Origin of the sequence: uncultured Neglectibacter sp. (assembly GCA_937958185.1) — a bacterium.
Taxonomy (GTDB): domain Bacteria; phylum Bacillota; class Clostridia; order Oscillospirales; family Acutalibacteraceae; genus Acutalibacter.
This window is the reverse complement of sequence record CALFFN010000027.1, coordinates 1-55,018: the sequence shown is the minus strand read 5'-3', so window position 1 is coordinate 55,018 and position 55,018 is coordinate 1. Positions and strand designations below refer to the sequence as shown.

Annotated in this window: 56 protein-coding genes and 2 other RNA genes (1 of these 58 cut by a window edge); 39 read left to right on the top strand and 19 right to left on the bottom strand. The window is 57.2% G+C overall.

Annotated elements, in window-relative coordinates:
* The 5 genes from AB8996_RS08850 to AB8996_RS08830 form a co-directional block, all read left to right on the top strand.
* A protein-coding gene (locus tag AB8996_RS08850; protein ID WP_369298614.1) for a DUF4091 domain-containing protein crosses the window boundary here: on the top strand, positions 1–1,534 show its 3' portion. Its footprint begins 125 nt before the window's first position; the window shows 1,534 of its 1,659 coding nt (coding positions 126–1,659); its start codon lies beyond the left edge, outside the window; its stop codon occupies positions 1,532–1,534.
* A 4-nt stretch (positions 1,535–1,538) separates the two neighbouring features.
* Positions 1,539–2,831, top strand: coding sequence for a M18 family aminopeptidase (locus tag AB8996_RS08845; protein ID WP_369298613.1), 1,293 nt, complete (start codon positions 1,539–1,541; stop codon positions 2,829–2,831).
* A 10-nt stretch (positions 2,832–2,841) separates the two neighbouring features.
* The gene (locus tag AB8996_RS08840) at positions 2,842–3,240 is read left to right on the top strand and encodes a GNAT family N-acetyltransferase (protein ID WP_369298612.1); all 399 of its coding nucleotides are present in this window, start codon (positions 2,842–2,844) and stop codon (positions 3,238–3,240) included.
* A gap of 25 nt (positions 3,241–3,265) precedes the next feature.
* Positions 3,266–4,603 (top strand): alpha-amylase family glycosyl hydrolase, encoded by a 1,338-nt coding sequence (locus AB8996_RS08835; RefSeq protein ID WP_369298611.1) that lies wholly within the window; start codon positions 3,266–3,268, stop codon positions 4,601–4,603.
* 310 nt (positions 4,604–4,913) lie between these two features.
* The gene (locus tag AB8996_RS08830) at positions 4,914–5,507 is read left to right on the top strand and encodes a hypothetical protein (RefSeq protein WP_369298610.1); all 594 of its coding nucleotides are present in this window, start codon (positions 4,914–4,916) and stop codon (positions 5,505–5,507) included.
* Between the two features lie 79 nt (positions 5,508–5,586).
* On the opposite strand, the gene AB8996_RS08825 is transcribed toward AB8996_RS08830, so the two are convergent.
* Positions 5,587–6,102: an N-acetyltransferase family protein gene (locus AB8996_RS08825; RefSeq protein WP_369298609.1), complete on the bottom strand. Its 516-nt coding sequence runs from the start codon at positions 6,100–6,102 to the stop codon at positions 5,587–5,589.
* 394 nt (positions 6,103–6,496) lie between these two features.
* Here AB8996_RS08825 and ffs point away from each other — a divergent pair.
* The 14 genes from ffs (at position 6,497) to ssrA (ending at position 14,942) form a co-directional block, all read left to right on the top strand.
* Positions 6,497–6,594: signal recognition particle sRNA small type (gene ffs / locus AB8996_RS08820), an RNA gene on the top strand.
* A 68-nt stretch (positions 6,595–6,662) separates the two neighbouring features.
* Entirely contained in the window at positions 6,663–8,522 is a 1,860-nt protein-coding gene (gene dnaX / locus AB8996_RS08815) for a DNA polymerase III subunit gamma/tau (RefSeq protein WP_369298608.1), read from the top strand.
* Positions 8,523–8,539: 17 nt separating this feature from the next.
* On the top strand, positions 8,540–8,878 hold the full coding sequence (locus tag AB8996_RS08810; RefSeq protein ID WP_369298607.1) for a YbaB/EbfC family nucleoid-associated protein: 339 nt from the start codon (positions 8,540–8,542) through the stop codon (positions 8,876–8,878).
* A complete protein-coding gene (gene recR / locus AB8996_RS08805) occupies positions 8,878–9,477 on the top strand; it encodes a recombination mediator RecR (protein ID WP_369298606.1) in 600 nt (199 codons plus the stop codon). The genes AB8996_RS08810 and recR overlap by 1 nt, the downstream gene beginning before the upstream one ends.
* A gap of 167 nt (positions 9,478–9,644) precedes the next feature.
* Positions 9,645–10,226: a CPBP family intramembrane glutamic endopeptidase gene (locus tag AB8996_RS08800; RefSeq protein ID WP_369298605.1), complete on the top strand. Its 582-nt coding sequence runs from the start codon at positions 9,645–9,647 to the stop codon at positions 10,224–10,226.
* 22 nt (positions 10,227–10,248) lie between these two features.
* Positions 10,249–10,431 (top strand): hypothetical protein, encoded by a 183-nt coding sequence (locus AB8996_RS08795; protein ID WP_369298604.1) that lies wholly within the window; start codon positions 10,249–10,251, stop codon positions 10,429–10,431.
* Positions 10,432–10,486: 55 nt separating this feature from the next.
* Positions 10,487–10,954 (top strand): SsrA-binding protein SmpB, encoded by a 468-nt coding sequence (smpB, locus tag AB8996_RS08790; protein ID WP_369298603.1) that lies wholly within the window; start codon positions 10,487–10,489, stop codon positions 10,952–10,954.
* Between the two features lie 72 nt (positions 10,955–11,026).
* Complete coding sequence (locus AB8996_RS08785; RefSeq protein WP_369298602.1) at positions 11,027–11,452, top strand: DUF3795 domain-containing protein; 426 nt, start codon at positions 11,027–11,029, stop codon at positions 11,450–11,452.
* Between the two features lie 57 nt (positions 11,453–11,509).
* On the top strand, positions 11,510–11,923 hold the full coding sequence (locus AB8996_RS08780; protein WP_369298601.1) for an NINE protein: 414 nt from the start codon (positions 11,510–11,512) through the stop codon (positions 11,921–11,923).
* A 33-nt stretch (positions 11,924–11,956) separates the two neighbouring features.
* Complete coding sequence (locus AB8996_RS08775) at positions 11,957–12,325, top strand: nuclear transport factor 2 family protein (RefSeq protein ID WP_369298600.1); 369 nt, start codon at positions 11,957–11,959, stop codon at positions 12,323–12,325.
* Positions 12,326–12,338: 13 nt separating this feature from the next.
* Complete coding sequence (locus AB8996_RS08770) at positions 12,339–13,262, top strand: hypothetical protein (protein WP_369298599.1); 924 nt, start codon at positions 12,339–12,341, stop codon at positions 13,260–13,262.
* 17 nt (positions 13,263–13,279) lie between these two features.
* Positions 13,280–13,984, top strand: a complete 705-nt coding sequence (locus AB8996_RS08765) for an HAD family hydrolase (protein ID WP_369298598.1) — start codon at positions 13,280–13,282, stop codon at positions 13,982–13,984.
* A 36-nt stretch (positions 13,985–14,020) separates the two neighbouring features.
* Positions 14,021–14,458 carry a hypothetical protein gene (locus AB8996_RS08760; protein ID WP_369298597.1) on the top strand — a complete coding sequence of 146 codons (438 nt, stop codon included), beginning with the start codon at positions 14,021–14,023 and terminating at the stop codon, positions 14,456–14,458.
* Positions 14,459–14,589: 131 nt separating this feature from the next.
* Positions 14,590–14,942, top strand: a transfer-messenger RNA (tmRNA) gene (gene ssrA / locus AB8996_RS08755).
* 290 nt (positions 14,943–15,232) lie between these two features.
* On the opposite strand, the gene AB8996_RS08750 is transcribed toward ssrA, so the two are convergent.
* A complete protein-coding gene (locus AB8996_RS08750; RefSeq protein ID WP_369298596.1) occupies positions 15,233–15,541 on the bottom strand; it encodes a helix-turn-helix domain-containing protein in 309 nt (102 codons plus the stop codon).
* A gap of 121 nt (positions 15,542–15,662) precedes the next feature.
* On the opposite strand from AB8996_RS08750, the gene AB8996_RS08745 reads away from it, so the two are divergent.
* Together AB8996_RS08745 and AB8996_RS08740 are read left to right on the top strand one after the other, a co-directional pair.
* Complete coding sequence (locus AB8996_RS08745; protein ID WP_369298595.1) at positions 15,663–16,154, top strand: SLOG family protein; 492 nt, start codon at positions 15,663–15,665, stop codon at positions 16,152–16,154.
* A 98-nt stretch (positions 16,155–16,252) separates the two neighbouring features.
* On the top strand, positions 16,253–16,693 hold the full coding sequence (locus AB8996_RS08740; protein WP_369298594.1) for a hypothetical protein: 441 nt from the start codon (positions 16,253–16,255) through the stop codon (positions 16,691–16,693).
* A gap of 98 nt (positions 16,694–16,791) precedes the next feature.
* On the opposite strand, the gene AB8996_RS08735 is transcribed toward AB8996_RS08740, so the two are convergent.
* Genes AB8996_RS08735 through AB8996_RS08725 form a run of 3 tightly spaced genes read right to left on the bottom strand, consistent with a single transcriptional unit; the run spans position 16,792 to position 21,350 of the window.
* Positions 16,792–17,484: an MBL fold metallo-hydrolase gene (locus AB8996_RS08735; protein ID WP_369298593.1), complete on the bottom strand. Its 693-nt coding sequence runs from the start codon at positions 17,482–17,484 to the stop codon at positions 16,792–16,794.
* Between the two features lie 15 nt (positions 17,485–17,499).
* Positions 17,500–20,232 (bottom strand): AAA family ATPase, encoded by a 2,733-nt coding sequence (locus AB8996_RS08730; RefSeq protein WP_369298592.1) that lies wholly within the window; start codon positions 20,230–20,232, stop codon positions 17,500–17,502.
* Complete coding sequence (locus AB8996_RS08725; protein ID WP_369298591.1) at positions 20,229–21,350, bottom strand: exonuclease SbcCD subunit D; 1,122 nt, start codon at positions 21,348–21,350, stop codon at positions 20,229–20,231. The genes AB8996_RS08730 and AB8996_RS08725 overlap by 4 nt, the downstream gene beginning before the upstream one ends.
* A 200-nt stretch (positions 21,351–21,550) precedes the next feature.
* Here AB8996_RS08725 and AB8996_RS08720 point away from each other — a divergent pair, with 200 nt between their 5' ends.
* Positions 21,551–23,089 carry a D-alanyl-D-alanine carboxypeptidase family protein gene (locus tag AB8996_RS08720; RefSeq protein ID WP_369298590.1) on the top strand — a complete coding sequence of 513 codons (1,539 nt, stop codon included), beginning with the start codon at positions 21,551–21,553 and terminating at the stop codon, positions 23,087–23,089.
* A gap of 13 nt (positions 23,090–23,102) precedes the next feature.
* Complete coding sequence (locus AB8996_RS08715) at positions 23,103–23,552, top strand: hypothetical protein (RefSeq protein ID WP_369298589.1); 450 nt, start codon at positions 23,103–23,105, stop codon at positions 23,550–23,552.
* 278 nt (positions 23,553–23,830) lie between these two features.
* Here the strand turns inward: AB8996_RS08715 and AB8996_RS08710 are convergent, their stop codons facing one another.
* The 4 genes from AB8996_RS08710 to AB8996_RS08695 form a co-directional block, all read right to left on the bottom strand.
* A complete protein-coding gene (locus AB8996_RS08710) occupies positions 23,831–25,159 on the bottom strand; it encodes a carboxylesterase/lipase family protein (protein WP_369298588.1) in 1,329 nt (442 codons plus the stop codon).
* An 85-nt stretch (positions 25,160–25,244) separates the two neighbouring features.
* Positions 25,245–26,585 (bottom strand): HIT family protein, encoded by a 1,341-nt coding sequence (locus tag AB8996_RS08705; RefSeq protein WP_369298587.1) that lies wholly within the window; start codon positions 26,583–26,585, stop codon positions 25,245–25,247.
* A gap of 150 nt (positions 26,586–26,735) precedes the next feature.
* Complete coding sequence (locus AB8996_RS08700; protein WP_369298586.1) at positions 26,736–28,094, bottom strand: PFL family protein; 1,359 nt, start codon at positions 28,092–28,094, stop codon at positions 26,736–26,738.
* Between the two features lie 110 nt (positions 28,095–28,204).
* Positions 28,205–28,486 (bottom strand): ACT domain-containing protein, encoded by a 282-nt coding sequence (locus tag AB8996_RS08695; protein WP_369298585.1) that lies wholly within the window; start codon positions 28,484–28,486, stop codon positions 28,205–28,207.
* 206 nt (positions 28,487–28,692) lie between these two features.
* Between AB8996_RS08695 and AB8996_RS08690 the strand changes: the two genes are divergently transcribed.
* From AB8996_RS08690 to ispE, 6 genes are all read left to right on the top strand, one after another.
* Positions 28,693–29,550, top strand: a complete 858-nt coding sequence (locus AB8996_RS08690; RefSeq protein WP_369298584.1) for a histidinol-phosphatase HisJ family protein — start codon at positions 28,693–28,695, stop codon at positions 29,548–29,550.
* Positions 29,551–29,565: 15 nt separating this feature from the next.
* A complete protein-coding gene (gene aroB / locus AB8996_RS08685) occupies positions 29,566–30,678 on the top strand; it encodes a 3-dehydroquinate synthase (protein WP_369298583.1) in 1,113 nt (370 codons plus the stop codon).
* Positions 30,679–30,755: 77 nt separating this feature from the next.
* A complete protein-coding gene (locus tag AB8996_RS08680; protein WP_369298582.1) occupies positions 30,756–31,250 on the top strand; it encodes an Lrp/AsnC family transcriptional regulator in 495 nt (164 codons plus the stop codon).
* On the top strand, positions 31,246–32,412 hold the full coding sequence (locus AB8996_RS08675; RefSeq protein WP_369298666.1) for a pyridoxal phosphate-dependent aminotransferase: 1,167 nt from the start codon (positions 31,246–31,248) through the stop codon (positions 32,410–32,412). The genes AB8996_RS08680 and AB8996_RS08675 overlap by 5 nt, the downstream gene beginning before the upstream one ends.
* Entirely contained in the window at positions 32,409–33,542 is a 1,134-nt protein-coding gene (locus AB8996_RS08670) for a DUF362 domain-containing protein (protein WP_369298581.1), read from the top strand. The genes AB8996_RS08675 and AB8996_RS08670 overlap by 4 nt, the downstream gene beginning before the upstream one ends.
* A gap of 21 nt (positions 33,543–33,563) precedes the next feature.
* Positions 33,564–34,412 (top strand): 4-(cytidine 5'-diphospho)-2-C-methyl-D-erythritol kinase, encoded by an 849-nt coding sequence (gene ispE, locus AB8996_RS08665; RefSeq protein ID WP_369298580.1) that lies wholly within the window; start codon positions 33,564–33,566, stop codon positions 34,410–34,412.
* Between the two features lie 87 nt (positions 34,413–34,499).
* Here the strand turns inward: ispE and AB8996_RS08660 are convergent, their stop codons facing one another.
* The 6 genes from AB8996_RS08660 to AB8996_RS08635 form a co-directional block, all read right to left on the bottom strand.
* Positions 34,500–35,150 carry a hypothetical protein gene (locus AB8996_RS08660; protein ID WP_369298579.1) on the bottom strand — a complete coding sequence of 217 codons (651 nt, stop codon included), beginning with the start codon at positions 35,148–35,150 and terminating at the stop codon, positions 34,500–34,502.
* Entirely contained in the window at positions 35,098–36,378 is a 1,281-nt protein-coding gene (locus AB8996_RS08655; RefSeq protein WP_369298578.1) for a hypothetical protein, read from the bottom strand. The genes AB8996_RS08660 and AB8996_RS08655 overlap by 53 nt, the downstream gene beginning before the upstream one ends.
* A 2-nt stretch (positions 36,379–36,380) precedes the next feature.
* Positions 36,381–37,109: an ABC transporter ATP-binding protein gene (locus AB8996_RS08650; RefSeq protein ID WP_369298577.1), complete on the bottom strand. Its 729-nt coding sequence runs from the start codon at positions 37,107–37,109 to the stop codon at positions 36,381–36,383.
* Between the two features lie 70 nt (positions 37,110–37,179).
* The gene (locus tag AB8996_RS08645) at positions 37,180–38,490 is read right to left on the bottom strand and encodes an ATP-binding protein (protein ID WP_369298576.1); all 1,311 of its coding nucleotides are present in this window, start codon (positions 38,488–38,490) and stop codon (positions 37,180–37,182) included.
* Between the two features lie 79 nt (positions 38,491–38,569).
* Complete coding sequence (locus AB8996_RS08640) at positions 38,570–39,241, bottom strand: response regulator transcription factor (RefSeq protein ID WP_369298575.1); 672 nt, start codon at positions 39,239–39,241, stop codon at positions 38,570–38,572.
* Positions 39,242–39,312: 71 nt separating this feature from the next.
* Complete coding sequence (locus tag AB8996_RS08635) at positions 39,313–40,146, bottom strand: putative manganese transporter (RefSeq protein WP_369298574.1); 834 nt, start codon at positions 40,144–40,146, stop codon at positions 39,313–39,315.
* Between the two features lie 124 nt (positions 40,147–40,270).
* Between AB8996_RS08635 and AB8996_RS08630 the strand changes: the two genes are divergently transcribed.
* Together AB8996_RS08630 and mutY are read left to right on the top strand one after the other, a co-directional pair.
* Entirely contained in the window at positions 40,271–40,897 is a 627-nt protein-coding gene (locus tag AB8996_RS08630) for a stage II sporulation protein R (protein WP_369298573.1), read from the top strand.
* 349 nt (positions 40,898–41,246) lie between these two features.
* Positions 41,247–42,323: an A/G-specific adenine glycosylase gene (mutY, locus tag AB8996_RS08625; RefSeq protein WP_369298572.1), complete on the top strand. Its 1,077-nt coding sequence runs from the start codon at positions 41,247–41,249 to the stop codon at positions 42,321–42,323.
* Between the two features lie 12 nt (positions 42,324–42,335).
* On the opposite strand, the gene AB8996_RS08620 is transcribed toward mutY, so the two are convergent.
* Positions 42,336–43,127, bottom strand: coding sequence for an rRNA adenine N(6)-methyltransferase family protein (locus AB8996_RS08620; protein WP_369298571.1), 792 nt, complete (start codon positions 43,125–43,127; stop codon positions 42,336–42,338).
* Positions 43,128–43,198: 71 nt separating this feature from the next.
* Here AB8996_RS08620 and AB8996_RS08615 point away from each other — a divergent pair, with 71 nt between their 5' ends.
* From AB8996_RS08615 to AB8996_RS08580, 8 genes are all read left to right on the top strand, one after another.
* Positions 43,199–43,489: a hypothetical protein gene (locus tag AB8996_RS08615; RefSeq protein ID WP_369298570.1), complete on the top strand. Its 291-nt coding sequence runs from the start codon at positions 43,199–43,201 to the stop codon at positions 43,487–43,489.
* Between the two features lie 39 nt (positions 43,490–43,528).
* On the top strand, positions 43,529–44,272 hold the full coding sequence (locus tag AB8996_RS08610) for an AAC(3) family N-acetyltransferase (RefSeq protein ID WP_369298569.1): 744 nt from the start codon (positions 43,529–43,531) through the stop codon (positions 44,270–44,272).
* Positions 44,273–44,484: 212 nt separating this feature from the next.
* Positions 44,485–46,122, top strand: a complete 1,638-nt coding sequence (locus AB8996_RS08605) for an oligosaccharide flippase family protein (protein ID WP_369298568.1) — start codon at positions 44,485–44,487, stop codon at positions 46,120–46,122.
* Positions 46,123–46,483: 361 nt separating this feature from the next.
* Positions 46,484–47,002 carry a CarD family transcriptional regulator gene (locus AB8996_RS08600; protein WP_369298567.1) on the top strand — a complete coding sequence of 173 codons (519 nt, stop codon included), beginning with the start codon at positions 46,484–46,486 and terminating at the stop codon, positions 47,000–47,002.
* 251 nt (positions 47,003–47,253) lie between these two features.
* Positions 47,254–47,655, top strand: coding sequence for a DUF2089 domain-containing protein (locus tag AB8996_RS08595; protein WP_369298566.1), 402 nt, complete (start codon positions 47,254–47,256; stop codon positions 47,653–47,655).
* 107 nt (positions 47,656–47,762) lie between these two features.
* On the top strand, positions 47,763–49,052 hold the full coding sequence (locus tag AB8996_RS08590; protein WP_369298565.1) for a DUF4097 domain-containing protein: 1,290 nt from the start codon (positions 47,763–47,765) through the stop codon (positions 49,050–49,052).
* 29 nt (positions 49,053–49,081) lie between these two features.
* A complete protein-coding gene (locus AB8996_RS08585; RefSeq protein WP_369298564.1) occupies positions 49,082–50,359 on the top strand; it encodes a DUF4097 domain-containing protein in 1,278 nt (425 codons plus the stop codon).
* A 350-nt stretch (positions 50,360–50,709) separates the two neighbouring features.
* Complete coding sequence (locus AB8996_RS08580; protein WP_369298563.1) at positions 50,710–51,567, top strand: DUF362 domain-containing protein; 858 nt, start codon at positions 50,710–50,712, stop codon at positions 51,565–51,567.
* A gap of 121 nt (positions 51,568–51,688) precedes the next feature.
* Here AB8996_RS08580 and AB8996_RS08575 read toward each other — a convergent pair whose 3' ends face one another.
* The 3 genes from AB8996_RS08575 to AB8996_RS08565 are packed head-to-tail and all read right to left on the bottom strand — an operon-like array spanning position 51,689 to position 54,735.
* On the bottom strand, positions 51,689–52,699 hold the full coding sequence (locus AB8996_RS08575) for a Gfo/Idh/MocA family protein (protein ID WP_369298562.1): 1,011 nt from the start codon (positions 52,697–52,699) through the stop codon (positions 51,689–51,691).
* Positions 52,696–53,568: a sugar phosphate isomerase/epimerase family protein gene (locus tag AB8996_RS08570; RefSeq protein ID WP_369298561.1), complete on the bottom strand. Its 873-nt coding sequence runs from the start codon at positions 53,566–53,568 to the stop codon at positions 52,696–52,698. The genes AB8996_RS08575 and AB8996_RS08570 overlap by 4 nt, the downstream gene beginning before the upstream one ends.
* Before the next feature lie 12 nt (positions 53,569–53,580).
* A complete protein-coding gene (locus AB8996_RS08565; protein ID WP_369298560.1) occupies positions 53,581–54,735 on the bottom strand; it encodes a Gfo/Idh/MocA family protein in 1,155 nt (384 codons plus the stop codon).
* Positions 54,736–55,018: the final 283 nt, after the last annotated feature.

The window sequence follows — 55,018 nt, the reverse complement described above, 5'->3', positions numbered from 1 at the left end:
GCTGAAGGGCGCGGGCTGGGGAAAGGAGACCGTCTGCTGGAAATTGGAATCGCCTTTGGCAGAGCAAATTGAGGTATTCCGGGTGAAAAATGTTCCCTGCGAGCTGGCGGCGTATCCTGCCGCCCATGACGGGGACTATTTGACCACAGGCGCCGGGCTGTTCCCCGACCTGCTTGTTCCCCTGACAGGGGAAACGGTGGAAATCAGCTGCTTTTTGAACACCACCCTGTGGATAAACCTCACCGTGCCGGAGAACTGCCCCGCCGGGGAATACCCGGTGCGTTTTTCCGTCGAGGGAAAGGACGCGGCAGCGGAGACGGAGTTTGTTTTGCAGGTGCTGCCCGTGAAGCTGCCGGAGCAAAAGCTGCTGTTCTCCCAGTGGTTCCATGTGGACTGCCTGGCGGAGCAGTACCACGTGCCTGTCTATTCGGAGCGCCACTGGGAAATCATCGGCGCTTACATGAAGGAGGCGGCACGGGCGGGCGTAAACACCATTTTGGTGCCCGTGCTGACCCCGCCGCTGGATACCGCCATCGGTACGGAGCGGCTGTGCGTACAGCTTGCGGAAATCGAAAAGCGGGGAGACAGCTATGCCTTTGACCTGTCCCGGGTGCGGCGGTATGTAGAGCTGGCGCAGTCCTGCGGCATCACCCATTTTGAGATCAACCACCTGTTCACCCAGTGGGGGGCAAAGTGCACCCCGGCGGTATATGCCACGGAAAACGGCGAACGCAGGCGGATATTTGGCTGGGACGTGGAAGCGGCTTCCCCGGCGTACATGGATTTCCTCCGTCAGCTTTTGCCGGAGGTGACGGCGCTGTTCCGCAGCATGGGCCTGGGGGACAGGCTGCTGTTCCATGTGTCCGACGAGCCCAGCCGGGATAATCTGGAGCAGTACCAAAAGGCGAAGGAAATGATCGGTGCGCTCACCGGGGGCTGCCCCACGGCGGACGCTTTGTCCCATACGGAATTTTACGATATGGGGCTGGTGGATCAGCCCATCGCGGCAACGAACCACATCGAGCCGTTTTTGGAGCGGGATATCCCCGACCTGTGGGCGTACTACTGCTGCGGGCAGGTGGTGGACGTTGGCAACCGTTTCCTCGCTATGCCCTCCTACCGCAACCGTATCCTTGGCGTGCAGCTGTACAAGTACCGCATTCACGGCTTTTTGCACTGGGGGTACAATTTCTGGCACAGCCAGGAATCCCGGGAGATCATCGACCCCTACCGCGTGACGGACGGCGGCGGGGCGTTCCCCGGCGGCGATCCCTTTTCCGTCTACCCCGGAGAGGACGGCGCGCCCCTGCCCTCCCTGCGGCTGAAAATTTTCCATCACGCTTTGCAGGATTTGCGGGCGCTGGAGCTTCTGGAAGCGCTGACCGACCGGGAAACGGTGGAGCAGACGGTGGGAGAGTTCGACAGCATCACCTTTTCAAGCTATCCCAGGACCATAGGATATCTGCCGGAAATGCGGGAAGCGGTCAACGCCCGCATTGCGGAAGCCATCAAGGAACAGAAAGGAACGGTGTAAATTCATGGAAGCATTAGTGCAGGATTTGTTTGATTTTATCGAAAGCAGCCCCACCGCCTGCCATACGGTGCAGACGGCAGCCGCCATGCTGAAGGCGGCGGGCTTTACCGAGCTGAGGGAGACTGAGCCGTGGGAGCTTCAGCCCGGCGGGCGGTATTTTACCACCCGCAGCATGAGCTCTGTCATTGCGTTCCGTTACCCGAAGCAGGACTTCCACGCCTTTTCCGTGGTGGCGCCCCATGGGGATTCCCCCTGCTTCAAGATAAAGGGCAGCCCGGACATGAAGGTGGAGGGGCAGTATACCAAGCTGAATACCGAGGTGTACGGCGGCATGACCCTGCACCTGTGGACGGACCGCCCGCTGTCCGTAGCAGGGCGGCTGACCGTCCGCACGGAGACCGGCGTGCGGTCGGTGCTCACCGATTTGAAGCGCGACCTGCTGGTGATCCCCGGGCTTGCCATTCACATGAACCGGGAGGCAAATTCCGGCAGCAAGCTGGACCCCCAGCGGGACACCCTGCCCCTGCTGGGCGGCAGCGAAGCCGATGTGCTGGCGCTGGCGGCGGAAGCGGCAGGCGTGAAAAAGGAGGATATCCTGTCCCACGAGCTGTACCTGTACAACCGGGCGCGGGGCACGGTGTACGGCGCGGCGGAGGAATTTATTGCCGCCCCCAAGCTGGACGATCTGGAATGCGCTTTTTCCGCCGTCACCGCCTTTTTGCAGAGCGGAAATTCAGAAAACTGCACGGTCTGCGCCGTGTTCGATAACGAGGAGACGGGCAGCATGACCCGCCAGGGCGCGGGGGCGACCTTCCTCTCCGATGTGCTCGCCCGGATCTGCCGGGCGGCGGGAAAGGACGAAGAGCAGCGCCAGCTTGCCATTCAAAACGGAATGCTCCTGTCCGCGGATAATGCCCACGCCGTCCACCCCAATTACCCGGAAAAAGCCGACCCCACCAGCCGCTGCTACTTGAACGCCGGCGTGGTGGTAAAGCACAGCCCCCGCTATGCCACGGACAGCATGACCGCCGGGGTGTTCCGCCGTATCTGCGAGAAAAACAACGTGCCCGTACAGGAGTTTTACAACCACTCCTCCAATCCGGGCGGGGGCACCCTGGGGCTGATCTCCATTGCCCAGGCGGCGTTCCCCACCGTGGATATCGGGCTGCCCCAGCTTTCCATGCACTCGCCCTATGAAACGGCCGGCAAGGCGGACGTAGCTCACATGGTGAACGCCATGACGGCGTTTTATAACGGCGTGCCCCATTGGAGCGGGAACAGCTGCCATTTGGAGTAAGGAGCGTACCATGCTGGAATACAAAATGAATCCCAAGATACCTTCCGAGGACATTGCCGCCCTGCGGCGGTCGGTGGGCTGGGGCGGCATGGAGGCGGAGCTGGGGAACCCTGCCCTGCGGGACTACCTCCGCATCGCCTGCTATGATGAGGACAAACTGGTGGGCTTTCTGGCAGTGGTGAGCAATGGCGTGACTGACGCTTATATCCAGGACGTGATGGTGCGCCCGGACTATCAGGGCAAAGGCGTCGGCAGGTCGCTGATGAACCGTGCCATTGAGAGATTGAAGGCTGATCATATCTACATGATATCTGTTATCTACGGGGAAGAGAAGCTGCGACCGTTTTATGAGAAGTTCGGTTTCTGTACCATGCTCTGCGGTCAAATGGAGACCCGCCCGGAGAACTGAGAAATGGACGAAAGGGAGAATTACCATGAGCGATACCATACGATGGAACAATGAACCCGGTTGGCAGAACAGCGCCGTTTTTTATCAAATCTACCCCATGGGTTTCTGCGGCGCGCCCTTTGAAAACGACGGCATACCGACCCACCGCATCCGCAAGGTGATAGATTGGGTCCCCCATCTGCAAAAGCTGGGCGTGGGGGCAGTATATTTTTCCCCGGTGTTTGAATCCGACACCCACGGCTACGACACCCGAGATTATGGAAAAATCGACTGCCGGCTGGGGTCGAACGAGGATTTCCGGGAGGTGTGCGCAGCCCTGCACAGCGCCGGTATCCGCGTAGTGCTGGACGGCGTGTTCAATCATGTGGGGCGCGGTTTCTGGGCGTTTCAGGACGTGCTGAAGAACCGGGAAGGCTCTCCTTACCGCGACTGGTTCCACATCGACTTCGGCGGCGACAGCTGCTATCACGACGGCTTCTGGTACGAGGGCTGGGAGGGGCATTTCGAGCTGGTAAAGCTGAACCTGCACAACCCCGCTGTGGTGGAGCACATTTTGGAGCGCGTGGCAGGCTGGATGGACGAATTTGCCATCGACGGTCTCCGGCTGGACGTTGCCTACCTGCTGGACGAAAATTTCCTCCGCCGGCTGCACACCTTCTGCAAGGAAAAGGATCCGGCCTTCTTCCTGCTGGGAGAAATGATACACGGGGACTATAACCGGGTGATGAACCCGGAAATGCTGGACAGCGTGACGAATTACGAATGCTATAAGGGGCTTTATTCCGCCTTTAATTCCATGAATTTGTTTGAGATTGCCCACTCGCTCCAGCGGCAGTTCGGTCCTGAAAACTGGACGCTCTACAAAGACAAGCACCTGCTCTGCTTCGCGGACAACCACGACGTGACCCGCATTCACAGCATATTGCAGGACAAGAACCAGCTCATGCCCCTGTATGCGGTGCTGTTCTGTATGCCGGGCATTCCCTGCCTGTATTACGGCAGCGAATGGGGGGCGGACGGCGAGAAAAAGGACGGGGACCCCACCCTGCGTCCCTGCTTTGACGCGCCTGTGGAAAATGAGCTGACGGAGTTTTTAGGCAGGCTCAGCCGGGCGAAGCGGGAAAGCAGGGCGTTGTGCTATGGCGATTTCAAAAATGAGACGCTGCTCAATAAGCAGTGGGTCATGCGGCGCTCCTGCGAGGGAGAGACCGTGCTGCTGGCGGTAAATGCCGAGGGGGCGGAATTTACCATTGGCTGCGACCACCACGGCGCAGCCACGGAGCTTCTGACCGGGGAACAGACGGAGCTGCAGGGGAGCATCACCCTGCCGCCCTACGGCGTGAAGCTGTACCGCTTGGGATAAGATGTTATAGATACTGGATTCTGGATTCCAGATGCTGGAAAGGACAAAAAGCCCGCGGTCGGGTAATTTCTCTGTGGTCTGCGCAAGGACACTTCACCAGTGCCCGCCGCAGACCTTTTCTGCAGCAGTTTGCGCAGGGACAGCGAAAAAAGTAAAAAATTTCAAAATAGGTGAGTGGATTTCCCGCCTGCGTTGTATAAAGGGTAAAACGCAAAAGAGAGGGATCACGATGAAAAAAGCTCTGCCTGCTTTGCTTTTTGCTGCTATTTTGCTCCTGTTCGCGAGCTGCGGAGATGATGGCAGAGGAAGCTTGTCATCAGCTTGTGACACTGATGGAAACGGTTCTTCTCCTGCTGCTTCCGTTTCCCAAAGCGTTTCTGGTCAGATGGTCTCGTCCCCGGAAAGCTTGCCGGAGGACAGCGCTTCCAGCCCAGATTCTTCTGAAGTTTCCTCTGCTTCAGATTACGGTCCTGAATACGGCTGGTACAGCGGCAACCCGGAAAAAGACATCGTGGTGATTTCTGCGGGCGAAACCCTTACCCTTTCGGACGGCAGGGTGTTGGAGTGCGGGATACTGCTCCCCGACGGCAGGTATTTTTCCAGAGAGGAGCTGGAAAAGCATCATTACGAAACCTACCATAAAAGCTTTCTCCTCCCGGACGGCACGGTATTACGCCCCACAGGGTGGCTGATCGCAGTGGAGGGAGAGCTGACTGTGAGAGAATGGGAAGAACTGGAGGAGAAGAATTTCCCGGAGGAGGAACGGTGGCATATTTTGCCGTGGGACGAAACCGCCTATCGGAACCGCTGGGGAACTTATCGGGAAAGTAACAGCGCCGGGTTGTGGAGCCCGCCCAGCGAGGAGGAAAAAGCCTACCTGCGGGAACACCCGGAGGTGCGGTGATCCGGCTCAAAACCTTAGAAAAAGCCAACAGAATAAAAGGCTCCCCTTGAGGAGCCTTTTTCGTGTGTTTGTTTGAGGGTTAGTCCTTCAAAATCTGTTCAAACGCCAGCCGTTCGCTGCCGTCCTCCACAAAAATCACGCCCCTGCGGACAAAGCCGTTTTTTTGCAGGGTGTGCTGCATGGGCAGGTTGTCCCGGTGAGTGTCGCAGCGCAGGACGGCAATTTTCCGTTCCCGCGCCTGCCGCTTCAGCTCATCAAAAAACAGCCCGGCGGCGTTTTTCCCCTTTGCGCGGGGCGCGATGGCAATTCGATGGAGGAACCCGTATTCAGCGGGGCTTGCTTCCCAGCCGCCCTCGAAAACAGCCTCATAGGTGGGCTCCCGCCCAAAGGCGATACAGGCGACGCCCAACACCTCTCCGGCGTCTTCCAGCACATAGCTTGTCCCGGCGGTCATGTCAGCTTCCGCGTCTTTGGCGCTGGGGTAATTCCCAGTCTGCCACTGGTCAACGCCCATATCGCGCAGCGCCGCCCGGGCAGCTTCATACAGGCGCTCGATGGCGGGCAGGTCGGCGGGGGTGGTCCTACGAATGTTCATAAGCGGTCTCCTTTTCGGGAAAAGGGGCAGGAATTTTTCCGTTCCCCTGTGACAATTTTTAAGTTTCCCTATTATAGTACCAATTTCCTCTTGTTTTTTCAAGGTGAAAAAGGTATAATAACCCTAAAGCGGCGGTGGCTGCAGAGAACTGTCTTTTTTGCGAAAGCAGGGACACGGGCGGCTCCACCGCAGCGAAAAGACGTTTTATCAAGAAAGCAGCGGTGGTTGCAGAGAGTTGTCTTTTTGCGAAAGCGGGGACACGGGCGGCTCCACCGTAGCGAAAAGACGTTTTATCAGGAAAGCAGCGGTCGGCGCACAAAGTGGTTCCCCGTGCAAAAGCAGGGACACGATCGCCTCCACTGCAAGTGGCAGCGGAACAGTGGAATATGGGAGCGGACAGGTCTGTACGGCGGAACGCCGTGAACCATGTCAGGCGGGGAACCGAGCAGCATTAAGCGGATGCTTCCGGGCGATGCAGGTCGCCTGTCCGTTCTCATATTCTACCGGGCTACTGCCTTATGTTTTCTTCCGGCAGATTTTTCAGGGAGGTGACCGGCTTTATGTATAAGGTTCTGTATCGCAAGTACCGTCCCCGTTTTTTCGCGGACGTGGTAGATCAGCCCCAGGTGACGGTCACGCTGAAAAACGAGCTGACCCGCGGACGTATCGCCCACGCGTATCTGTTCACCGGCTCCCGTGGGACGGGCAAGACCACCTGTGCGAAAATACTGGCGCGGGCAGTGAACTGCCTGGATCCCCAGAACGGCGACCCCTGCGGCGAATGCGAGGTCTGCCGGGGCCTGGAGGACGGCTCCATTCTGGACGTGGTAGAGATCGACGCCGCCAGCAACAACGGCGTGGACAGCATTCGTTCCCTGATTGAAGAATCCAATTTCACCCCGGCGACTGCCAAATATCGGGTGTACATCATCGACGAGGTGCATATGCTCTCCGTGGCGGCGTTTAACGCCCTGCTGAAAACGCTGGAGGAGCCCCCCGCCCATGTGATCTTTATTCTGGCGACTACCGAGGTCCACAAGCTGCTGCCCACCATTTTGTCCCGGTGCCAGCGCTTTGATTTCCGCCGCATTTCCCCGGAGGCCATCGCCGACCGGCTGGAATATGTAGCAGGAGAAGAAGGGGCGCAGCTGGACAGGGACGCCGCCCTGCTCATCGCCCGCATTGCCGACGGCGCCATGCGCGACGCGCTGTCGCTTTTGGACCAGTGCCTGGGGCGTGACGCCCACGTGACATTGGAAACCGTGAACCGCACCGCAGGCGTGGCGGCAAGGGAATATCTGTCCACCCTGGCGCAGGCAGTGGCAGAGCGGGACATTTCAGCCGCCTTGGGCGCTATCGACGAGCTGTACCGGGAATCGAAGGACATGAGCCGCCTGTGCGAGGAAATGGCGGAATATTTCCGGGGCTTAATGCTCATCAAGACCATGCGGGACGCGTCCGGGCTGGTGACGGTCTCCGCCGGGGAATGGGAGACCATGAACCGTCAGGCGTTGGCAATGAGCCTGTCCACCATTCTGCATGGATTGGATACTTTTGAAGAAACCCTGAATAAAATGCGCTATGGGAACCAGCGGGCACAGCTGGAAATGGCATTTGTGCGCCTTTGCTCCCCAGAGCTGGATACCACCCCGGACGCGCTGCTCCGGCGGCTGGAAGCGCTGGAAAGCGGCGCTCCTCCCCGGCAAAGATTGCAGCCTGCTCCGGCGCAGGAGACTTTGAAGCCTGTTTCTCAGCCCGCCGTGGAACAGCCCCCGGTTGAGCCGCTTTCGCCGGAGCCGAAAGTGGAAGAAATTTCCCGCGAGCCGGAGCAGCTTTCGCCGGAGCCAAAAGCGGAGGAAATCCCCCTGCCGCCCGACCCGGAGGAACCCGCGCAGGAGCCGGAAAAAATCCCTGAGCCGGAGCTTCCACCGGAAACCGATACGTTCGATCAGGCTCCCCTGCCCCCGGAGCCCCCGGAAGCGGAGCAGAAAAAGCCCGTTTCCCCACCCCCGGCGGCAAAGCCCCAGCCCACGGTGGATATCCGGGCGCTGTCGGCGGAGGCCCAGCGGTTCCGGGACTGGCCGGAGATTTTGCAGGTGATAAAAAATTCCACCAAAAGCGTTGCCATGGCGTTTTCCGGCTCCGCCGCCTATGTCAACGGGGACTATATGCTGATCGACGCCCCGGAGATCGCCTTTGAACTGTTGAAGCGCCCGGAGCAGAGGGACCGAATGCGGGAAGCGATCCGTCACGTGACGGGGCGCACCTACCGGCTGGGACCCTACCGCAGGGAGGAGACTGGGGAGGAAGCCGACCCCCTGGAGGAGCTGACCCGCCGGGCAAAGGATTCCGGCATTGAAATTCAGGAAGAAACGCCCGCCGGGGAAGAACCCCCGGAGGAACTGACCATACCGTTTTAAGAAAGGACTGGAACATTATGAAAGCTAGATTACCTCAGGGCTACGGCGGAGGCGGCGCAGCCAATTTGCAGCAGCTTGCCAAGCAGGCGCAGAAAATGCAGGAGCAGATCGCGGAGATCACCGCGGAGCTGGAAGAAAAGGAATATTCCGCCACCTCCGGCGGCGACGCCGTGAAGGCAACTGTTACCGGCAAGCTGGAAGTGAAGACCGTGGAGATCAAGCCGGAGGTCATCGACCCTGACGACGCGGAAATGCTGGGCGATCTGGTGACCGCCGCCGTCAACGAAGCGCTCCGCGCCGCCAATCAGGAGAAAGAAGAAAAAATGGCTGCCGTGTCCGGCGGCGGAATGTTCTGATGGCGGGGTATCATGTGCCCCCGTTGGAGGGGCTGGTGGAAAAATTCGAGAGCCTGCCGGGCATCGGGCATAAAAATGCCCAGCGCCTGGCATATCATGTGCTGGATATGTCCAGGGAGGACGCGGAAAGCTTTGCCGCCGCCATTGTGGAAGCCCACGAGAAAATACATTATTGCAGCGTTTGCTGCAATCTGACCGACAGCGACCTTTGCCCGGTCTGCCGCAACGACCTGCGGGACAAGTCCGTCATCTGCGTGGTGGAGGAGCCCAAGGACGTGTTCGCCTTAGAGCGGGCAGGGGAATATAATGCCCAGTACCACGTGCTTCACGGCGCGATTTCCCCGCTGTCCGGCATTGGACCTGACCAGCTCCATATCAAGGAGCTTCTGGCGCGTATCGACGGCACCGTCAGTGAGGTCATTATGGCGACAAATCCCACGGTAGAGGGGGAAGCCACCGCCATGTATCTTTCCCGCCTCTTAAAGCCCCTGGGCGTGAAGGTGACCCGCCTTGCTTACGGCATTCCCGTAGGCGGCGATTTGGAATACGCCGACGAGGTGACCTTGCAGCGCGCCATGCAAGGGAGGCAGGAGTTATGATCTCTTGTCCCGCAGGAACTGCGAGCGGCAGGGGAAAGCTGGCTTTGTGGCTGCTTTTGACATATGCCCTCTCTGCTCTTTGCTATCTTCCGCAGATCTTGCAGCAGGGCGGCGCTGATGTTCCTGAAGCGCTCCTGTACTTGAAAAATGGTTTCATTTTTGTGCCAATGCTGATTTCCACAGCCTTTCTGCTGCATGAGCGCCGCTTTTTGAGCTTTTGGAGGGAGGGCGTGACCGGGTTTTCCCGCAAAGAGCTCCTCGTTTGTGCAACCGTTGTTCCAGTTGGCTTTTTTACGACGCTTGCCTATTCCTTTTTCTCCAAAACGAATGTGTACGGCAGTACCTATCCCTCTGTTCCTGCCCTTGCAGGCACCTGTATCTATTTGTTGTGTACGGCGTTTCTGGAAGAAGCGGCATGGCGCGGCTTTTTCCTGCGGCGCCTGGCGGAAGGCGGGAAAGAGGGAAAATCTCTGCTGATAGGGGGAATTGCCTGGGCGTTTTGGCACATTCCCATGTGGACGGCACACGGGCTGCCCGCAGTGCAGCAGGTGCAATTATGGATTTGGGCTGTTCTGGTCGGGGTGGTTTTGGGAAAGCTGTATCTCCACCGCCGGAGCTTTTTGTCCGCCGCCCTTTGCCATATGATTTTTAATGTGTGCTTTTTAGCGCCGGCGGTGTACAATATTGCCATGTTAGCGGTCGTTCTTGCCGGCTGTTTCATTTTCAAAAAAACTTGCCAAAAGGCATAACCTAGTGGGAAAGGGAATTTCTATGTCCGAATATCCGCAGGGAAAAAGTAAAAACGCAATCGAAAAAACCGTGAAGACAGGGATCACCTTCGGCAGCGCGCTGGCAATGGTCATCAGCTATACCACATGGCATTCCGTGGGCTGGGCGATCGTTCACGGGCTTTTAAGCTGGGCGTATGTGATCTATTTTGTTCTTCGTTATTAAAATGCTCTTGTCCTGATCCAGTATCCAGTATCCAGCGTCTAAAAAGGAGGCGTCTATGCCCGCAAAATCGAATACGAAAACCATTGCGCAAAACAAAAAAGCTTACCACGATTATTTCGTGGAGGAAAGCTTTGAAGCCGGGATCGAGCTTGTGGGCACGGAGGTAAAATCCCTCCGGCAGGGCAGGGCGAATTTGAAGGACGCGTGGTGTTCCGTGGTGGACGGTGAAATGCTGCTAAACGGCTGCCATATCAGCCCTTACGATTTCGGCAATATCTTCAACCGGGACCCCATGCGGGTGCGCCGCCTGCTCATGCACAAGCGGGAGATCCTGCGGCTGTATGGGATCGTCAAACAGCAGGGCTATTCCTTAATTCCGCTGTCCCTGTACTTTAAGGATAGCCGGGTCAAGGTGCAGGTAGGGCTTTGCAAGGGTAAGAAAAACTATGATAAGCGCGCCGACATGGCAAAGCGGGACGCTCAGCGGAACATCGAGCGGGAACTGAAGGAGCGGAACCGGTAAGCGCTTTTTCCGGGGAGAGAAGCGCTCCGATTAAATGTGTAAAGATACCGTTGCTGAAAGGGAGAGGCCGGAATGGAGAAAAAGGTTTTTTCAAAATGCGGTATGCGATGCGACCTGTGCCTGATTTACCGCCCTAATACAGAGAAAGAGGACAGACGGGAAGAAATCTGTGCCGTGTGGAAAAAGCAGAACCCGCTTTTCCATGCTGATCCCGCTGAGATTATTTGTGACGGTTGTTCCTGCGAGCGAACGGACGCAGTTTTTTTCGATAGAAACTGCAAAACCCGGAAATGTGTGATGGAAAAGGGGCTGGAGCATTGCGGGTACTGTGAAAGCTATCCCTGCAAGGATTTTCCCGCAGAGCCTTCCCCGGAGGAGATCGCCCGCATGATAGATGTTGAAAAGCTGTGGACCTGGGAAGATGAAAAGCTGATGGAAGCATACAGCTGCAAAAAGAACATGGACGCTTTTCGGGCGGACAGGGAAAAAAGCCAGTAAGGAAACGGTATCCTCACGGGGATTCCATTAAAAAATAGATTCCAAAGGAGAATGGGTATGTTTTGCAGAAATTGCGGTGGAGAAATTTATGAAAACGCGGCGGTCTGCGTCCATTGCGGCGCGGCTGTGGGAACAGGGGTGAATTTCTGCCCCAACTGCGGCGCCCAGACCATGCCGGGAGCGGCGGTCTGCCTGAATTGCGGCGTGGCGCTGAACGCGATGCCCTATGTTTACCCCGGACAGCAGAAATCCAAAATCGCCGCCGGGCTGCTGGGGATTTTCCTGGGCTGCTTCGGGGTGCACAATTTTTATCTCGGCTACACGGGGAAGGCGGTAGCCCAGCTCCTGCTGACCGTTTTGAGCTGCGGCGTTCTCGCGCTCGTTTCCGAAATCTGGAGCTTCATTGAGGCCATCATGATCCTGGTAGGCTCCATCAATGTGGACGCGAAAGGTATCCCTCTGGGGAACTGACAAGGACGGGGAGCCGCAAGGGGGAGACAGGGAATGGATATTGAGCAGTTTTGGGCAGATGTGTTGCGGCAGGACGCGGAAGCGCTTAGAGCATACTTTCATGAGGGCGCTTTTGTAAACTGGCACTGTACCAACGAGCATTTTACTGTGGAAGAATACATTCGCGCCAACTGTGAATACCCCGGTCAGTGGGCGGGGGAAATCCAGCGGAAGCATTTTTTTGACGATATGATCGTCACGGTAGTCCATGTCTATCCTGTGGACGGTTCCGCTTCTTTTCATGTCACTTCCTTTATCAGAGTGCAAAATGGAAGGATACGCTCCATGGACGAGTATTGGGGCGACGATGGTCCTGCGCCCCAGTGGCGGCAGGACAAGCATCTTGGAAAGCCGATTCATTAAGAAGGAGAACTATATGGGACGAATCAAGACAAAGCAATTCCAGATCCTGACAGATATGCAAATGGTATGGGATTTTATGGAGGACACTTACGGGCATTTTTTCGCCAATGGCGCGGCGGCGCCATTTTTTGAATATGCCGTTACGTCCTCGTGGATGAACAAGTCCTATTTGCACTTAAACAGGCTTTGGCTCGACGGGGGAAAAGCGGTTGGTTTTGTTTTTTATGAAGCCCCCGTTACCCATATCTTTTTTAATCTTCGGCCGGGCTACGAAGAGCTGGCGGAGGAAATGGTAGAATACGCGGAAAACAATATGCCCAATTTTAGAAATGAACAGGAGCTGGTTCTGTTCAGCGGGCAAAGCGCGTTTCTTGATGTTGTTCAAAAAAGAGGATATGAAGTATCTTATGAAAACGTTGATCTGATCTGCGATTTTCGGAAAACAGAACTGCGGTATCCGCTGCCGGAGGGGTTTCATTTTGTGGATTCCCAAAAATGCGACCCCCTGAAGCTGGCTGTTTGTACCTGGAAGGGTTTTGATCACGAAGACGAGGGCGCGTTTGAAAACTGGTGGGAAGAGGAACAGGGCACAGAGTTTACCCCCGCCAAATCATATAGCGAGATATTGGGCTCTTTCCTGGCTCCGCCGCCTCACGCGACCTATGAGTACAATGTGATAATTGCGGACGAGCAGGGGGAATATGCCTGCTTTTCTGGCATGTGGTGGGTCCCCAAAAACAAGCTGGCATACATGGAACCGCTTTGTACGATCCCAAAGTATCGCAGGAAAGGGCTTGCAGCGGCAGCACTTTCCAGACACTACGAAACATTGAAGCCCCTTGGCGCGGAGATCATGACCGGCGGTGGCAATACGTTTTATAGCAGAATTGGATATGAAGACGGCATCCATTGGCTGCATTTCAAAAAGCCACGGTGATCCATGGAGGGATAGCTATGCAAAGAGTCTCCTGTGTTTTGTTCGATCTGGACAATACGCTCTTGTTAAAGAGGCCGTCTTTGCCGGAAAAGGTGTGGGAGTTGGTACGCCCTGTTTCTCCCGAAATATCTGTGGAAACGGTAGAAAAAGCATACGCGGCAAGCGAGCTTTGGGTAGGTAGGCAGATACAAAAGGAGAACGAGACCGGCGTGCGTGCCAGCGACGAGGAATTTCTTGCGGGGGTGCTTTCCGCCTACCGCCGGTTTTTGCCCATAGACGAGGAGCTGGCTGACCGGCTTCTGCCGGTTCTGCACGGAAAGTACCCGATAGAATATCAGGCAACGCCCCACGCCGGAGAAACCCTGGCTTACTTGAAAGCAAAAGGGTATTTTTTGGGGATTGTCAGCAACAATCGCCCGCAGGTCAGGGAAACCTTGTCTACGCTGAAGCTTACGGACTATTTTGACAGTATCGTCATTTCCGAAGAGGTAAATCTCTACAAGCCTGACCCCAAAATTCTGGAGCTTGCCTGTCACGATATTGGCGTTCCCCGGGAAAACAGCATCTATGTAGGCGACCACCCCTTTGATGTGCTGTGCGCCCATCAGGCGCATATGCCTGCCGTCTGGTTCCCGTCCAATCCGTTTTTTGAGTTGCCGGAGGAGATAGGTCAGCCGGAGTATGAAATTCACGGCCTAGAGGAATTGTGTTCTGTTTTTTAAGAGGTTTTCTGAAGGGAAAGCGAGTGGGAGAGAAGCATGGTAATTGGGATCATTGGTGAGAATTGCAGTGGGAAATCCACCCTTGCAAATGAGCTGAAGAAGGTCATTGGCGCTGATATCATCACGGGGAAGGATTATCTCAGAATGGCAAGAAGCGAAAGTGAAGCAAAGGCGCTGTTTCAGGAAAAGCTCCAGCAGGCGCTGAACGGCGGGAATATGATTTATGTGATCTCCGAGCCGGAACAGATTGCATTCCTGCCGGAAGGAAGCATTACCATACTTGTGTACGCGGATATTGAAACCATAAAGGAGCGCTTCAAGACCAGAATGCATGGAAATCTTCCCGCCCCTGTTGCAATTATGCTGGAGAAAAAGCATGGGATTTTTGAAAATGGCAGCTATGATTACCGTTTCAACGGCGTTACAGGCGACGCTGCCGCTTTGTGTGAAACCATAAAGGTTCGCTTTTTCTGAATGTTCCCGACAATTTCCACTTGTAAAAGCAACGTAAAGCGTCTATAATAGCAGTTATTAGCGATGAGTCGTTAGTTGTTAGAAAATGCCCTTCTCTAACGACTAATATCTAACAACTAACATCTAAATTCGGGGATGTAAAGGTTTCGACGGGGAAGGAGAGCCCTGGTAAGCGAGCCGCAGTGCGGAGCTGCGATAAAATCCGCAAACTTTTAAAATTAAACGACAACAATACTGTTGCTGTTGCTGCTTAATTAAGCAGCCGTTCTTACCCGAAGCACCGCGGTCGGGATAAGAGCGTCGATGAGCGGTGAACGTGAGCAGGCGCGCCGCCTTTCGCCCTGCCATGACCCCAAAAGGCTACCGAAGCTCGGAGCCTGCTTTTCAGCGCCGGGTCGGGGGAATCTCAAAGGATAAGCTACGCTCGTAGAAAGCCCCGGTGATCCTTTTTCGGACGCGAGTTCGATTCTCGCCATCTCCACCACAAACAAAGCCAGCCCAAGGGGCTGGTTTTTGTTTGTGGTGGAGACAGTGAAACAGCAGGGACGCGGTCGAACGAAATCCGCGCAGCGGATTTCACCAGCGCCACGAGCAAGGAGAGGAGATTCGCAGAAAAAAGGCGTGGCGCTTCGGACAGCGGGTTCAATTTCAAGGGGCTGGTTTTTGTTTGTGGTGGAGATAGTGAAATAGCAGAAACGCGGACGGAAGCGCACCGGGCAGGGGCGGCTATTAGAAGAAATGAGGCACTGTCCTTTGCAGACAGCACCTCATTTTTCATTTTCGCAGTCCCCTTGCAAGTGCAATTAGATGATCGAGCTGTTCGCTGTTTAGGGATTTGGCAATATCCAAAAGCTCATTCGCTTTTGCAGGATCGGGCGACTTGGAATTAAAGAAGTCTCCTGGCTCTATAGCGAGGTAATCGCAGATATAAAAGAATGCTGTCATAGAAGGCAGATTCACTCCATTCTCAATGTTGTTGATATAACCTGCGCTTTGACCGATCGACAGGCTCATATCTCTGGCTGAAACACCTTTATTGATGCGAAGCTCGGTCAGTCTCTTGGCGAAATCTTCTTTTTCCATGGTCCCACCGCCTTTGTGCCTATAATTGTACTATATACAGTTTGCAATACCGTCCGGTCTATTCATCAATATTTGTTGACATATCCAGTTAAATTAGATAAAATTGGAATAACTATATATTATGATTAGACGTGATCTTGTGAGAGAGAAGACCTGCTGTCTTACCGGACATAGAAAAATACCGCCTGAGAATTTCTCGGAAATCTCACGGCGGCTTGAAGATGTGCTTGTCCAGTTGATGGAAAAAGGCTATCTGTATTTTGGCACAGGCGGTGCACTGGGCTTTGACACGCTGGCGGCTCAAACGGTATTAAAGCTCAAAACGGAGTATCCTTATAGTAAGCTGATTCTTGTATTGCCGTGTGAAAGTCAGGCGGAGCATTGGGAAAAAGAAGATAGGATGATCTATGAAGAGATAAAGAGAAAGGCGGACAAGGTGGTTTATACTTCAAAAGCCTATTATAGAGGATGTGTGCATAAGCGAAACCGCCATCTTGTTGACAATAGCAGTTGCTGTATCTGCTATTTGACAAAAGAAACAGGCGGAACAGCGTACACGGTTCATTATGCAAAAGAAAAACTGCTAACGGTATATAATGTGGCAAAAGAGTAAAAAGACAGACGTCATGAGTGTAGACGGCTGAAAATAAATTGCCCCGTAAGTTTCTTCTATGTGTTTACTGCGTGACCCACGCTGAAAACATCATTTTTGTGGTGGAGATGGTGAAACAGCAGAGGCGCTTTAGACAGCAGGTGCGACTTGCGGACTTAAATCATCTGAAAAAATTGGAGGAAAATTTGATGATCTCATATGACAGGGCATTTTTAGCAACCTACTATGTGCTAAACGAAATGTTTCAAAAAACACCATCAGACTCATTGGCAGCGATTGCCGGTGATATGGATCCTTTTATCTTTGCAGATGGAAAAAGCGCAGACCCCGCTTCTTATGAGGACTTTGTGGACTGCTGCAAAGAGGTGGAGAAGCAGGAGAATTACGGGGAAGATATTCACCTCGCTTACCGCTGTGGGCTGGCTTATATGCAGTTCTTTCACGATTCCTGGGGATACCCGCTGGAGGACGAGATCAAGCGCTTTTCTTTTGAGGACTTCAAAAAAGCCTACGAAAAAGCCGCACAAACTACTCAATAAAAAAACGCAGAAAAAATAAAAACAGCAGGAGCCCTCTCGCTTGAGAAGGCTCCTGTTATTTTTGTTGCAGGAAAAAGATAATAAGAGCGGCAAGCCCGTCAGTCGATCACAAATTCCTGCCCGGGTGCGGATACGTCCATCAGACGGTCGGCATATTTTTCATAGCCGGGGGTGGATTTGAACAGCGGCACCACGGAATAGTCCTCCCACATATGCATGGGGAACACGTGCTTTGCCCCTGCCGCGTCGAAGAACAGCTTCATACCGAGGTCAAAATTTTCTTCCTGCCGGGGGTCGAGGGGAACGAACGCCACGTCAATTTTCCTGCCGGACAAAATCCTCAGCTCCCGCTTGTATTGCAGCTTCATCTGGTCGTTCTGGAAGCGGGGCGCACCGTCCCAGACCCAGCAGTTCAGGTCGCCGGCATGGTAAATGAGCTTCCCCTCGCACTGCACCAGGAACGCCACGCCCACATCGGTGGATTCCAGCGTGGCGACTTTCACCGCACCCACGGCGTAGGTCTGGTGGGGGGAGACGAAAACGGTCTGCTGCCGAAAGGCTTCCGGCACGCGGCTTTCCCAGATGTCGGCGGAAAGCAGGTACGCCGTCTCCCGGTTTTCCCGGGAGAGTGAAAACACCTGCTCGGAAAAATGGTCGCCATGGCTGTGGCTGGCGAAAATGTACAGGGGCTTTTCCGTTTCCGGCACAGTGCCCTCGTAGTAGTCGAACAGCAGGCAGCAGGTGTCCAGTTCCACAAAATAGGAGCTGTGCTTGATAAAGGTGACTTTCATGAGAAAACTTCCTTTCTACAATATGATTTTTGCGTGAGACGCCCCAGCTTCGTCCCTTGTGACCTGGACCCTGCCGGGAATACGGTTTTTCAGCTCGGATACGTGGGAAATAATGCCGATCAGCCGCCCGCCGCCCTGCAAAAGCTCCAGCGCCTTCATGGCGGTGTCCAGGGTTTCACCGTCCAGAGAGCCGAAGCCCTCGTCGATGAACAGGGAATCCAGCCGGACGGCGCCGGAATGGTTCTGCACCACCTCGGATAACCCAAACGCCAGCGACAGGGACGCCAAGAACTGTTCCCCGCCGGACAGGGTCTCAATGGAGCGGGGCAGCATGGAAGCGCCGTCCAGCACCTCCAGATCCAGCCCGCTGTAGGCGTTGCCCCCCTTGGGCGCGTCCATCAGCCGCAGGGCGTAGCGCCCACGGCTCAGGGCGGAGAAAAAGTGGTTGGCGCTGACCAGCACCTCCTCCAGCATAATGCTGAGCACATACTGCAAAATGGGCAGCTTTTGGGGGTTCGTGCCGGACAGGGACCTTGCCAGCTTCGCCGTGCGGCTGTATTCCCGGTTCAGCTCCCCGGCGTCCTTGTCCAGCCGCCCGACGGCTTCCAGCGTTTTTTTCAGGGAATCGGCGCGCTGGGCAGCCTGCCCCAGCTCTTCCGACTGCCGCACCCGCTGTTCCCGCAGCTCCGCTTCCCGGCTGCGCAGGGCTTCCAGCTCCGGCGGGGCGTCCCATGGGGCGGAAAATTCCTTCTGTGCCTGTTCCGCCTGCTCCAATGCCGCCTGCTTCAGGCGCAGGGCGGTTTCCGCGTCCTGCCGTTTTTTATCAAATTCCTCCGCCTGCTGCAAAAGGGCTTTGGCAGAGGCTTCCAGCTGCTGATATTGCTGTTCTTTCTCTTTGATGCTTTGCTCCAAAGCGGAGGAGGTCAGCCCGGCGAGGGCTTGCTCCGCCGCGCTTTTCTGCTGCGCCAGCTCTGCCGCTCTGGCGGCTCCGGCGGAAAGCTTTTCTTTTTTCTCGGAAAGACGGGCGGCGACAGCTTCCCGTTCGGCGGTCAATTCGGAAAGCTTTGCCTGGGCTTTTTCCAGCCTGTCCGCGTCTCGTTTGGTCAGTGCGGTTTTTTGTGCCAGCTCGCTGCTTTCCGCTGAAGCCTGCTCCGCGGAAAGGGAGAAGGCGGCGCAGATTTCCTCCTGTTCCCCCAGGGCAGCGGCGGCTTTTTCTTTTTCCGTTTGCAGGGCGCTTTGCCGGGCAATGGCAGTCAGCTGCTTTTCCCTCGCGTCCTTTTCCCCGGCGCGCAGGGCTTCCAGCTCGTCCTGCCGAAGAAGCTGCTGCTCGCCGTGGGCGGGGGCGGGGTGCTCCCGGCTGCCGCAGACAGGGCAGGGCTCGCCCTCCCGCAGGGACTGCGCCAGCCCCAGCGCGGCGTTCCGGCGCAAAACGGCTTCCTGGGCGTTCAGCTTTTCCGTCAGCGCAAGGCAGAGGACTTTCAGCCGCCCCGCTTCCTGCTCTTGGGCGGCAAGGTCGGCTTCTGTCCGGGCAAGGCTTTCCCGGCGGCGGGAAAGCTCCTTTTGGGCTTCCAGCATTTTTTCCAGCGCCTGCTGCCGTTCCAGCAGACCGGGCAGGAGCCTTGCGGCTGCCTGGCACTGGCGGACGAATTTTTCCCCTGTTTCCAGCCGGGTGAGAAGCTCCTTTTCCTGCTCTCCCAGCGCTGTCAACTCGCTCTGCAGGGTCAGCACGGATTTTTGCAACCTTTCCTCCTGGGCGGTCAGCTCCCGCAGCCGGAGAAGGTCTTCCCGCTTTTCCGCCAGCCGGGCGGTCTCCTGCGCCAGGGCTACCGCGTCCTGCCGCAGCTTTGCCGCCTTTTCCCGCTGTTCCGCGGCAAGGGGCGCCTGCTCTTTCAGCGTTTCCCGCTGCTCCCGCGCCGTTTGGAAGGCGGCTTGCGCTTCCGTCAGCGCTGTGACCAGCCGCTGCCATTGCTCCGCTGTTTGCATAACGCTGCTTGCCTGCTGCCACTGCCGGGTCAGCAGCTCCCCGGCGGCGCGGAGGGCGGTTTCCCGTTCCTCGGCAGCGGTCACGCTTTCCGCCAGCGCTTCCACGGTTTCCAGATTTTCTTTTTGCAGCAGGGAATTTTTCCTGGCTTCCGAATCCTTCAGCTTGTCTTCCAGCTCCCTGGCAAGGCGGTTCAGCCGGTCGGTCAGCAGCTTCCAGCGGTCGGCGGCGAACAGCGTGCGGAGCATTTCTCCCTTTTCCTTGGAGTTTGCCCGCAGCAGCCGGAGAAATTCCCCCTGGGGCAGCACGATCACCTGCGCGAACTGCTCCCCTGTCAGGTGCAGCAGCTCCTCCGCCCGGCTGCGCACAGCGCTTTCGCTGCGGCTTTCCAGCAGGCGGAAGTCCCCGTTTTCCAGCACATAGCATTCATGGGATTCCCGAAATTCCGGCTCTTTTGTATTGCGGTTGATGTGGAGGTACCGGGTGCGGCGGAAGCGGTACACCGTTTCCTGCAGGGAAAAATCGTATTCCACGATGGTGGGGTCCTCGTCCTTTGCAGCCATGCAGCGCATATCGGCAAAGGCGCGCCTGCCCCCGGTCGCCCGCCCGAACAGGGCAAAGCTCATGGCGTCCAGCAGGGCGGTCTTCCCGCCGCCGGTGGGACCTGAAATGAGGAACAGCCCCGCTTCCGCAAAGGCGGTGAAATCAAGCTCCGTTTTGTCCGGGTAGGGTCCGAACGCCTGCAGCAGCAGCCGTAGGGGCTTCATGGCTCCACCTCCCCAAGAACGCTTTCAAACAGCGCCATTTCCCCGTCCTCCGGGGCAGCGCCGCAGATATCCTGCAAAAAGGAAGAAAATATGGTCCTGTCGTCCTGCCCCCGGAGCTTTTCCGCCCGCTGCCCGGCTTCCCCGGCGATTGCCCAGGGGTTCTGCACCGACAGCAGGTTGGGGTAGTAGGGGCGCAGCTTGTCCCGCGCCTGGAAGACAGGGCTTTTGTCCGTCAGCACCAGCTCCACATAATCCTCGCAGGGGGCTTTCTTCCCCTGCTCCAACAGCTCCCGGAACAGCCCGGAGACCCGGCGGACGTCGTGCAGCGGCTCCACCGGGATATGTTCGGCGGAAACCGCTTTGCCGTCCCAAATTACATCGCAGTAGCCTTTTTTCTGGTTCTGCTCGTCTACGGAATATTTCAGGGGGGAGCCGGAATACCTGCCCCGTTCCCCCGCCCGCTGGGGGGCGTGGAGATGTCCCAGCGCCACATAGTCAAAGGCGGAAAAAAGCTCCGGCGGGATCTCCCCCGCGCCGCCTACGAACAGGCTGCTTTCCGAATCGGACCTTTCCGCCCCGGCGGCAAAGCAGTGGGATACCAGGATATGGGCGGCGCCCGGCTCAAACAGCGGGGGAAGCATTTCCAGGATTTTCCGCATACAGGCGTTTTCCCCCCGCAGGGAGTCGTCCTGCAAAAATTCCCGCCCCTGCGCGCTGTTGAAATAGGGGAGGAGGAAAATCTGCGCCTTTTCGCCGTTTTCCTCCAGCAGCACCGGGGACAGCACGTCCTGCAGGCAGGTGGAAAAATACACGCCGCTGTCCCGCAGGGCGGTTTTCAAAATGGCAATGCGGTCCGCGCCGTCGTGGTTGCCGGAAATGATACAAAGCCTGATCCCCAGCTCCGTCAGCCGGGACAGGACAAAATCAAACAGCTGAATGGCTTCCGGCGGGGCGATCTGCCGGTCGTAAATATCCCCGGCAAGCAGCACGCAGGCAGGTTTTTCCCGCTCTGCGGCAGGGAGGAACACCCGCTCGAAAAACCAGCGCTGGTCAGGGAGCAGGTTCCTGCCGTACAGCATTTTGCCCAAATGCCAGTCCGAGGTATGAAACAGCTTCAAAAATCCACCTGCTTTCCGAAAAGATACAAATTTTTAAGAAATTCCGCCTTTCCTTTTTGGGGGGAATCATGTATACTGAATGTTGAAAAAATTCCGCGCCTTTTTCCGTAGAGGGAAAAGAGCTTTTCTGGTCACGATATCAGTATACTATAAAATTTTCGGGGCGTACAGCCCGGAAACGAGAAAAGGGTGGGCTTTTCATGAAAAAAATGAAAGGGCTGGCGGCGCTGCTGCTGACGATATTGATTTTCTGCACCGCGGGGGCTGCCCCCGCGTCCGCCGAGGGCTTTGACTTCAACTGGGATATCGGGGACGACAATACCGAGCCCCACTGCAAGTCCCTGTTCCTGCTGAATCTGGATACGGATACGGTGGCGTACGCCATGAACGCCGACGAGCCGCTGCCCATGGCGTCCATGACCAAGATCATGAGCTATATCATCGCCTATGAAAATATTCCCGACATCGAGAACACCAATATCACCATGCCGGAAAGCGTGGACGAGGAGCTGATGAACACCGGCAGCTCCGTGGCGGATATGTATCCCGGGGAAACCTTTAACGGCCTGGATATGCTGTACCTGATGATGGTGCCCAGCGGCAACAACGCCGCCCTGACCCTGGCAAAATATGTGGATTCCATTTACCCGGAGGAGCAGGCGGCGGTGCTCAGCGAAGCCGCGGCGAACCCCACCCCCGCCCCCACGCCCACTCCCACCCCGGACCCTGATGAGGACGGCGGAGATGAATGGGATGACGGAGACGGCGGCGGAACCCACAGCGGCATTGATCCCACGGATTATACCGGAAAGAGCTATTTTGTAAAGCTGATGAACGACAAGGCAAGGGAGCTGGGCTGCGAACATACCCACTTTACCAACGCCCACGGGCTGCACAATCCAAACCATTTTGCTTCCGCCAGAGATATGGCGACCATCACGAAGTACGCCATGACCCTGCCGAACTTTACGGAGATCACCGGCACCTCCGCCTACAATTACCGTCCCGTCGGCTCGGAAGAGGTGCGCACGGCCAACACCACCAACAAAATGCTGACAAACTATGTGGACGAAACGGGAATGTCTTATTATTACCAGTTTGCCACGGGCATTAAGACCGGCTCGCTGGACGAGGCGGGATACTGCATTACCGCCTCCGCCACAGCATATGGCTATACCTACATTGCCGTGGCGATGGGAAGCCCCATGTATTACAGCGACGGCGGCTTTTGTGAGATCCATGGAGAAATGCTGGACTGCGCCACCCTGTTCCGCTGGTCGCTGAGCAGCTTGGAAAAGAAGACCGTGGCGGTGCGGGGAGATGTGATGAGCTCGGTCAATTTGAAATACGCGTGGAAAAAGGACGAACTGCTGCTGGTGGCGGGAGAGAACGCTTCCGTCATGCTGCCGTCGGAGGTAAATTCCACCAGCATCATGATCACGCCGGATATCCCGGAAAGCGTGGAAGCCCCTATCCGCAAGGGGGAACAGATCGGCACGGCGACCCTGAGCTACGCCGGGGAGACCATCGCCACCGTGTCCCTGGTGGCGGCGGAATCCGTGGACAGGAGCGAAGCCCTCCATGTGTGGGAGCAGGGACAGGCGGTGCTCAGCGCCCCGTGGTTCCTTGTGGTCATGGCGGTGATCGTGGCGCTTGTCATCGTCTATATCATTTTGATTTTGCTTTACCGCCGGAAGCAGAAGCAGCTGCGGCGGGTGAAGCGGTTCCGCGACATTTAGGGGCGGAAAAAGAATGTTCGACAAAGGTCGCCGAACATTCTTTTTCGTAGTCTCTGGGGTACACTGCCATCAAGGGGCGGAAAAAATATTTCCCGGCTTGAAAAGCCGGGATTTTGCTAAAGCAAAACCATATTTTTTCAGCGGCTTTTGGGTACACCGATCTATAGGTTATGGTGTTCTAAAATTCACGGAATGGGTGGAAAAACCGCTTTTCGGCATATCAGAAAGCAGAAAAGGCGGTTTTCATTTAGAAAATCGGCTGCGGTGCAGCCGAAGCCTTTTCCAGGAAGAAAGGCGCAGCCTTTCTTTTATTTCGCAAAACCGCGCTTTTTCAGCGGCTTTTGGGAATAATGGTCGGGAAAAGAATGTTCGACAAAGAACGCCGAACATTCTTTTTCGTAGTCTCTGGGGTACACTGCCATCAAGGGGCGGAAAAAATATTTCACGGTTCGCAGAACCGTGATTTTGCAAAAGCAAAACCATATTTTTTCAGTGCCTCACAGGTACACTGTTCTATAGACGCCAAGGGTCTAATATTCCGGCATCGGACGGAAAAAAGTTTCGGGTACGCTGGTTTGTAGGCGGAATCATGTCCTTTCCGGGATCCGGCATTCGGTATCCACTGCCGCGCTTTTTGCAGGACGCAGCTTTGGGAGAGTTATAAAGAAACAGTGGCGGCAGTATCTGCCGCCACTGTCTTTGTATCTACCTTTGATTTTATCCCAGAGAAAACACCGGGGTTCAGGAAACGGGCTTTGCCACATCCAGCTTCTTTACGAAACTGTCTTTTCCAGCGCAGGGTTTCCATTGCGGCAGGCTTTCGCCGTTGGGGTCGCCGGTCTTCATAAAATTGCACCAGTAATCCAGCATTTGCGCGGAAAGGGCATAGTCCTCCGGCGTCCAGGGACGCCAGCAACGGTCCATCGTACCCATCATGTACCACAGCTCTGAGGAGTGCCATGCGCCCTGTTCGTCGCCGGGCAGGTCCCGCGTGAAATAGTAGACATAGGCGGGGTCGCGCCCCAGCTTTTCCAGCTGATGGCTGAACGCTACGCTGCCCTGATAAAGGGGGTCCTCCATGGGGTCCTTCAGATCCTTGGGTGTCATGATATCGTCCTTGGTACACCCCAGCATATAGGGGATATCCTTGATCTTTCCCTGATCGATCAGATCGTAATATCCACCGGTCAGGACCGTCCCGTCTATGGTGGGGGTCAGGAACAGACCGTGCGCCAGCGGCATGGCTTTCTCGAAAAAGGGACCGATGGCTGCCAGCAGCTCCGCAGCAGGCGCGGCGCGCATTTCCACCAGACTGTCGGCGTGCAGGACTTCGGAAAACAGCAGACCGTAGCTCTCCTGCTCGGAAAGGGGAATATCGCGGTGCAGACCGTTTCCGTAAGAGCCGCCGCTCTGCAGGATCGCCTTGGCGATCTTGTTTTCCGTCAGCGGCGAGGAGATTAGCGTCTGGGTGCTCATGGCGCCGGCGCTTTGTCCGAAAACGGTAATGTTTGCAGGGTCACCCCCGAAAGCGGCGATGTTTTCATGGACCCAGTTCAGGGCGGCGATCTGATCCAGCGTGCCGTAATTGCCCGAGGTCCCCGCTTCTTCCGTCAGCCAGGGGTGGGCAAGGAAGCCGAACACATTGCAGCGGTATTCCACGCTGACGAAGATCACGCCCCTGCGGCAGTAGGCGGCTCCGTCAAATTCCTTTTCACTGCTCCAGCCTCCCATAAAAGCGCCGCCGTGTATCCAGAACGCTACCGGGCAGCCCGCAGCGTCTTTCGGCGCCCAAATATGGAGATACAGGCAGTCCTCATCCACAGGGCAGTCAAATGCCGGGTCATCGTAAAAGTCCTTATCCCACGGGGGAGAAGAACCCTCGGACTGGACGCATTTTTGACGGAAATCTACCGCCTGATACACGCCGTCAAACGGTTCCGGCTCCTGGGGCGCTTTCCAGCGCAGTTTTCCCACCGGCGGTTTCGCGTAGGGAATGCCACGGTATTCCGTATACCAGCCGTGGTCTACGCCTGAAAGCTCCCCGTACTTTGTTTTGATGATAGTTCCCATAAAGGTCCCTCCTGCAATATTTTTCCCGGCACTCTGTTCACGAGCCCGGCAGGTCACACAGTATCTTCGGTAGCGGAAACGGCTTTCAGTCCTCCGATCCCTTTTTGTCCGGCTCCGGCAGCATGGTCAGCTTTTCTCTCAGCGCTTCCAGAGGGTTACGGTCCTGCCCCAGCTCCGGCCAGGCGTTCAGCCCGTCGTTTTCCCGGCGGGGAATGATGTGAACGTGCAGATGGGGGACGGATTGCTGGGCGGCGCTGCCGCTGGCGTTCAGCACATTGACGCCCTGATAGCCGCAGTCTTTTACATAGTGCTCTGAGATGCGCTTCACCGTTTCCATCAGGCGGGCGCAGGTCTCCTCCCCGCAATCGATCAGGCTTTCCACGTGCTCTTTGGGGATCACCACGGTATGTCCCTCGGCGTCCCCGGCAATGTCCAGAAACGCCATGGTGTATTCGTCCTCATAGATTTTCTGGCAGGGGGCGTCCCCCGCCGCTATCTTGCAGAAAATGCAGTCGGGGCAGGCGCTCGCAGGCTCAGGCTCTTCCTCCGAAAGGGGAATGGGGTCCAGTAGCCCGCCCTTTTCCTCATCAGGCGGGGGAAGCTCGTTTTCTTTCAGCCGGGGGATAAATTTCGGGGCAAATTTTCCCCTGCCGCGCCCCATGATATACAGCATGCCAATGACGGAAAACACCACCGCGCCGATGAAATTCACCAGCAGGTCCTTCATAGTGTCGTGAAGCCCGATATCGATATATCCCGCCCAGGGCGTACCGTTTATGACAACGCTTTCGATGGGAACGGTGACGGCGGCGTTGCGCCCATCCGGGTTCAGCATAACGGAGGTAACGGCGGGGATCAGGGTATCCTTCTGCATGTCCATGTGGAAGAAACAATCCATGCCGTATTCAAAAAATTCCCACAGCACGCCGATGGTCATGGAAAAGCAGAACGCCACCACCGCCACAAACGCCGGGGACAGCCGCACCTTGAATTTCCGGGAGCGGTTCAGGATATCCACCATGGCGATGCCGATCGCCGCCATCAGGAAGCCGTTCATGGTGTGCAGCATGGTGTCCCAGAATGGGAAGATCAGGTAGTATTCCTGGATTTCCCCTAAAATCTCCGCCGAAAAAATAAACAGCAGAATGATGACCTCCAGGGTGTTCGGCACGTCGATGTGCAGCCGCCGCTCTACAAAGCTGGGAATGGTGAACAGCGCCAGGGTCAGCGCGCAGAGGAACACATCGTAATATTCCTGCTGGAATACCTGGCGGATCATTACCGCGATGACCAGCGCCCGCAGGATCACATAGGCGGAAAACAGCACCGGGTGCTCTTTGATCTCCTGCTTTGTTTTTGCTTTGATCTCCGCTGACCGAAGCTTTTTTTCCTCTTTGGTCAGCTTCTGTTTTTTCTGCCGTGGCATAGTTTTTTTCTCCTGATTTATTGTTGGCTCTATCAGCACCGAAGGTGCAGACTGCAATGATTGCCCTGCAATCATTTTACCTGTTTTTCCCGGTTTCTGCAAGCCCAAACAAAAAAGCCGGCGGAATTTCCGCCGGCTTTGCTACGCTGTTCAGTTTTTCAGGCTCTGCAGGGGGGCGGGTATCTTGCCGCCCCGGTGGATAAATTCCGCCGGGGAAGCGGGGTTTACCGCCATGATGGGTCCTCGCCCCAGCAGCCCGCCGAAATCCAGCTCTTCTCCCGCCGCTTTTCCCACAGCGGGAATGACCCGGACGGCGGTGGTTTTGGAGTTTACCATGCCGATCGCCATTTCGTCCGCGATGATGCCGGAGATGATCTCCGCCGGGGTGTCGCCGGGCAGGGCGATCATGTCCAGCCCCACGGAGCAGACCGCCGTCATGGCTTCCAGCTTGTTCAAGGTCAGGCAGCCGCTGCGTGCGGCGTCTATCATGCCGGCGTCCTCCGTTACGGGGATAAAAGCGCCGGAAAGCCCGCCCACACTGGACGACGCCATCACGCCGCCCTTTTTCACCGCGTCATTCAGCAGCGCCAGCGCCGCCGTGGTGCCGTGGGCGCCGCATTGCGCCAGCCCCATGCCCTCCAGGATATGGGCGACGCTGTCGCCGATGGCGGGGGTGGGGGCGAGGGAAAGATCCACAATGCCAAAGGGCACGCACAGCCGCCGGGAGGCTTCCTGCGCCACCAGCTGCCCCATGCGGGTGATCTTGAACGCCGTGCGCTTGATAAGCTCGGCGATCTCCGTCAGATTTTTGTCCTTGCCCAGCTTCTGGATCGCTGCCCGCACCACGCCGGGACCGGAAACGCCTACGTTTATCACGCAGTCCGGCTCGCCGGGACCGTGGAACGCCCCCGCCATAAAGGGATTGTCCTCCGGGGCGTTGCAGAACACCACCAGCTTGGCGGCTCCAATGCAGTCCCGGTCGGCGGTGCGCTGGGCGGTTTCCAAAACGATGCGCCCCATTTTTTCCACGGCGTCCATGTTGATGCCCGCCTTGGTGGAGCCCACATTTACGGAGGAGCAGACAAATTCCGTTTCGGATAGCGCCTCGGGAATGCTTTCTATTAGCGCGTAATCCCCGGGACCAAAACCCTTCTGCACCAAAGCGGAATAGCCGCCGATGAAATTGACCCCAACCGTTTTGGCAGCCCGGTCCAGCGCCTTGGCAAAATGTACGGGAGAGGTGCCGGGGCACGCCCCGGAGACCATGGCGATGGGGGTCACGGAAATGCGCTTGTTGATGATGGGAATGCCGTACTGCCTGCTGATATCCTCGCCGGTGCGGACAAGGTTTTCGGCATAGCGGCAGATTTTTTCATAAATTTTCTTTGCAGCCTTCTCTGCGTCGGGGTCGATGCAGTCCAGCAGGGAAATCCCCATCGTGATGGTGCGCACGTCGAGGTTTTCATTGTCTATCATATTGATCGTTTCTAAAATTTCATTGGTGTTCATAAGGACAGACCCTCTTTTAGTTGTTAGTCGTTAGATTTTAGTTATTAGATTGGGAGTTTCCAAAAAACAAAAAGGAAACTCCCAAGAATATAAAACTCACAAAGTGAGTTTTATATTCTGTGCATAGACTGAAAAATATCCTCGTGCATAACGTGAATTTTCAGGTTCAGGCTTTCGCCCAGCTTGTCAAACTGGTCCGCCATATCGGCAACCTTTGCGGTGGCGTGGGTGATGTCCACCATCATGACCATCACAAACATATCCTGCAATACAGACTGAGTCACTTCCAGCACGTTGACGCCCTGCTTCTCACACATGGCGGAAACCTTTGCCAAAATGCCCACCATATCCTTTCCGATCACTGTGATAACTGCCTTTTCCATCTTTTCCATGCAGATAACTTCCTCTCTGGAATTGTTTGAAAATTACTTTTCTATTATGAAGCGCAGCGGGGGAGTTGTCAAGGGAAATGTGGCTTTCCCCGGCTTTTTCCCGGCGCTTTTCTTTTTCGGAGTTTTATGCTATAATCATCAGATAACGGCTGGGGCGCGCCGCGTACCCAAAGAGAAACGCGGAAAAACGTTCTTTGCGGCTCGAAATGAGCTTATTGCCGACTACTGAAAAGGGGAGACCTGTCATGGAGCATTTGTACGCCGTGGATTGCCACAACCATTCTGTCTGCTCGCCGGACGGGAACGACCCCGTGGAAGCCATGTGCGCCCGGGCGGCGGACTTAGGGCTGTACGCCTATACCCTCACCGACCACTGCGAGTGTCAGAAATTTGAGGAGCGCTATGCCCCCCGGGTGGAGCGGGCATGGGCGGAAATGGCAAAGGTGAAGAAAACGCTTCCGGGAGATTTTCGGTTTTACCGGGGCATTGAGATGGGGCAGCCCAATCAAAATCTTCCGGCGGCAGACGCCGCCCTTCAGGGGAAGGAGTACGATTTTATCATCGGCTCCCTTCACAATATCAGAGGCTTTGAGGATTTTTACTTTCTGGACTATACCGTCCAGCCGCCGGATTTCGTGGACCGCCTGCTCGCCGCCTACTGGCAGGAACTGCTGGAAGTCATCGAATGGGGCAATTTCGATTCCCTGGGGCATTTGACCTACCCCCTGCGGTATATCGAGGGCGACCACGGCATTCCCGTGGACCTGTCAAAGCACAAAAAGCAGATCGACGAGGTGCTTTTGGCGCTGATCCGGGCGGAAAAGGCGCTGGAGGTGAACACCTCCGGCTACCGGCAGAAAATCGGGAAAGCGCTGCCCGACCTGCCCCTGCTTGCCCGCTACCGGGAGCTGGGGGGAAGGCTGGTGACCCTGGGCTCCGACGCCCACAGCACGGAGGATTTGGGCAAGGGGATCGACAGGGGCATGGAGCTGCTGCGGGAAGCGGGCTTTACGGAGCTTGCCCTGTATGAACGCCGCAGCCCCAGAATGCTGCCATTGAAATAAGAAAGGAGCGCCGCCATGGGTGTGTTTCAGGTAGAGCTGAAAAAAGTGGTGGACGACAGCTATGAAATCGAGATCGGCTTCGGGCTGGAAGAAAAGCTTGTTGCCGATCTGCAAAACGGGCTGGTGGGAAACCGAAAAAAGCTGGCGCTTATCACCGACAGCAATGTAAAGCCGCTGTACGGCGATAAGCTGCAAGCCATGCTGCGGGAAGCGGGCTTTCAGGCGGAGCTGTTCGTGTTCCCCGCCGGGGAGCGGCAGAAGACCCGGGAAACAAAGGCACGGCTGGAAGACGAGCTGCTGGAAAGGGGCTGCCGCCGGGACTGCGCCGTGATCGCCATCGGCGGCGGCGTGGTCACGGACCTGGCGGGTTTCCTTGCCGGAACCTTTGCCCGGGGCGTGCCCTTTGTGAACTATGCCACCACACTGCTGGCGGCGGCGGACGCCTCCGTCGGGGGCAAGACCGCGGTGGATACCCCACTCGCCACCAATTTGATCGGGCTTTTCCATCAGCCGAAAAAGGTATATGTCGACGTAAACGCGTGGAAGACCCTGCCAAAGCGGCAGATTTCCAGCGGGCTGGCGGAAACGGTCAAGCACGCCTGCATTGCCCACCCGGGCTTCTTTGAGTATCTGGAGCAGAACCTTTCCGGGCTGCTTGCCTGTGACGAGAAGGTCTGCACCGCTGTGGCGGAGGAAAACTGCCGCATCAAATACGAGGTGGTCATGCAGGACGAGCGGGAAAGCGGGCTGCGGGAGATATTGAACCTGGGGCATACCGTGGGCAGGGCCATCGAAACGGTCAGCGGCTACACCCTGCTGCACGGAGAGGCGGTGTCCATCGGGCTGGCGGCGGAAACGGCGCTGGCGCAGCGCATGGGCTATTTGACGGAGGAGGAGCGCCGCCGGGTGCTGGCGCTGCTGGAACGGGCAGGGCTGCCCGTAAAAATTCCCCCGGAAATAAAAAAAGACGAGCTGGTGCAAAAGCTGTACACCGACAAAAAGGTAAAGGACGGCAAACTGCATTTCGTGCTGCAGCGGGGGATCGGCGGCGTGGTGGAATTTTCCCCCGGCGTATTTTCCACCCCCGTCGCGGAGCAGACAGCCCGGGAAATTTTGGAGGAGCTGTAGCCGTGAACGGCAAAAGCTTTTTCTAACAACTAAAGACTAACGACTAACTACTAGAAAACGAAAGGAAGGTCATTTTTATGGCAATGAATCAGGTTCTTGGGCTTTTGCAGGAGGACGCTACCCTGACCCCCGCCCAGCTGGCGGTCATGCTGAACGAAACGGAGGCGGACGTAAAGAAAGCCATCGCCGACTATGAAAAAGAGGGCGTGATCAAGGGCTATCACGCGCTGGTCAACTGGGAGCGGACGGACGTTCACCGCGCCACGGCGCTCATTGAGCTGCGGGTCTCCCCCCAGAAGGATACGGGCTTCGACGAGATCGCAGGGCGGGTCATGAACTTCCCGGAGGTGGAAAGCGTGTATTTGATGTCCGGCGGGTACGATCTGGCGGTGACGGTGACAGGCGCCACCATGTCCGACATTGCCATGTTCGTCAGCAAGCGCCTTGCGCCCATTGACGGGGTGCTGTCCACCGCCACCCATTTTGTGCTGACCAAGTACAAGGACGGCGGCATCGTCTATAACAGCGATTACGAGGAACGGGACGAGAGGGGGAGCAACCTTTGTGATTGATTACAATACATTGCTGAATCCCACGGCGAAAAACATCAAGCCCTCCGGCATTCGGAAATTTTTCGACATTGCCAATGAGATGGAGGACGTGATCTCCCTTTCCGTGGGCGAGCCGGATTTTCATACTCCCTGGCATATTCGGGAGGCGGGCATCGAGTCCCTGGAAAAGGGGCGCACCCGCTACACCCCCAACCGGGGCTTTATCCGCCTGCGGGAAAGCATCGCGGCGTTTTTGCAGCGCCACTACCATGTGCAGTACGCCCCGGAAACCGACGTCCTGGTGACGGTGGGCGGCAGCGAGGCCATCGACCTCTGCATTCGCAGCATAGTCTCTCCGGGCGACGAGGTGCTGATCCCCGAACCCTCCTTTGTGTGCTATGTGCCCATTACCCAGATCGCCGGGGGCGTGCCCGTCATCGTGGAGACAAAGCCGGAGAACGGCTTCCGGCTGACGGCACAGGAGCTGGAGGAAAAAATCACGGACAGGACAAAGCTTCTGGTGCTGCCCTATCCCAACAACCCCACCGGGGCGGTCATGCGGAAAGAGGACCTGGAAGAGATCGCCGGGGTGGTGGAGCGCCATAACCTGATCGTGCTTTCCGATGAGATCTACGCGTCCCTCACCTATGGCGGCACGCCCCATGTGTCTTTTGCTTCCCTGCCGGGCATGCGGGAGCGGACGGTGCTGGTCAACGGCTTCTCCAAATCCCATTCCATGACGGGCTGGCGGCTGGGCTATGCCGCCGGACCGGCGGAGATCATCGGGGTGATGACGAAGCTCCACCAGTTTGCCATCATGAGCGCCCCCACCACCAGCCAGTACGCGGCCATCGAGGCCATGGAGAACGGGGACGAGGACATCGAATATATGCGGGGGCAGTACGATATGCGGCGCAGGCTCATTGTGGACGGGCTGAACCAGATGGGGCTGACCTGCTTTGAGCCGGAGGGCGCGTTCTACGTGTTCCCGTCCATTCAGTCCACCGGGCTTTCCTCTCAGGAATTTTGCGAAAAGCTGATCTATTCCCACCATGTGGCGGTCATTCCCGGGGACGCCTTCGGCGCCTGCGGCGAGGGCTTTGTCCGCATTTCCTATTCCTATTCCATCAAGCACATCACCGAAGCTTTGGAGCGCATGGAAGCGTTCCTGAAAGAGCTATGAGCGAGCGGGTATATCTTGCCCGGTGCAATACCTACCGGGCGGAGGACTTGGAGCCGCTGGTGGACAAAATTTTCAGGTCGCTGCACGTTTACGACGAGCTGAAGCCCGGCATGACCGTGGTGCTGAAGCCCAACCTTGTCATGCGCGGGAAGCCGGAGGACGCGGCGATCACTCACCCTGCCTTTGCGGCGGCGGTGGGGAGCTGCGTGAAAAAGGCGGGGGCAGAGGTGCTCCTTGCCGAAAGCCCCGGCGGTCCCTACACCCCGGGAATTATGAAATCGCATTTCAAAGCCTGCGGCTATGCGGATATGGCGGAAGCCATGGGCTTTTCCCTGTATACCGGCTGCGAGAGCAGACCCGTAACACTGCCGGAGGGCGTTGTCTGCCGACGGCTGGAAATTGTCGCTCCCTTTCTGGAAGCGGACTATCTCATCAACCTGGCAAAGCTGAAGACCCACTCCATGGTGGGCTTTTCCGGGGCGGTAAAGAACCTGTTCGGCGTGGTGCCCGGTCTGCAAAAGCCGGAGCTGCACTGCCGGTTCCCCCAGAAAGAGGAATTTTCCCAAATGCTCACGGACCTGTGCGCCTTTCTCCGCCCCGACCTTTCCCTGCTGGACGGTATCTGGGCAATGGAGGGGGACGGACCCACCGGGGGGAGCCGCCGGGAGCTGGGAGCCGTCATTGCCGCGAAGAACCCTTACGCCGCCGACCTGTGCGCTACGAGCCTGATCGGGATAGAAGCGGACAGCGTTCTCATGCTCCGCTATGGAAAGGAGAGAGGGCTTTCCCCGGCGTCGCTGTCGGAGGTGGAGCTTTTGGGGGACGACCCCGCTTCTCTGCGGCGGGCGGATTTCAAAAAGGCCAGGGCGTCCAGCACGGATTTTATCGACAGGCTGCCCCGCTTCCTGCGCCCGGCTGCCAAAAAGCTGACCACTCCCTATCCCCGCATCGACAAAAAGAACTGCGTGGGCTGCGGGAAATGCGCGGAAAGCTGCCCCCAGCACACCATCACCGTGAAAAACAGGAAAGCGGAGATCGACTATAAAAACTGCATTCACTGCTTCTGCTGCCATGAAATGTGCCCCCAGCACGTCATCGATGTGCGCCGTTTCGGGGCGTTCCGGCTGTAGAGGCGAGAAAGGCAGGACGTTATGAAGCTCAGGGCATACGGAAAAATCAATTTGACCTTGGACGTGACCGGGAAGCGGGAGGACGGCTATCACCTGCTGGACACGGTCATGCAGAGCGTGTCCCTGTGGGACGAGGTGGAGCTTCTGCCCCGCAGGGAAGCGGGCATATTTTTGCAAAGCAATAAAAAATATCTGCCCACCGACACGAAAAACACGGCGTACCGGGCGGCGGAGCTTTTCCTGAAGCACTGCGGCCTGCAAAATACCGGGGTGGAAATTTCCCTGCACAAGCGGCTTCCCAGCCGCGCCGGCATGGGGGGCGGCAGCGCCGACGCCGCAGCCGTGCTCCGGGGGCTGAATGAAATGCTGGAAGCAAAGCTCACCCTGCCGGAGCTGATGGAGCTGGGCGCGCAGGTGGGGGCGGACGTGCCCTTTTGCGTCCACGGCGGCACCTGCCGCTGTACGGGGACGGGGGAGAAGGTGGCGCCCATATTTCCCATGCCGGACTGCTTTTTCGTCATCTGCAAGCCCCCGGCAGGGATCAGCACCCCCCGCGCCTACGCCCTGCTGGACCAGGCTCCCCCGTCCAGGACACAGTCCACCCAGCGCATGGTAAAGGCGCTGGAAGCGGGGGACCTGCGGCTGATCGGCAAAAGCCTTTCCAACCGCTTTGACGACGCCATCAAGCTGATGCAGGTGAAAAAGGTGGAGCGGATCATGCTCTCCGCCGGGGCGCTGGGCGCCATGATGACCGGCAGCGGCTCGGCGGTGTACGGGATTTTTGAGAAGGAATCCGGCGCGAAAAATTGTATGCACCTGCTGGAAAACCACGGGGAATTATTTCTTGCCAGACCATGCAAGGGCAGGTAAATAAAATGGAAAACAAAACTCCCTGTCTCTCAAAAAGAGACAGGGAGTTTTTGCGTGTGCTTCCAATCGCCGGAAAGGAGGAAGCGCTTAGCCCGCCCACTTCCTGCACCGCTGGAAAATGGCGGCAATCAGTAGAACGAGCCCGCCGAAAAACAGGACGGGGAGAAAACCGGGGGCAGCGCCCTCGCCGCCGGGAAAGGGGTAGAACGCGCCCAGTCCCCAGTCCTCCATTCGCTTCTGCCCCGTAAAGGCGCAGAGAACAAAGTACAGCACAGGCACCAGATAGGCGGCAGGCAGGTTTTCCCACAGGCTGTAGCAGAGCGCCCCCAGCCCACCCAGGAACAGGGAGGAGGAGACCGCCGCCGCCCACAGCCCGGGGTCTGTTTCACAGTGCAGCAGGCGGAGGGCGAGAAGCGCCCCGGCAGGCAGCGCCAGCAGGAAAACGATGGAGCAGACCGCCCGGATCCCGTAAATGATTCCCAAAGGCGTGCTGCGCACCCGGATCACGTCCAGCACCTCCTCCGCCTGCTCCGGCAGGAACAGGGGGGTCAGCAGGAGCAGCCCGGTGAGGGGGAGGAAGATCAGGAAGAAGCTATTCGAGGTATCCGCTTCCCAATAGGCGGGCTGCATCAGGAAAAATGCCCCCAGAAGCAGCCCCAGGCAGAGCAGCAGATGGGGCGGCAGGTTATTTTTCAGGCAGACCCCTGCGATGGGCAAAAAGCTCCTTGAGCGCGTCATAGCCCTTCCACCCTCCTTTCCGTTTTTGTTCCAAAATCAAAGCGGAGACGCCGACCAGAACCAGCGCTGCCGCCGTATAGAACAGCCTGTTTGCCAGCAGGGCTTCAAAATTGCTTTGCAGGGTGGCAGCCCCCATCAGGCTGTTGTGCCGGGGCATGAGCGTGAGGTTCTCATACCCGCCGTTTATCTGCCGCATTCCCCGGTTCAGGTCCAGGAACCAGAAAGCGAGCACGGCGGCGAGACCGATGGGCGTGTCGGTCAGCTCGGTGAAGAAAAGCCCCAGCCCGCAGGAAAACAGCACGGTGGGCAGGATCCAGCCCAGCACATAGGCGGGGTACGCCAAAAGGTCGATCTGCTCCCCGGCGTACAGCAGGGCGCTGCGGACCGTGTCCACTCCCGCCAGCAGCAGCACAGGGCTGATGGAAAGCAGCGCCGCCGCTCCGTATCTTGTCAGGGTGAGCCGCAGGGAGGAGATTTTTCTTGTCCAAATTAAATCCTGTATCCTTGCCCGGCGGTCCCGCAGGGCTTCTGATACCATGAGGAACGCGGGCAGAAAGGCGCAGAAAATGGTCATGTAATCGGAGAAAAGCCGGGCGTGGGCGCCGGTAAAGCGGTCGATGTCCCGGGCGTCCTCATATTCTTTTTTTGCTTCCTTATAGGTTTTTCCCCGGTAGGCAAAGGCGGAGAGGTTTTCCTCCTGATAATCGCTTCCCCCGCCCAGCAGGGCGTCCGCCTGGTTCATCAGCTCCCGGAATTTTTCATAGGAAAGCCCTTTCGCCGGGGAAATGCCCTGATCGGAACTATGCGGCTCCGCGAAGGCGCTGCCGTCCGGCCCCATGGTGACTGTGACCTCGCCCCCCAGTTCCCCCCGGTTCGCGGCGGCGATGATCTCCTCCTTCGGCTTCCCGGAAAGCTGGGAAAGCAGCTCCGCCATCTTTTCCTGCTCCGCTTCCCCCAGTCTTACGTTGCGGAGAAAGCCCCAGGGGTAGGTGACGTAGCGGTTGTCTGCAAATTCCGAGCCCAGGCTGTTCAGCGCCCCGGGCATGACAAGCGCCGGGTCTTCCGTGTGCACGATACCGTAGCTTTCCAGCCCCGGCTGGGGTTCTGTGATCTTCCTTCCCTCGTCCAGATACCCGCTCAGCTGGCTCTGATAGACGATCAGCATGGTGAAAAACAGCAGCAGGAAGGGAATGGAAAGCGCTCCCTTTTTCAGCTCCTTCCAGAACACGGTCAGTCCTCCCTTCCGCTGTGGATACAGGCGATATACGCCCGTTCCATGTTTTCTTCCCCGGTGGTTTCCAAAAGCGCCTTTACCGTGCCCGCATAGCGCAGCCGCCCCTCGTCCAGAATCGCCAGGTTTTCACAGGCTTCCTCGATATCCCCCACGATATGGGTGGAGAGCAGCACGGTTTTTTCCTCGGCAAGCCGGCAGAACAGCTCCCGGAAGCGAACCCGCTCCTCCGGGTCCAGCCCGGCGGTGGGTTCGTCCGCAATGATGATCCGGGGGTCGTGGAGCAGCGCCTGGGCGATGCCCAGCCGCCGTTTCATACCGCCGGAGAGCGCCTTTACTTTTTTGCCCGCCTGTTCGGTCAGGTTGACCTGCTCCAGCAATTCGCCGATCCTCCTGCGGCGCAGGTCCTTTTCCATGCCGGACAGCACCCCCAGGTAGTCCAGCCCCTCCCGCACGGTCATGGACGGGTACAGGGAAAATTCCTGGGGCAGGTAGCCCACCATGCCCCGTACCCTTGCCGTTTCCCGGACCGGCACGCCCCGCAGGGTGATCTCCCCGCTTTTTGGGGTCAGCAGGGTGCAGAGGGTCTTCATCAGGGTGGTTTTCCCCGCGCCGTTTCGCCCCAGCAGCCCGAACATTCCGGCGGGTATGGTGAAGCTCACGTCCCGCAGAGCTTCCTTTTTTCCGTAGCTCTGGCAGAGATGGGAAATGACGATTTCATCGTTCATAAAAAAACACTTCCTTCTACTGAGATGTCCTCAGCATACAGGAAGTGTTTCAAAAATTTTTCAACTGCGTTCAGGTTTTTTCGGTCACGGCAAAAGACGCGGTCACAGACCCGCCGCCCTCCGGGCGGTTGCGCAGGGTCAGCGCGCCGCCGTGCTTTTCACACAGCACCCGGCAAATGTACAGCCCCAACCCGAAATGCGGGTCTGCCGCGGCAGACCCGGAAAGCGGCGCATTTTTGGAGGATTCGCCCCGGTAGTAGGGCTCCGCCGCCTTTTTCAGCGCTTCCGGCGGAAAGCCGCTGCCGTCGTCCCACACGGTGAGGGACAGCGTGGAAGCGTCAAGCGCGATATGGACGCCCACAAGCTCTTTCGCGTACCGCCCGGCATTGGACATCAGGTTTTCAAACACGCGGAACAGGATTTCCTTATCGGCGTACACCCTGCCCTGCCCGGTTTTTTCAAAGATAAGCTCCTCCTGCCCCCGGAGGATCTTCGCGGTGTCCGCAAGCTGGGTACAAAGCTCGTCAAAGCGGGTTTCCTGCCGTTCCAGCTCAATATCCTCCAGCTTCTGCACGGAGTTCATACCCTCCACATACTGCTCCAGGCGGGTCAGGCTCCGCTTCATGGTGGAGACCGTTTCCTCCGCCTTTTCCGGGGAAACCTTTTCGGTGGGCAGACCCTCCAGCAGATAGTCGCTGTAGCCCTGCAAAACGGTCAGCGGCGTGCGCAGGTCGTGGGCAAAGGCGGCGTTTAATCGCCGGCGCTCCTCCATCGCCCGCCACATGGCTCTGTTGTTCTCCTCCAGGGAGCACCGCATGGATTCAAAGGAACTGCAGAGCCTGCCCAGCTCGTCGGAGCTTTGGGAGACGATGTGAAAATCCAGATCGTTTTTGCCGATTTTTTCCGCCGCTTCATTCAGGACCGCCAGCGGCTGCTTCAGCTTCCAGCGGTAGAACCAGGCGGCGTCCAGGAAAAAGAAGACCCCGGCGGTGAGAAATATGGCGATCAGCTGGATCAGCCCGTTGTGCTCCCAGAAAAACCGGGAAAAGCCCTGGGGGATAAACTGGCTGGGGGAGGTAAATTCCATGGAGAACCGCTTCCCGGTCTCCGGGTCCTCATAAAATTGGGGGAGTTCCTTTTCCAGCCGGACATAAAGCCCGTTTTCCCGATAAATATAGGCTTCGCCTTCGTCTGGCAGATAGGCGCTCACGTATTTCTGGTAAATGGCGGTATTCAGCCCGGACAACAGAGAAACTTCCACCAGACAGGCGCAGAGACCGCCCAGGAGACAAATAAGGGTGGTGAGAACCAGCGCCCCCCGGAGGGAGATGCGCTTCCACCAGCGCGCCTTTTTCTGCTTTTGCTTTTCAACTTTTTTCATTACTCCTTGCCCCTGCCCTTGTCCAGTATCCAGAGTCCAGCGTCCAGAATCTAATTAACTAACAACTAACATCTAACAACTAGTTCCACCTATATCCTACCCCCCACACCGTTTCAATGCGGCTGCCGCACCCGGCGGCGGAAAGCTTTGCCCGAATGCGCCGAATGTGCTCCGCCACCACGGCGCTGTCGCCCTCGCTGTCCCAGCCCCAAACAGATTCATAGATATGCTCCCGGTCAAAAACCTGAGTGGGGTGCATGGACAAAAGCTCGATGATGTCAAATTCCTTTTTCGCCAGCCGCAGCGGTTCCCCGTTTTGGAACACCTGCCGCTGGCTGTAGTCGATGACCAGCCCATCGGCGAATTTCACATTGCTTTCTTCCCTGTGCCGTTCTTCCCGGCGCAGGTGGGCGGTCACCCTTGCCAGCAGCTCCTCGCTGGAAAAGGGCTTCAAAATATAATCGTCGCCCCCGGCGGCAAAGCCCATGACCTTGTCCGCGTCCTCGATCCTTGCGGTGAGGAACAAAATGGGGCAGGGGACGAAATCCCGGATCTGCCGGCACAGGGAGAAGCCGTCCATATCCGGCATATTTACGTCCAGCAGGATCAGGTCGGGAGACTGCCCGCACAGCGCTAAAGCTTCCCGGGCGTTCAGCGCCGTCATCACGTCGTACCCCTTCATGGTGAACAGGTCCCGCAGCATAGCCGCAATGTCCCGCTCATCGTCTACTACCAGCAATTTGTATGCCACAGGCAGCACTCCTTTCTCAGCTTTCAGAATAGGAGAAATGTTTCAACTTTTTTTCAACGGGAAATGAGCTTTCAGAAAATCAGATTGCACACAAGCCCGGTGAAAACAGCGGCGGCGTAGAGGACGCCTGCCAGAATGAGGTTTTCCCTGAGGTGACGGTTGGCTTTGAACAGCACGATAAGCCCCAGCCCCGCGCCGGTGCACAGCCCGGCGACGGCGGAGCCGAAGGACAGCGAGCCGGAAAGGAACAGCTCAGTGAGGATCACGGACGCGGCGCAGTTAGGGATAAAACCGATCAGCGCCGCCAGAAAGGGCTGGAAAATGCTGCCGGAAAGCAGGAATCGAGAAATGTTTTCTTCCCCCACAAAGTAGATGGCATAGCCCAGCGCTAAACTGACTAAAAACAGGAACAGCACGACTTCCCCGGTGTGGTGCAGCGCCGCCCGGAAAATGCCCTCCTCTTCACAGTGGCAGTCCCCGCACAGGTCCTGGAAAGGGCGCTCCGGGGCAAGCTTCAGGACGCGCTTACACACCAGGTCGACAAGCAGCCCGAACAGGACGGCGGCAAGAAGCTTTACCCCCAGCAGCCGGAACAGGTCGGGAATCGCCCGGGGCTGGGACAGCAGCAGGGGAATGGCTTCGTCGCTGGTAGCGAGAAATACCGCCAGCAGGGTGCCGGGGGAGATCAGCCGCCCGGCGTAAAAGTTCGCCGCCGCCACGGAAAAGCCGCATTGGGGCACACAGCCCAGCACCGCGCCGCCCAAAGGACCCAGCGGCCCTTTCAGCACGCCCAGAAATTTTTCATTTGCCCGCTGCTCCAAAAATTCGATGAGCAGATAAGCGCCGAACAGGAAGGGCAGGGCTTTCAACGTATCGAGCACCGCGTCCAGAAAAATATCCGCCATAAAAGCTCCTTTCAGGGAAACCGAAATTTTATATATTTTCTATTATATCCTATCTGTCAACCTGAATATTTCCCCTTTTTCTGCCCCATACTCCCCCTGAAACTACAAACGGAGGTACATAGGCATGAAACGAATGACGGGAGAAACAAGACAGACGCTGTGCAGGGCGGCGGTGTGCGGCTTTTTGCTGGCGGCGGTATTCAGCATGTTCCCCTTTGCGGCTTCCTGCGCGGAGCTGCCACAGAATGTCCTACGGCTCCATGTGATCGCCAATTCCGATTCCGCGGAGGATCAAAGGGTAAAGCTGAAGGTGCGGGACGCCGTGCTGACGGAAGCGGCAAAGTGGTACGGCGGCGACAGTACCATGGAGGAGGCAAGCAGCACCCTGTGCGTCCATCTGGAAGCATTGCAGGCGGCGGCGGACAGGGCGCTGCTGGAAAACGGCTCGATGGACCGGGCGCTGGTGCAGGTGACGGAGCAGTATTTCTCCACCAGAAATTATGAGACCTTTGCCCTGCCCGCCGGGAAGTACCGCACACTGCTGGTGACCATCGGTGCGGGCGCGGGGAAAAACTGGTGGTGCGTGGTGTTCCCCTCCCTCTGCCTGCCTGCCGCTGAAGAATCCACAGAGGAGCTTTTGACCGCCCTGCCGGAATCCCAGCGGGAAGTGGTGGAACACCCCCAGCGCTACCACATCAAATTCAAGGCGGTAGAGCTTTATGAGGAGCTGAAAAAATGGCTGGGCTGCTAAACTGCCCGGCGGAAAGCTGTAAAGACAAAATCTGCCCTTTCCTTGCCGATTTCTCGAAATTGTAGTACAATATCCGCAAAGGACGCGGATATTGTGGATTTTAATTTGTCCCGCCCAGTTTGCGCTTTCAGCGCAACGGGCGATGAACACATTATACCAACGCGCTTTTTGGCGCTTATGGTATAATGATCGCAAGCGATCATCACAGAGAACCCCTGAAGCGCGAAGCGCTTCTCTTTTTCCTGCGGAAAAAGCACCGGGCTTCTCCAAAAAGGTTTTATGATATAATAGCAGCAGTTTTTTGTCACAGGACAAAGAAGAATCAAAAGCGGGCAGAGGAGAACGGGCTATGGCAAGCGAAAAGGAAAAACAGCTGCTGGAAGAAATGCCGGGGCGGCTGCTTCGGTGGTATGACGGCTGCGCCCGGGTGCTTCCCTGGCGGGAGGAGCCCACCCCCTACCGGGTGTGGGTGTCGGAGATCATGCTGCAGCAGACCAGGGTGGAAGCGGTAAAGCCCTATTACGAGCGGTTCTTGTCTCAGCTTCCCACCGTGCAGGCGCTGGCGGAAGCGCCGGAGGAGCAGCTCCTAAAGCTCTGGGAGGGGCTGGGCTATTACAACCGGGTGCGGAACCTCCAAAAGGGCGCGCGGCAGGTGATGGAGCGGTTCGGCGGGGAGGTGCCCGCCGATTTTCAGGCGCTGCGCTCCCTCTCCGGCGTAGGGGACTACACCGCCGGGGCGATCGCGTCCATCGCTTTCGGCATTCCCGTTCCCGCGGTGGACGGAAACGTGCTGCGGGTAATTTCCCGGCTGCTGGCGCGGGAGGACGATATTCTGGACCCCAGGGTGAAAAAGCGCATGGAAGGGGAGGTCGCCGTCGTGATCCCCCAGGACCGCGCCGGGGATTTTAACCAGTCCCTGATGGAGCTGGGCGCCATGGTCTGCCTGCCAAACGGCACGCCCAAATGCGGGGAATGCCCGCTGGGGGACATTTGCCGGGCGCACGCGCTGGGCTTGGAGGGAGCGCTGCCGAAGAAAGCGGTGAAAAAAGCGCGGAGGGTGGAGGAGCGCACCCTGTTTTTGCTGACCCAAAACGGCAAACTCGCCCTTTCCCGCCGCCGGTCGCAGGGGCTGCTGGCGGGCTTGTGGGAGCTGCCGGGCACGGAAGGCTGGCTGACGGAACAGGAAGCGGCAGAGCTGCTGAAAAGCTGGAATGTCCCGGCAGAAAAGCTGGAAAAGCTGCCTGCCGCAAAGCATATCTTTACCCACGTGGAATGGCGCATGACGGCCTGGGCGGCAAATGTCCCCGAAATTCTCCCGGAGGGGCTTTCCCGGTTTATCTGGGCGGACAGGGAGGAGCTGGAACGGGAAATTACCCTGCCCTCGGCGTTCCGTTCCTATTTCCCGGAAATAGAGAAGCGGTTATAGGAGAGGATACGGTCAGCCGCCGAATTTCTGCCAGCATCGGAACAGGCAGAGCCACTGTACATACAGCAGGTTGCTGTCGGCGGAAACGGGCGGCAGCCCTGCCAGCTTCAGGGCGGTGGAGATCTGCCGTTTTGTCAAAACATTCCGCAGCCCGCGGGCGCGGGCGATCTCTAAAAATTTCCGATATGACGCACGCTGGGAAAGGGGCAGATCGGGGCTTTCCTTTCGGCGGATAGACAGCAGCGCGGCATGTACCCTAGGAGCGGGGTGGAATTCCGTTCGGTCAATTTTGTCCGCGATCCGTATTTCAAAAAAAGGCTGCAAGCTCCGGGCAATCATGCTGATTGTACCGTCCCCGGCGGCAGGCTGGGTGGAAAACCGCTTTGCCGCGCCGTATTCCACAATGAGCCACGCGGCGGCAGGAGGGTTGGGCGTCTCGGTCAATTTGCGGACGATCTCCGTGGTGCGGGAAAAGGGGATATTGGAAAACACCTTGTAGCTCCCCTTGGAGGGGAGCGGGGTTTTCAGAAAGTCCCCCTGTTTTAATGAAAAGCGGGCTGTTTCCGGGCAGGTCTCACGCAGGCGGGCGCAGAGCCGGGGGTCAAGCTCTATGGCGCGCACCGCTGCCCCGGTTTTCAAAAGCGCCCTGGTGATGTGTCCCTTTCCCGGACCGATCTCATACACCACATCGCCTGGGGAAATGTCGGTCTTTTGCAGGAGACGGCGGATCGTGTGGGACGAAGTGAGAAAATTTTGGGAAACTGTAAGGGGCGCAAAAGCCCCGTGGATTCGATTTTCGGGCATAAAGAAAACACCTTTCTGTTCGTTTTTGGGAAACAAAAAGGCACAACAAAAAAACCGAATCACTTCGGAAAATGTTGTGCCGGATTATTTCCTTAAACGACAGCAAAAGGTGCAAACGCCCAAGCTTTGATTCTCCTGTCTTTGCCGCAAGCGGCTTTATTACGTTGCCAGAATATCACGAATTTCCGGTCCTGTCAATCGGCAGAGCCGGTTTTTTCTTTTTTGGGGACGATTGGGGAAGGGGTTGGCTTCCCGGAATATTGGCAGAGGGCGGCGACGCTTTGTGGAACCTGCACAAGCCGCCTTCTTCTATTTCGCCAGATTGTCAATGGATTTTGCTTTTTCAATTTTTTATACTGTAGTCGCTGCAGCAGAAAAATATGAGAAGGTAGGAATTTGCTATGACGGAAAGACAAAAGCTGGAACAGGATCTGCTGGAGCTGGGCGTGTGTTCGGGAGATGTGGTCCTGGTGCATTCGTCCATGAAAGCCCTGCAAACGGAGCTTGCCCCGGAGGAGGTCATCGGGGCGCTGGAACACGTCCTGGGCGGGGAGGGGACGCTTCTGTTCCCGGCGCTGACCTATGAGAACGTGACTGCGGAGAACCCGGTCTTTGACAGCGGGACCACCGAGCCGTGCATTGGGCTGCTGCCCCGGGTATTTTTTCACATGCCCGGCGTGGAGCGCAGCGTCCACCCCACCCACTCCGTATGCGCAAAGGGAAAGCTGGCGCATACCCTCACGGTAGGTCACGCCATGGATTCTGCGGCGGTGGGACCTCACTCCCCCTTCATGCAGCTGCCGCTTTATGGGGGGAAGCTGCTGTTCATTGGCGACGTGCTCCATGCCTGCACCTTCCTGCACGGGATAGAGACCATCGTAAAGCCGCCCTATATCCGGGCATGCGGCGATGTGGAATATCTGGTGAACGGGCAGAGGAAACGGTATGAGGGCAGCGACGATTTCGGCTGGGGCTCCGAATTTCAGAGGATCGAGGAAATTTTGGAGGGGCCTGATTTCCATAAGGGAAAGCTGCTGGCTGCCAACGCCTATCTGGTGGATACCCGGGCGCTGCTGGCTGCGGCACTTTTGAAAATGCTTGCGGAGCCGTATGCTTTTATCACGGATATTTCCAAATGGATCTGATTTGAATTAAAATAAGAAATGAGCTAAGCCCTGAGGCGGTTTTTTGCCGTCTCGGGGCTTGCATTTTTTACTTGCCTTTTCCACCGATTGCCGCTGGTTTTCAGAAAAAGGGACCGGCGGCGTTGACCTTTGTCTCTCTTTGGGGTATACTTACATTAGTATCTGCTATTTGCACGATCTGCAAATGAAATTTTCAGGCATCGGGAGAATGTATGGCGCAGGAGAAGAAACAGAGCTTTATGAAAGGGGCGGCGATCCTGACCGCCTCTACTCTGATCGTCAAAATATTGGGACTGCTGTTTTCCATTCCGCTGGCGAACCTTATCGACACGGAGGGAATGTCCTGCTTTTACGCGGCGTACGAGGTGTTCGGCGTTTTTCTGATGCTGTCCACCGCCGGGCTGCCCATCGCCGTTTCCCGCATGGTGGGCACGGCGTACTCCCAGGGCAGGAAAAAGGAAGCCGACCGGGTATTTTCCGTGGCGTTCTGGCTGTTTTTCGGCATCGGCCTGGTCGGCTGCCTGCTGATGTTCTTCGGCTCGGAATGGATCGCCGGGTTCTACGGAAATCCCGACGCCTCCTATGCCATTATGGCGCTGTCTCCCACGCTGTTTTTCATTTCTGTCATGTCCGTCCTCAGAGGATATTCCCAGGGGCGCTCCGACATGGTTCCCACCGCCGTTTCCCAGACCATCGAGGCGGTGACGAAGGTCATTATCGGCGTGGGGCTGGCGGTATACATTTTGCAGCAGTACGATTCCAGCCAGTGGGCTGCCGTAGGCGCTATTGTCGGCGTGTCCATCAGCGCCGGGCTGGGCACCATTTATCTGACCATTTACAAAATTCGCCAAAAGCGGAAGGATAAGGTGCTGTGGAAGGACGCAGACCCCGCCTCCGCTTCCCGGAAAGAGCTGCTTTCCACGCTGTTGAAATTCGCCGTGCCCATCACCATCGGCTCCTGCTTTTTGAGCCTGCTGGACCTGGTGGACGGCGGCATTATGATGAACCAGCTCCAGCGCACCGCCGGGTTTGCCCTTGAGGAAGCCCAGCACATGGAAGCGCTGCTGGGGCACGCCCGGAAATTTTTCGACCTGCCCGGCGCGTTCGTCATTCCCATTTCCACCAGCCTGCTCCCGGTGCTTTCCGGGGCGGTGGCGTCCCACGACCAGCAGTCGGTGGACCACATTTCCTCCACCTCCCTGCGGGTCACGCTGCTGATCGCCATTCCCGCCTCGGTGGGCATGTGCCTGTTTTCCGAGCCCATCTGCGGGCTGCTGCTGGCAGGGTCCCCTGCGGCGGCGGAGGGGACGGCGCCCCTGCTTGCCATGCTCAGCGTCGCCATCGTGTTTAACAGCACCCTGTACGTGACAAACGCTATTTTGCAGGCGCTGGGCAAGCCCAACCTGCCTGTGATCAATATGGCGGTGGGCGGTCTGGTCAAGGTGGCGATCACCTTCTGCCTTACCGCTGTCCCGGAAATAAATGTGATGGGCTGCGCCATCAGCACGGTGGTGTCCTACTGCCTGATCATGGTTTTGAATTTTATCGCCATTCGCCGGAACCTGCCCAATCTGGACAGTATTGTGAAAATGGCGGTGCCTTTGGCATTTGCCGCGCTGGTCATGGGGGCTGTCTCCTACGGCGCGTACTGGGGAATGTGCTTCTTCCTGTCTCCCCGGCTGGCGGTGCTGCCCTCCATTGTGCTTGCCATTGTGGTATATGCCGTGTGTGTGGTGGTATTTAAGGCTGTGACCTATGACGATGTGGCGGTGCTGCCGAAAGGTGAGACCCTTGCCCGTCTGCTCCATGTGAAGAAGACGGTGGTTCCCCGCCATATGCGGCGGAAATGAGTCACTTTTTGGTGTGAAAGAGAAAATTTTAGGAAGTTGATACAGAATTTCCTAAAAAGTTTCAGCAAAAAAATTTGTTTTTTTCCTTACATCATGAGAAAAAAAGTGCTATACTATATATATTGGAAAGAATGTGGAACAGAGGAAAAAACAGGGCGTTCTGCTTGAAAAGCCGGAAACCTGCCGTTTCCCAACAGGCTTGGGACAATGGGGGAAAGGAAAGCGGGAAGCCCGGCGGAATGTTTGCTTTTTGACATTCTGCCTTACACACAAGTACCAGATACGAACGGACAAAGCCGGGGAGCGCGCTGCCTTACTTGATATCCGGGTATTGGATACGCCGCAAAGAACAGGAGGAAGTATGTATCAGTTAGGCGACCTGGTGCTGTACGGCAGTACAGGCGTATGCAGAGTAAGCGAAATACGGGAGCAGGATTTTCCCACCACGGGGGAAAAAAGGCTGTATTACATTTTGCGTCCCCTGTATGAGGACTGCACGATATCCGCCCCGGTGGATTCCGACAAGGTCTTTATTCGCCCCATCATTTCCAGGGACGAGGCGGAGCGCATTATCGAGGACATTCCCAATGTGGAAGTGAAGGTGTACCACAGCAGGGTGTCCCGGGAGCTGACAGAGCACTATGAAGCCATTTTGAAGCACCACGACTGCGGCTCGCTGGTGGAGATGACAAAATCCATCTACGCCAAAAAGCAGTCCTTTCAGGATCAGAAGCGGAAATTCGGCACGGTGGACGAGCGCTTTTTGAAACGGGCGGAGGACCTGCTGTTCGGCGAGCTTGCCGCGGCGCTGGAAATCCCCCGGGACCAGGTGCAGGGCTATATCGAAAGCAAGCTGGAATATGCCAAGGCGGCAGGCTGAAGGAAAGAAGAAAACAGGCAGGGCAGAAATTTCTGCCCTGCTTTTTTGCGCCTATTTTCCCGATTTTGCGGAAATTTGGCTGTAAAAAGCCCTGATTTTCAGAAAATCAAGGCTCGGATTAAAAATTTTAATTGAATTTCTTAATTTTTTTAATATTTTTCTTGACAAAGTTAATTCTGTGGGCTATAATGCAGACAGAAAGAAAGATTTTCCTGAATTTTTTCCAGAAACCATGAAAGGAAGGAAGCCATATGACAAACAGTTCGTTTCATGCCCCTGCGCAATGTCCGGTCTGCGGGGGAACCATGACCGTCACCCGTTTGAAATGCAGCAACTGCGGCACGGAGCTGACGGGAAATTTCTCACCCTGCCGGTTCTGCCGGCTGGAGGAAAAGCATTTGCAGTTCGTAGAGACATTCCTGCGGTGCAGAGGGTCTATCAAGGAAGTGGAAAAGGCGCTGGGGGTCAGCTATCCTACCGTGAAAAATATGCTGGACGCCGCCCTGAACGCCTTGGGCTTTGACGAGCGCCCCGAGCTTCGGGCGCTGCGGGAGGAAGAGGAACGGGCGGATATCCTTTCCCGGCTCGCCAGCAAAGAGATCGACGTGGACACCGCCATAGAAGCCCTGAATCAGCTGAAAGGGGGAAAATGAGATGAAAAAGAAACCGACCCGGCAAAGCTTGACAAAGCCCAGGCTGTGGCACAGCCTGTATTTATGGCAGACGGAGCAGAAAAGATATTTGAGAGGGGGCGTTTCCCATGAGTGAGGGAAGAGAGAGGATATTGAAAATGCTGGAAACCGGGATCATTTCCGCGGAGGACGCCCGGCGGCTGCTGGAAGCCCTTGGGGAGCCCCCGGAGCTGACTGTAACGCCTGACAACCCGGCGGAGCGGGCGGAAGCTTTCCGGCAGGAGGCGGAGGCATTTCGCCAGGAGACAGAAGAATTTCAGCAGCAGGCGGAAAGCGCGGCAGGGCAAGCCGCTGTGCCGTCCCTGACCCTGTACCCCGACGGCATGAAGGGCTTTGACGGGGAGATCCCCGTTCCTCCGGCGCCCCCAGTGCCCCCCGTACCGCCGGAGCCTGCTGAACCGCCGGAGACCGCTGTGCCGCCTGTGCCGGAAATCCCGGAGGACAGGGCTGCCGCGACGGAGACCGCCGGCGGCAATTATTCCAAGCCCGGCACGGAGGTCCGCCAGGTCAGCGTGGAGTGGATCAGCGGCTCGGTGCAGGTCTGCTGCGGCGACGGCGAGGAGATACAGGTCACCGAAACCGCCAGGCGCCCGCTGTCCGAGGGGGAGAAAATGGTGGTCACCCGGGAAAACGGCAGGCTGCACATTGCGTGGAACAAAAGCCATTTCCGGCTGCCCGGCTTCCGCCCGTTGGAAAAGCATCTGGTGATCTCCCTGCCAAAGACCATGATTCTGGACGCGCTGGAGGTCGGCACAGTGTCCGCGGGCGTCAGCCTGCGGGGGCTTTCCGGGCAGAATTTGAACGCCCACACCGTGTCCGGCGAAATTTCCGCCTATGGGCTCCAGACGCAGAGCATTCAGCTGTCCGCCACCTCCGGCTGCATTGACGGGCAGCGGCTGCAGGCGGACCGCCTGAAGCTTTCCACCGTTTCCGGCAGGATAACGGGAGATTTTGGCGCCGATACCGCCCGGCTCTCCTCTACCTCCGGCAGGGTGGAGGCTCACGGCGATGTGGGAAGCGAGCTGACCCTGTCCTCGGTGTCCGGCTCGGTGCAGTTTGAAGGCACGGCGGGACGGGATTTCAAGGTGAACACCACCTCCGGCAAGCAGTACCTGGCGCTGAAGGATATGCCCCGTGCCATAAAATGCGGCAGCGTGTCCGGCTCTGTGGAGCTTCTGCTGCCGGATTCCGGAGGGGGCTTTTCCGCCGAATATTCCACCGTGTCCGGCAAATTTGCCTGCGATTTCCCTGTAACGGGCAAGCAGGAAAAGCGCTCCGGCAGCGCGCGTTATGGATCGGGAAGCACAAGGCTGACCCTTTCCACCACCTCCGGCGCAATGCGGATCGGCAGGCTGTAAAAGCCGCTTTGAGAAAGGAGAATCAAACGATGAATGACGAACAGAGAAAAATTTTAGATATGGTGGAGCAGGAGATCATCACCTCGGAGGACGCCGCCAGGCTGCTCAAGGCGCTGGACGATTCCTGCGAAAGCACTTCCACAGCTCAGCCCGTGCGGCAGGCGCCCCCGGTTCAGACCTCGCCGGAACAGAATGCTCCGGCGCAGGAAAAGTCGGGACTTGGAAAGCTGGCAAGGGATATTCGCTCCGCCGCTTTGGAAACGGCGAAGCTTGCGCTGAAGGAGACGGAAAAGCAGCTGAAAAGGAGCTTTGGGGACCTGACCGGGACATTTCCCGAAAATGGGGAATTTCCCGAAATGACCGCGGAGCAGATGGACGAGGATTTTCAGGCTGCCCGGGAAAACCCCAAGGAATACCCTCCCATGGAGGGGGAGCTTACGGAGCTGCGCATCAAGTGGCTGCGGGGTAATGTGGAGGTCCGCCTGACCGACGGCGGGCAGATCAGGGTGACGGAATACAGCCGCCAGCCGGTCACGGAGGATCAGGCGCAGACCCGGTTGACCTGGGAGGACGGCGAGCTTTGGATCACCTGGGTCACACAGCCGGAGAAAATGCTTCAACCGCACTGTTACGCCAAACACCTGCTGGTTGAAATCCCCCGCAGCGCCGCAGCAGGGCTGGAGGAAGTGGAGATCAAAAATGTTTCCGGCACGCTCCGGGTGGACGATTTGAAGGCGGAGGACATGAAGCTGTCTCTGGTAAGTGGAAAAATGCTGCTCTCCCGGATAGGCGGAGAGGATCTGGAGGTGTCCAACGTAGACGGGCTGATCTCACTGCAGGGCGTGGAAGCGGAGGATCTGAACGTGTCCGGCGTAAACGCGGCGGTCACACTGCGGGACGTGAAATCGGAAGACTTGAACGTATCCGGCGTAAACGGTATCGTGACGGTAGAAGAGTTCCACGCCGAGGACGCGACCTTCAGCACGGTAAGCGGCACGCTGACTGCCAAGGGCAGCTGTGATGAGCTTTCCCTCAGCTCCGTTTCCGGCGAAGCAAAGGCAGAGCTGAGCAGGCTGCCGGAGGAAGCCGACGCCAATACCATATCCGGCATGGTCGCTCTTGGTCTGCCCGACCGGGAAGAGGGCTTTACGGTGTCCTTCCAAATGCAGAATGAGGGCAGCTTTGACTGTGAATTTCCCCTGACGGGAGAGCTGGGAGGAAAGTCCGGCGAAGGGACTTACGGCGACGGCGAAGCTGAGCTGAACCTTCACACTGTCTGCGGAATGATGAATCTTTATCGTGTATAAGTGCATCTTCTTTATATATATAATCACTCGGATTATATAGTCACTCGGAAAGCGGCGGGAGAAAACGACGGTCTCCCACCGCTTTTCCACTGTTTTTTTGGAAACTTATTTGCCGTGATGGGCGGCTGGAAAATATTTTGTGAAATCGGCTTTTTCCCCTTGACTTCAAGCGGGCTTTAAGATATAAAATAATCAAAAAGAGGAACGGCAGGAGGTCAGTATCCGTTCCAGTGGGTAGAGTGTATATTCTCCCCCGCCGCAGGCGGGGGAGAATATACACAAAACTTTTGAAACGGATACTCCCCGGCAGGAAGCCGTTTGGATTCTCAGAAGAGAGAGGAGTTTTCAAAATGTCAAAGGTCTATTTTACAAGAGAGATCACGCCGGAAGCCATTGTGAGGCTGTACGACGCGCTGGGTGTGGAGCTGCCGGGCAAGGTGGCGGTGAAGGTGCATTCCGGCGAGGTGGGGAACCAGAACTTCCTGCGCCCGGACTTCATGAAGCCCATGGTGAGCAAGGTGCAGGGTACTATCGTGGAATGCAATACCGCCTATGAGGGAAAGCGCAACACCACAGCGGCTCATTGGGAAACCATGAAGCTCCACGGCTGGACGGAGATCGCCGATGTGGACATTCTGGACGAGGACGGGGATTTTGAGCTTCCCGTTCACGGCGGCAAGTGCATCGACAAAAATTTTGTAGGCTCCCACATGAAGAATTACGATTCCCTCCTGGTGCTGTCCCATTTCAAAGGGCACCCCATGGGCGGCTTCGGCGGCGCGTTGAAGAATATCTCCATCGGGCTGGCTTCCGCCCACGGCAAGGCGTATATCCATGGCGCGGGAAAGCCGGAGGAGATGTGGACCGCCGACCACGATTCTTTCCTGGCGTCCATGGCGGACGCTTCCAAGACCATCGTGGAATATTTCGGCAAGAAGATCGCCTTTGTGAACGTGATGAAGAACATGTCGGTGGACTGCGACTGCTGCGCCGTGGCGGAGGACCCCGCAATCGGCGATATCGGCATTCTGGCGTCTCTTGACCCGGTGGCGCTGGATCAGGCGTGCCTTGACCTGGTCTATGCCAGCGACGACCCCGGCAAGCCCCACCTGCTGGAGCGCATCGAGTCCCGCAACGGCGCTTATACGGTAGAAGTAGCGGAGGAGATCGGCGTGGGCAGCCGGAAATACGAGCTGGTCGAACTGTAAATCTGAAAAAACAGCAGCAAAAAGCGGACGTGGCTACACGTCCGCTTTTTTTCATCTTTTTTAAGCGCCGGCTTTCTGTTTTACCCGCGTTCCCGGAGAAAGCCGCGCCACAGGTCTCCTTTTACAGGGTGACTTCCCGGTGCTCCCTGGCAGAGCGGTAGGTCGCCAGCATCAGCTCCACGGTATCTGCCACGCCGGGAATGTCATTGCGGAAGCGCCTGTGTTCCAGCAGACTGTTGTAGAAATCCGCAATGCACAGCCCGTGGCTGCTGCCCCAGTAAGCCTTACCGGTAACGGGGGACAGGGGGGCTGCCAGCTCGTGCCGCTCCTTTGTGCCGTCCTTCCAGCGGATCGTGACCTCCTGCTCCTCCATGCGGAGGGCGCAGTTTTCACACACAAGCTCCAAGAGTACCGGGGAATCCACACAGTGGGCGGTGGTGGCGAAAAACACGGCGGGCACGCCGCCAAAGTCGATGTGGGCTTCCAGGGTGTCCTCCACCTCGATCACGCCCTTCAAGTGGTGGTTCGTCATGGTGGCGTCCACGGATGCTGCCCGCCCGCAGAACTGCCCCAGCAGGTCCATGGTGTGAATGGACTGGTTGATGAGCACTCCGCCGCCCTCGGTGGCAAGGGCTCCCCGCCAGCCGCTTTCGGTGTAATAGGGGGCTTCCCGGTGCCAGGTGACGAACGCCCGGGCGCCCAGAAGCTTTCCCGGTCTGCCGGAGGACAGCAACTCCTGCAGCAACCTGACGCTGCGGTTATAGCGGTTCTGAAAACAAATACCCACCTGTACGGAGCCTTGCAGGCTCTGAAAATCTTCCCATTGCTCCCGGGAGATCACGGGCGGCTTCTCCGTAAAGACCTGAATGCCCCGGTCCGCCGCCATTTTTGCCATGGGCGTGTGGAGCACGTGGGGGGTGCAGATGTGAAGCACGTCCAAATGCTCTGCGTCCAGCATTTCCTCCAGGGAAGAATATGCATTGCCGCCGTATTCTCCCGCCAGCTTCTGCGCCCGTTCCGGGCGGATATCGCAAAACGCCGCAAGCTCAGCGGTGTCCTGATGGTGGAGCGCTGCGGCGTGTACCTGAGCGATCCCGCCGCAGCCCACAATGGCGCATCGTAAGGGTCTCATGCTGAAAGCTCCTTTCCCTCGGGGATCTCCCGCAAAATATCGCGCAGGCTTTGAAGCGCCAGCGCCCAGGCGGACTTCCCGTCCAGCCCGTTTTCCAGCTTTCTTCCTTGCTGTTCCAGGGCGGCAAAGCCTGTGAAATCGGTCAGATGGGGTTCCAGGGATAGGAAGCCCCGCCAGCCGCTGTGGAGCAGGTCGCCGAGGATTTCCGCCAAATGCCCGTCGCCCTGCCCGGCGGGGACGATGCGGTTTTCCCCTGCGACAGCGTCCTTGATATGTACATATTCGATGTAGGGGTGCAGGCTTTCATAGGCGGACAGCGTATCCTGCCCCACCTCCACAAAGTTGGCAAAATCGAACACCGCCCGGAAATGGGGGGACGAGAGCTGCCGCATCAGGGTAAGGCAGCGGGGGGCGGTGTCGCCGTAAATGCCCTTTTCATTTTCGTGAAGCAGCACGGATTCCCATTTGACCGCTTCCTCCGTCATGGCGCCCACCTGATCCAGCACCTGGTTTTTGTACTGCTCCGGGTCGCTGCCCTTTGGCAGGTAGAAGCTGAACATACGCAGGTAGGGGGCGTTCAATTCTTTCTGGATTTCCAGCGTGCGCTTCAATTTTTCCATATGCGCCGGGAAATCGTCCTCAATGGATATTTTCCCGATAGGGGAGCCGATGGAGGACACAGAAATGCCGGCGTTTCGGAGCTTTTCCCGAACTTCTCTGACCTTTTCCGGCGTAAAGTCAGATACGTTTACCCCGTCCGCGCCGCGCAGCTCGATATGGGAAAGCCCAAATTCCCTGACGGCGGCAAGCTGTCGGTCAAATACCGGGGAAATCTCATCGGAGAAGCCGGATAAACACAGTTTTTTCATGGTTTTCTCTCCTCAATAGGTGCCTTCGGTGGAAAAGGTGATGGAAGCGCCGTCCTTTTTGCGGGAGCCTGCCCGGCGGCGGTTCAATTCTGTGAGGAACAGCTCCTCGTCAAAGGGAATTTCCACAGGGTGGTGCAGCCAGCTGGACAGGTGCATGGCGTTGGAAAGGGTCAAGCCCCGCAGCCCCTCTTTTCCCTCCGCCACCAGGGGTGTACCGTGGAGAATGTTCCCCGCAAAGGCGTTCAGCACTCCCACGTGCTGGGGGTTCTCCCCGTCGGTTTCCACGGTGATCTCCTCCCATTCCGGCTTTGCGAAGCCCTCCCTGGAGGTGCGGCAGAACTCCCGCTCGTCGGTTTTCAGCTTCCAGAAAGAAAGCACATTGTTTTCGCAGACCAGCTTTCCTTTAGTGCCCGTGACCTCAAAGCGGTTGGTGCCGGGGGCGTCGCCGGTGGTGGTGACGAATACGCCGGTGGCGCCGTTTTCAAATTCCAGATAGGCGGTGACGTCGTCCTCCACCTCGATGTCGTGCCATTTTCCCTCGTGGCAGAACGCCTGTACTGTTTTCGGCAGCCCGCAGATCCATTGCAGCAGATCCAGCTGATGGGGGCACTGGTTCAGGAGGACGCCGCCGCCCTCCCCTTCCCAGGTGGCGCGCCAATCGCCGGAATCGTAGTAGATTTGGGTGCGGTACCAGTCGGTGATGATCCAGTTGACCCGCTTCAGCTCGCCCAGCTCGCCTCCCTGCACCATCTCGTGCATTTTGCGGTACACGCAGTTGGTGCGTTGGTTGAACATCATGGCGAACACCACGCCGCTGTCTTCCGCGGCGCGGTTCATTTCCTTCACAGCCTTGGTGTAAACGCCCGCGGGCTTTTCGCACATGACGTGCAGCTTTTTCCCAAAGGCTTCCTGCGCCAGTACCGGGTGCTGATAATGGGGCACGGCGATGAGAACGGCGTCGCACAGCCCGCTTTCGATCAGTTCAGAGCCTTCGCAGAAAACAGAGACCTCCTGCGGCAAAACGCTTTTTGCCCATGCCCGGCGGTCCTCCCGGCGGTCCGCCACGGCGGCTACCGCGATCTCCGGCGTTTTTCCCGCCAGAATATTCTGCAAATGCTGGCTGCCCATGTTGCCTGCCCCGATAATGCCAAGTCTAACTTTTTCCATACTGCCACCCCTTTGGTTTCGATAGCTCCATTCTAGCAAACTGCGGTTGGAAAAACAAGAGCCGCAGGAAGTTTTCAGGACGGAAAGCCGGGAGCGCCTATTCCGAAAATTTTGTCTCCCCCGCCGCAGGCGGGGGAGACGCTTTCTTTCATTCAGTAAAACGGATTTCCCAGAGAATTTTCGGGGCGGAAAGCCGGGAGAGCCTGTTCCGAAAATTTTGTCTCCCCCGCCGCAGGCGGGGGAGACGCTTTCTTTCATTCAGTAAAACGGATTTCCCAGAGAA

What these genes read in the sequence shown, in the direction of transcription:
- AB8996_RS08710 (WP_369298588.1), bottom strand. Translation starts at nt 25,159, where the DNA reads ATGGGAACTATCATCAAAACAAAGTACGGGGAGCTTTCAGGCGTAGAC.
- AB8996_RS08695 (WP_369298585.1), bottom strand. Translation starts at nt 28,486, where the DNA reads ATGGAAAAGATGGAAAAGGCAGTTATCACAGTGATCGGAAAGGATATG.
- AB8996_RS08825 (WP_369298609.1), bottom strand. Translation starts at nt 6,102, where the DNA reads ATGAACATTCGTAGGACCACCCCCGCCGACCTGCCCGCCATCGAGCGC.
- mutY (WP_369298572.1), top strand. Translation starts at nt 41,247, where the DNA reads ATGGCAAGCGAAAAGGAAAAACAGCTGCTGGAAGAAATGCCGGGGCGG.
- AB8996_RS08630 (WP_369298573.1), top strand. Translation starts at nt 40,271, where the DNA reads ATGAAACGAATGACGGGAGAAACAAGACAGACGCTGTGCAGGGCGGCG.
- AB8996_RS08570 (WP_369298561.1), bottom strand. Translation starts at nt 53,568, where the DNA reads ATGAAAAAACTGTGTTTATCCGGCTTCTCCGATGAGATTTCCCCGGTA.
- AB8996_RS08645 (WP_369298576.1), bottom strand. Translation starts at nt 38,490, where the DNA reads ATGAAAAAAGTTGAAAAGCAAAAGCAGAAAAAGGCGCGCTGGTGGAAG.
- AB8996_RS08680 (WP_369298582.1), top strand. Translation starts at nt 30,756, where the DNA reads ATGGCAATGAATCAGGTTCTTGGGCTTTTGCAGGAGGACGCTACCCTG.
- AB8996_RS08715 (WP_369298589.1), top strand. Translation starts at nt 23,103, where the DNA reads ATGTTCGACAAAGGTCGCCGAACATTCTTTTTCGTAGTCTCTGGGGTA.
- AB8996_RS08615 (WP_369298570.1), top strand. Translation starts at nt 43,199, where the DNA reads ATGTTGTGCCGGATTATTTCCTTAAACGACAGCAAAAGGTGCAAACGC.
- AB8996_RS08785 (WP_369298602.1), top strand. Translation starts at nt 11,027, where the DNA reads ATGGAGAAAAAGGTTTTTTCAAAATGCGGTATGCGATGCGACCTGTGC.
- AB8996_RS08730 (WP_369298592.1), bottom strand. Translation starts at nt 20,232, where the DNA reads ATGAAGCCCCTACGGCTGCTGCTGCAGGCGTTCGGACCCTACCCGGAC.
- AB8996_RS08840 (WP_369298612.1), top strand. Translation starts at nt 2,842, where the DNA reads ATGCTGGAATACAAAATGAATCCCAAGATACCTTCCGAGGACATTGCC.
- AB8996_RS08735 (WP_369298593.1), bottom strand. Translation starts at nt 17,484, where the DNA reads ATGAAAGTCACCTTTATCAAGCACAGCTCCTATTTTGTGGAACTGGAC.
- AB8996_RS08760 (WP_369298597.1), top strand. Translation starts at nt 14,021, where the DNA reads ATGGTAATTGGGATCATTGGTGAGAATTGCAGTGGGAAATCCACCCTT.
- AB8996_RS08745 (WP_369298595.1), top strand. Translation starts at nt 15,663, where the DNA reads ATGATTAGACGTGATCTTGTGAGAGAGAAGACCTGCTGTCTTACCGGA.
- aroB (WP_369298583.1), top strand. Translation starts at nt 29,566, where the DNA reads ATGGGTGTGTTTCAGGTAGAGCTGAAAAAAGTGGTGGACGACAGCTAT.
- AB8996_RS08585 (WP_369298564.1), top strand. Translation starts at nt 49,082, where the DNA reads ATGAATGACGAACAGAGAAAAATTTTAGATATGGTGGAGCAGGAGATC.
- AB8996_RS08845 (WP_369298613.1), top strand. Translation starts at nt 1,539, where the DNA reads ATGGAAGCATTAGTGCAGGATTTGTTTGATTTTATCGAAAGCAGCCCC.
- AB8996_RS08795 (WP_369298604.1), top strand. Translation starts at nt 10,249, where the DNA reads ATGTCCGAATATCCGCAGGGAAAAAGTAAAAACGCAATCGAAAAAACC.
- AB8996_RS08800 (WP_369298605.1), top strand. Translation starts at nt 9,645, where the DNA reads ATGCTGATTTCCACAGCCTTTCTGCTGCATGAGCGCCGCTTTTTGAGC.
- AB8996_RS08690 (WP_369298584.1), top strand. Translation starts at nt 28,693, where the DNA reads ATGAGCTTATTGCCGACTACTGAAAAGGGGAGACCTGTCATGGAGCAT.
- AB8996_RS08595 (WP_369298566.1), top strand. Translation starts at nt 47,254, where the DNA reads ATGACAAACAGTTCGTTTCATGCCCCTGCGCAATGTCCGGTCTGCGGG.
- dnaX (WP_369298608.1), top strand. Translation starts at nt 6,663, where the DNA reads ATGTATAAGGTTCTGTATCGCAAGTACCGTCCCCGTTTTTTCGCGGAC.
- AB8996_RS08635 (WP_369298574.1), bottom strand. Translation starts at nt 40,146, where the DNA reads ATGGCGGATATTTTTCTGGACGCGGTGCTCGATACGTTGAAAGCCCTG.
- AB8996_RS08775 (WP_369298600.1), top strand. Translation starts at nt 11,957, where the DNA reads ATGGATATTGAGCAGTTTTGGGCAGATGTGTTGCGGCAGGACGCGGAA.
- recR (WP_369298606.1), top strand. Translation starts at nt 8,878, where the DNA reads ATGGCGGGGTATCATGTGCCCCCGTTGGAGGGGCTGGTGGAAAAATTC.
- AB8996_RS08590 (WP_369298565.1), top strand. Translation starts at nt 47,763, where the DNA reads ATGAGTGAGGGAAGAGAGAGGATATTGAAAATGCTGGAAACCGGGATC.
- AB8996_RS08700 (WP_369298586.1), bottom strand. Translation starts at nt 28,094, where the DNA reads ATGAACACCAATGAAATTTTAGAAACGATCAATATGATAGACAATGAA.
- AB8996_RS08610 (WP_369298569.1), top strand. Translation starts at nt 43,529, where the DNA reads ATGACGGAAAGACAAAAGCTGGAACAGGATCTGCTGGAGCTGGGCGTG.
- AB8996_RS08810 (WP_369298607.1), top strand. Translation starts at nt 8,540, where the DNA reads ATGAAAGCTAGATTACCTCAGGGCTACGGCGGAGGCGGCGCAGCCAAT.
- AB8996_RS08565 (WP_369298560.1), bottom strand. Translation starts at nt 54,735, where the DNA reads ATGGAAAAAGTTAGACTTGGCATTATCGGGGCAGGCAACATGGGCAGC.
- AB8996_RS08605 (WP_369298568.1), top strand. Translation starts at nt 44,485, where the DNA reads ATGGCGCAGGAGAAGAAACAGAGCTTTATGAAAGGGGCGGCGATCCTG.
- AB8996_RS08765 (WP_369298598.1), top strand. Translation starts at nt 13,280, where the DNA reads ATGCAAAGAGTCTCCTGTGTTTTGTTCGATCTGGACAATACGCTCTTG.
- AB8996_RS08600 (WP_369298567.1), top strand. Translation starts at nt 46,484, where the DNA reads ATGTATCAGTTAGGCGACCTGGTGCTGTACGGCAGTACAGGCGTATGC.
- AB8996_RS08770 (WP_369298599.1), top strand. Translation starts at nt 12,339, where the DNA reads ATGGGACGAATCAAGACAAAGCAATTCCAGATCCTGACAGATATGCAA.
- AB8996_RS08580 (WP_369298563.1), top strand. Translation starts at nt 50,710, where the DNA reads ATGTCAAAGGTCTATTTTACAAGAGAGATCACGCCGGAAGCCATTGTG.
- AB8996_RS08835 (WP_369298611.1), top strand. Translation starts at nt 3,266, where the DNA reads ATGAGCGATACCATACGATGGAACAATGAACCCGGTTGGCAGAACAGC.
- AB8996_RS08670 (WP_369298581.1), top strand. Translation starts at nt 32,409, where the DNA reads ATGAGCGAGCGGGTATATCTTGCCCGGTGCAATACCTACCGGGCGGAG.
- AB8996_RS08660 (WP_369298579.1), bottom strand. Translation starts at nt 35,150, where the DNA reads ATGACGCGCTCAAGGAGCTTTTTGCCCATCGCAGGGGTCTGCCTGAAA.
- AB8996_RS08620 (WP_369298571.1), bottom strand. Translation starts at nt 43,127, where the DNA reads ATGCCCGAAAATCGAATCCACGGGGCTTTTGCGCCCCTTACAGTTTCC.
- AB8996_RS08650 (WP_369298577.1), bottom strand. Translation starts at nt 37,109, where the DNA reads ATGAACGATGAAATCGTCATTTCCCATCTCTGCCAGAGCTACGGAAAA.
- AB8996_RS08750 (WP_369298596.1), bottom strand. Translation starts at nt 15,541, where the DNA reads ATGGAAAAAGAAGATTTCGCCAAGAGACTGACCGAGCTTCGCATCAAT.
- AB8996_RS08575 (WP_369298562.1), bottom strand. Translation starts at nt 52,699, where the DNA reads ATGAGACCCTTACGATGCGCCATTGTGGGCTGCGGCGGGATCGCTCAG.
- AB8996_RS08720 (WP_369298590.1), top strand. Translation starts at nt 21,551, where the DNA reads ATGAAAAAAATGAAAGGGCTGGCGGCGCTGCTGCTGACGATATTGATT.
- smpB (WP_369298603.1), top strand. Translation starts at nt 10,487, where the DNA reads ATGCCCGCAAAATCGAATACGAAAACCATTGCGCAAAACAAAAAAGCT.
- ispE (WP_369298580.1), top strand. Translation starts at nt 33,564, where the DNA reads ATGAAGCTCAGGGCATACGGAAAAATCAATTTGACCTTGGACGTGACC.
- AB8996_RS08780 (WP_369298601.1), top strand. Translation starts at nt 11,510, where the DNA reads ATGTTTTGCAGAAATTGCGGTGGAGAAATTTATGAAAACGCGGCGGTC.
- AB8996_RS08705 (WP_369298587.1), bottom strand. Translation starts at nt 26,585, where the DNA reads ATGCCACGGCAGAAAAAACAGAAGCTGACCAAAGAGGAAAAAAAGCTT.